The organism is Methylovulum psychrotolerans, assembly GCF_002923755.1.
Classification (GTDB): domain Bacteria; phylum Pseudomonadota; class Gammaproteobacteria; order Methylococcales; family Methylomonadaceae; genus Methylovulum; species Methylovulum psychrotolerans.
The window spans coordinates 1-56,291 of the sequence record NZ_PGFZ01000004.1 but is presented as its reverse complement, the minus strand read 5'-3'; the positions used below and the strand labels follow the sequence as shown (position 1 = coordinate 56,291).

The 56,291-nt window shown below is 51.2% G+C and carries 55 protein-coding genes and 1 tRNA gene (1 of these 56 running past the window's edge); 21 read left to right on the top strand and 35 right to left on the bottom strand.

The window, feature by feature from the left end; all coding sequences use genetic code 11:
* Both acpA and AADEFJLK_RS10395 read left to right on the top strand, forming a co-directional pair.
* Nucleotides 1-526, top strand: the end of a protein-coding gene (gene acpA / locus AADEFJLK_RS10400; protein WP_103974215.1) for an acid phosphatase. It extends 962 nt beyond the left edge of the window; the window shows 526 of its 1,488 coding nt (coding positions 963-1,488); its start codon lies beyond the left edge, outside the window; the stop codon is at nt 524-526.
* A gap of 4 nt (nt 527-530) precedes the next feature.
* A complete protein-coding gene (locus AADEFJLK_RS10395) occupies nt 531-1,229 on the top strand; it encodes a 4'-phosphopantetheinyl transferase family protein (protein WP_103974214.1) in 699 nt (232 codons plus the stop codon).
* Between the two features lie 81 nt (nt 1,230-1,310).
* On the opposite strand, the gene AADEFJLK_RS10390 is transcribed toward AADEFJLK_RS10395, so the two are convergent.
* The 4 genes from AADEFJLK_RS10390 to AADEFJLK_RS10375 form a co-directional block, all read right to left on the bottom strand.
* Nucleotides 1,311-1,967 (bottom strand): class I SAM-dependent methyltransferase, encoded by a 657-nt coding sequence (locus tag AADEFJLK_RS10390; RefSeq protein ID WP_103974213.1) that lies wholly within the window; start codon nt 1,965-1,967, stop codon nt 1,311-1,313.
* 91 nt (nt 1,968-2,058) lie between these two features.
* A complete protein-coding gene (locus AADEFJLK_RS10385) occupies nt 2,059-2,445 on the bottom strand; it encodes a Uma2 family endonuclease (RefSeq protein ID WP_103974212.1) in 387 nt (128 codons plus the stop codon).
* Between the two features lie 60 nt (nt 2,446-2,505).
* A complete protein-coding gene (gene purM / locus AADEFJLK_RS10380) occupies nt 2,506-3,549 on the bottom strand; it encodes a phosphoribosylformylglycinamidine cyclo-ligase (protein ID WP_088621550.1) in 1,044 nt (347 codons plus the stop codon).
* 111 nt (nt 3,550-3,660) lie between these two features.
* Nucleotides 3,661-4,905, bottom strand: coding sequence for a dicarboxylate/amino acid:cation symporter (locus tag AADEFJLK_RS10375; protein ID WP_103974211.1), 1,245 nt, complete (start codon nt 4,903-4,905; stop codon nt 3,661-3,663).
* A 197-nt stretch (nt 4,906-5,102) separates the two neighbouring features.
* Between AADEFJLK_RS10375 and AADEFJLK_RS10370 the strand changes: the two genes are divergently transcribed.
* Nucleotides 5,103-5,972, top strand: a complete 870-nt coding sequence (locus AADEFJLK_RS10370; protein ID WP_103974210.1) for a CAP domain-containing protein — start codon at nt 5,103-5,105, stop codon at nt 5,970-5,972.
* A gap of 219 nt (nt 5,973-6,191) precedes the next feature.
* Here the strand turns inward: AADEFJLK_RS10370 and AADEFJLK_RS10365 are convergent, their stop codons facing one another.
* Both AADEFJLK_RS10365 and AADEFJLK_RS10360 read right to left on the bottom strand, forming a co-directional pair.
* Entirely contained in the window at nt 6,192-6,854 is a 663-nt protein-coding gene (locus tag AADEFJLK_RS10365) for an RloB family protein (protein ID WP_103974209.1), read from the bottom strand.
* 2 nt (nt 6,855-6,856) lie between these two features.
* Complete coding sequence (locus AADEFJLK_RS10360; protein WP_103974208.1) at nt 6,857-8,104, bottom strand: AAA family ATPase; 1,248 nt, start codon at nt 8,102-8,104, stop codon at nt 6,857-6,859.
* 247 nt (nt 8,105-8,351) lie between these two features.
* On the opposite strand from AADEFJLK_RS10360, the gene AADEFJLK_RS10355 reads away from it, so the two are divergent.
* Complete coding sequence (locus AADEFJLK_RS10355; RefSeq protein ID WP_088618986.1) at nt 8,352-8,885, top strand: copper resistance protein NlpE; 534 nt, start codon at nt 8,352-8,354, stop codon at nt 8,883-8,885.
* A gap of 55 nt (nt 8,886-8,940) precedes the next feature.
* Here AADEFJLK_RS10355 and AADEFJLK_RS10350 read toward each other — a convergent pair whose 3' ends face one another.
* Entirely contained in the window at nt 8,941-12,054 is a 3,114-nt protein-coding gene (locus tag AADEFJLK_RS10350; protein WP_103974207.1) for an efflux RND transporter permease subunit, read from the bottom strand.
* Between the two features lie 156 nt (nt 12,055-12,210).
* Here AADEFJLK_RS10350 and AADEFJLK_RS10345 point away from each other — a divergent pair, with 156 nt between their 5' ends.
* Complete coding sequence (locus AADEFJLK_RS10345) at nt 12,211-12,744, top strand: gamma carbonic anhydrase family protein (protein ID WP_103974206.1); 534 nt, start codon at nt 12,211-12,213, stop codon at nt 12,742-12,744.
* An 83-nt stretch (nt 12,745-12,827) separates the two neighbouring features.
* On the opposite strand, the gene polA is transcribed toward AADEFJLK_RS10345, so the two are convergent.
* The gene (polA, locus tag AADEFJLK_RS10340) at nt 12,828-15,542 is read right to left on the bottom strand and encodes a DNA polymerase I (RefSeq protein WP_103974205.1); all 2,715 of its coding nucleotides are present in this window, start codon (nt 15,540-15,542) and stop codon (nt 12,828-12,830) included.
* Nucleotides 15,543-15,590: 48 nt separating this feature from the next.
* Complete coding sequence (locus AADEFJLK_RS10335; RefSeq protein ID WP_103974204.1) at nt 15,591-16,298, bottom strand: glycosyltransferase family 32 protein; 708 nt, start codon at nt 16,296-16,298, stop codon at nt 15,591-15,593.
* Between the two features lie 553 nt (nt 16,299-16,851).
* Between AADEFJLK_RS10335 and AADEFJLK_RS10330 the strand changes: the two genes are divergently transcribed.
* Nucleotides 16,852-17,589, top strand: coding sequence for a hypothetical protein (locus tag AADEFJLK_RS10330; protein ID WP_103974203.1), 738 nt, complete (start codon nt 16,852-16,854; stop codon nt 17,587-17,589).
* Nucleotides 17,590-17,669: 80 nt separating this feature from the next.
* Here the strand turns inward: AADEFJLK_RS10330 and AADEFJLK_RS10325 are convergent, their stop codons facing one another.
* From AADEFJLK_RS10325 to AADEFJLK_RS10315, 3 genes are read right to left on the bottom strand one after another with little or no spacing between them, the layout of a single operon-like run.
* Nucleotides 17,670-18,515, bottom strand: a complete 846-nt coding sequence (locus AADEFJLK_RS10325; RefSeq protein WP_103974202.1) for a hypothetical protein — start codon at nt 18,513-18,515, stop codon at nt 17,670-17,672.
* Between the two features lie 6 nt (nt 18,516-18,521).
* Nucleotides 18,522-19,466, bottom strand: a complete 945-nt coding sequence (locus AADEFJLK_RS25100; RefSeq protein ID WP_103974201.1) for a glycosyltransferase — start codon at nt 19,464-19,466, stop codon at nt 18,522-18,524.
* The gene (locus AADEFJLK_RS10315) at nt 19,459-20,208 is read right to left on the bottom strand and encodes a sulfotransferase domain-containing protein (RefSeq protein ID WP_103974200.1); all 750 of its coding nucleotides are present in this window, start codon (nt 20,206-20,208) and stop codon (nt 19,459-19,461) included. Before AADEFJLK_RS10315 ends, AADEFJLK_RS25100 begins: the two co-directional genes overlap by 8 nt.
* 207 nt (nt 20,209-20,415) lie before the next feature.
* Between AADEFJLK_RS10315 and plsY the strand changes: the two genes are divergently transcribed.
* Nucleotides 20,416-20,988, top strand: coding sequence for a glycerol-3-phosphate 1-O-acyltransferase PlsY (gene plsY, locus AADEFJLK_RS10310; RefSeq protein WP_088618977.1), 573 nt, complete (start codon nt 20,416-20,418; stop codon nt 20,986-20,988).
* A 41-nt stretch (nt 20,989-21,029) separates the two neighbouring features.
* Here the strand turns inward: plsY and AADEFJLK_RS10305 are convergent, their stop codons facing one another.
* The 4 genes from AADEFJLK_RS10305 to AADEFJLK_RS10290 form a co-directional block, all read right to left on the bottom strand.
* Nucleotides 21,030-21,503, bottom strand: a complete 474-nt coding sequence (locus AADEFJLK_RS10305; RefSeq protein WP_232463787.1) for a C40 family peptidase — start codon at nt 21,501-21,503, stop codon at nt 21,030-21,032.
* A 59-nt stretch (nt 21,504-21,562) separates the two neighbouring features.
* Nucleotides 21,563-22,171, bottom strand: coding sequence for an NUDIX domain-containing protein (locus AADEFJLK_RS10300; protein WP_088618973.1), 609 nt, complete (start codon nt 22,169-22,171; stop codon nt 21,563-21,565).
* A 421-nt stretch (nt 22,172-22,592) separates the two neighbouring features.
* Nucleotides 22,593-22,668: transfer RNA gene (locus AADEFJLK_RS10295), tRNA-Thr, on the bottom strand.
* Between the two features lie 83 nt (nt 22,669-22,751).
* Nucleotides 22,752-23,852, bottom strand: a complete 1,101-nt coding sequence (locus tag AADEFJLK_RS10290) for an AI-2E family transporter (RefSeq protein WP_088618972.1) — start codon at nt 23,850-23,852, stop codon at nt 22,752-22,754.
* 155 nt (nt 23,853-24,007) lie between these two features.
* Here AADEFJLK_RS10290 and AADEFJLK_RS10285 point away from each other — a divergent pair, with 155 nt between their 5' ends.
* Nucleotides 24,008-24,964 (top strand): DHH family phosphoesterase, encoded by a 957-nt coding sequence (locus AADEFJLK_RS10285; RefSeq protein WP_088618971.1) that lies wholly within the window; start codon nt 24,008-24,010, stop codon nt 24,962-24,964.
* Between the two features lie 37 nt (nt 24,965-25,001).
* On the top strand, nt 25,002-25,637 hold the full coding sequence (cysC, locus tag AADEFJLK_RS10280; protein ID WP_088618970.1) for an adenylyl-sulfate kinase: 636 nt from the start codon (nt 25,002-25,004) through the stop codon (nt 25,635-25,637).
* A gap of 295 nt (nt 25,638-25,932) precedes the next feature.
* Here cysC and AADEFJLK_RS10275 read toward each other — a convergent pair whose 3' ends face one another.
* From AADEFJLK_RS10275 to AADEFJLK_RS10240, 7 genes are all read right to left on the bottom strand, one after another.
* A complete protein-coding gene (locus AADEFJLK_RS10275; protein ID WP_198328508.1) occupies nt 25,933-26,106 on the bottom strand; it encodes a type II toxin -antitoxin system TacA 1-like antitoxin in 174 nt (57 codons plus the stop codon).
* 130 nt (nt 26,107-26,236) lie between these two features.
* Entirely contained in the window at nt 26,237-26,743 is a 507-nt protein-coding gene (locus tag AADEFJLK_RS10270) for a GNAT family N-acetyltransferase (RefSeq protein ID WP_103974199.1), read from the bottom strand.
* Nucleotides 26,740-27,024: a type II toxin-antitoxin system TacA family antitoxin gene (locus AADEFJLK_RS10265; protein WP_103974198.1), complete on the bottom strand. Its 285-nt coding sequence runs from the start codon at nt 27,022-27,024 to the stop codon at nt 26,740-26,742. Before AADEFJLK_RS10265 ends, AADEFJLK_RS10270 begins: the two co-directional genes overlap by 4 nt.
* Nucleotides 27,025-27,414: 390 nt before the next feature.
* On the bottom strand, nt 27,415-28,863 hold the full coding sequence (gene mgtE, locus AADEFJLK_RS10260) for a magnesium transporter (protein WP_088618967.1): 1,449 nt from the start codon (nt 28,861-28,863) through the stop codon (nt 27,415-27,417).
* Nucleotides 28,864-28,943: 80 nt separating this feature from the next.
* Nucleotides 28,944-29,702: a ParA family protein gene (locus AADEFJLK_RS10255; protein ID WP_088618966.1), complete on the bottom strand. Its 759-nt coding sequence runs from the start codon at nt 29,700-29,702 to the stop codon at nt 28,944-28,946.
* 43 nt (nt 29,703-29,745) lie between these two features.
* Entirely contained in the window at nt 29,746-30,345 is a 600-nt protein-coding gene (locus AADEFJLK_RS10250; RefSeq protein WP_103974197.1) for a CPBP family intramembrane glutamic endopeptidase, read from the bottom strand.
* Between the two features lie 313 nt (nt 30,346-30,658).
* Nucleotides 30,659-30,868, bottom strand: a complete 210-nt coding sequence (locus tag AADEFJLK_RS10240) for a hypothetical protein (protein WP_088618964.1) — start codon at nt 30,866-30,868, stop codon at nt 30,659-30,661.
* A 341-nt stretch (nt 30,869-31,209) separates the two neighbouring features.
* Between AADEFJLK_RS10240 and AADEFJLK_RS10235 the strand changes: the two genes are divergently transcribed.
* The 4 genes from AADEFJLK_RS10235 to AADEFJLK_RS10220 are packed head-to-tail and all read left to right on the top strand — an operon-like array spanning nt 31,210 to nt 35,566.
* A complete protein-coding gene (locus AADEFJLK_RS10235; protein ID WP_103974195.1) occupies nt 31,210-32,019 on the top strand; it encodes a spermine/spermidine synthase domain-containing protein in 810 nt (269 codons plus the stop codon).
* Complete coding sequence (locus AADEFJLK_RS10230; RefSeq protein ID WP_103974194.1) at nt 32,016-34,187, top strand: YgiQ family radical SAM protein; 2,172 nt, start codon at nt 32,016-32,018, stop codon at nt 34,185-34,187. The genes AADEFJLK_RS10235 and AADEFJLK_RS10230 overlap by 4 nt, the downstream gene beginning before the upstream one ends.
* Nucleotides 34,188-34,220: 33 nt before the next feature.
* Nucleotides 34,221-35,117, top strand: coding sequence for an endonuclease/exonuclease/phosphatase family protein (locus AADEFJLK_RS10225; protein ID WP_103974193.1), 897 nt, complete (start codon nt 34,221-34,223; stop codon nt 35,115-35,117).
* On the top strand, nt 35,117-35,566 hold the full coding sequence (locus tag AADEFJLK_RS10220; protein WP_088618960.1) for a hypothetical protein: 450 nt from the start codon (nt 35,117-35,119) through the stop codon (nt 35,564-35,566). Before AADEFJLK_RS10225 ends, AADEFJLK_RS10220 begins: the two co-directional genes overlap by 1 nt.
* Before the next feature lie 108 nt (nt 35,567-35,674).
* On the opposite strand, the gene AADEFJLK_RS10215 is transcribed toward AADEFJLK_RS10220, so the two are convergent.
* Nucleotides 35,675-36,535 (bottom strand): hypothetical protein, encoded by an 861-nt coding sequence (locus AADEFJLK_RS10215; protein WP_103974192.1) that lies wholly within the window; start codon nt 36,533-36,535, stop codon nt 35,675-35,677.
* Between the two features lie 127 nt (nt 36,536-36,662).
* On the opposite strand from AADEFJLK_RS10215, the gene AADEFJLK_RS23920 reads away from it, so the two are divergent.
* Nucleotides 36,663-36,851 (top strand): hypothetical protein, encoded by a 189-nt coding sequence (locus tag AADEFJLK_RS23920; RefSeq protein ID WP_146054554.1) that lies wholly within the window; start codon nt 36,663-36,665, stop codon nt 36,849-36,851.
* A gap of 95 nt (nt 36,852-36,946) precedes the next feature.
* Here the strand turns inward: AADEFJLK_RS23920 and AADEFJLK_RS10210 are convergent, their stop codons facing one another.
* Nucleotides 36,947-37,234, bottom strand: coding sequence for a hypothetical protein (locus AADEFJLK_RS10210; RefSeq protein WP_103974191.1), 288 nt, complete (start codon nt 37,232-37,234; stop codon nt 36,947-36,949).
* A 25-nt stretch (nt 37,235-37,259) separates the two neighbouring features.
* Nucleotides 37,260-37,577 (bottom strand): DUF3301 domain-containing protein, encoded by a 318-nt coding sequence (locus AADEFJLK_RS10205; protein ID WP_088618957.1) that lies wholly within the window; start codon nt 37,575-37,577, stop codon nt 37,260-37,262.
* 159 nt (nt 37,578-37,736) lie between these two features.
* On the opposite strand from AADEFJLK_RS10205, the gene AADEFJLK_RS10200 reads away from it, so the two are divergent.
* A complete protein-coding gene (locus AADEFJLK_RS10200; protein WP_103974190.1) occupies nt 37,737-38,405 on the top strand; it encodes an alpha/beta hydrolase in 669 nt (222 codons plus the stop codon).
* 94 nt (nt 38,406-38,499) lie between these two features.
* Here AADEFJLK_RS10200 and AADEFJLK_RS10195 read toward each other — a convergent pair whose 3' ends face one another.
* On the bottom strand, nt 38,500-38,826 hold the full coding sequence (locus tag AADEFJLK_RS10195) for a hypothetical protein (protein ID WP_088618955.1): 327 nt from the start codon (nt 38,824-38,826) through the stop codon (nt 38,500-38,502).
* A 140-nt stretch (nt 38,827-38,966) separates the two neighbouring features.
* Nucleotides 38,967-39,890, bottom strand: a complete 924-nt coding sequence (locus tag AADEFJLK_RS10190; protein WP_103974189.1) for a CysB family HTH-type transcriptional regulator — start codon at nt 39,888-39,890, stop codon at nt 38,967-38,969.
* A gap of 118 nt (nt 39,891-40,008) precedes the next feature.
* Between AADEFJLK_RS10190 and AADEFJLK_RS10185 the strand changes: the two genes are divergently transcribed.
* The 5 genes from AADEFJLK_RS10185 to AADEFJLK_RS10165 all read left to right on the top strand — a co-directional run bounded on the left by AADEFJLK_RS10185 (nt 40,009) and on the right by AADEFJLK_RS10165 (nt 44,107).
* Nucleotides 40,009-40,851 (top strand): sulfite exporter TauE/SafE family protein, encoded by an 843-nt coding sequence (locus AADEFJLK_RS10185; RefSeq protein ID WP_103974188.1) that lies wholly within the window; start codon nt 40,009-40,011, stop codon nt 40,849-40,851.
* A gap of 100 nt (nt 40,852-40,951) precedes the next feature.
* Nucleotides 40,952-41,845 (top strand): fructosamine kinase family protein, encoded by an 894-nt coding sequence (locus tag AADEFJLK_RS10180; protein WP_103974187.1) that lies wholly within the window; start codon nt 40,952-40,954, stop codon nt 41,843-41,845.
* Between the two features lie 432 nt (nt 41,846-42,277).
* Nucleotides 42,278-42,640 carry a SirB2 family protein gene (locus tag AADEFJLK_RS10175; protein ID WP_088618950.1) on the top strand — a complete coding sequence of 121 codons (363 nt, stop codon included), beginning with the start codon at nt 42,278-42,280 and terminating at the stop codon, nt 42,638-42,640.
* A 364-nt stretch (nt 42,641-43,004) separates the two neighbouring features.
* Nucleotides 43,005-43,517, top strand: coding sequence for a hypothetical protein (locus AADEFJLK_RS10170; RefSeq protein ID WP_103974186.1), 513 nt, complete (start codon nt 43,005-43,007; stop codon nt 43,515-43,517).
* A 248-nt stretch (nt 43,518-43,765) separates the two neighbouring features.
* Nucleotides 43,766-44,107: a DUF2782 domain-containing protein gene (locus AADEFJLK_RS10165; protein ID WP_088618948.1), complete on the top strand. Its 342-nt coding sequence runs from the start codon at nt 43,766-43,768 to the stop codon at nt 44,105-44,107.
* A gap of 327 nt (nt 44,108-44,434) precedes the next feature.
* Here AADEFJLK_RS10165 and AADEFJLK_RS10160 read toward each other — a convergent pair whose 3' ends face one another.
* From AADEFJLK_RS10160 to AADEFJLK_RS10145, 4 genes are all read right to left on the bottom strand, one after another.
* Nucleotides 44,435-44,680 (bottom strand): YlcI/YnfO family protein, encoded by a 246-nt coding sequence (locus tag AADEFJLK_RS10160; protein ID WP_103974185.1) that lies wholly within the window; start codon nt 44,678-44,680, stop codon nt 44,435-44,437.
* 21 nt (nt 44,681-44,701) lie between these two features.
* The gene (locus tag AADEFJLK_RS10155) at nt 44,702-45,949 is read right to left on the bottom strand and encodes a TerD family protein (RefSeq protein ID WP_103974184.1); all 1,248 of its coding nucleotides are present in this window, start codon (nt 45,947-45,949) and stop codon (nt 44,702-44,704) included.
* A 179-nt stretch (nt 45,950-46,128) separates the two neighbouring features.
* Nucleotides 46,129-47,322 carry a DUF1501 domain-containing protein gene (locus AADEFJLK_RS10150; protein ID WP_088618947.1) on the bottom strand — a complete coding sequence of 398 codons (1,194 nt, stop codon included), beginning with the start codon at nt 47,320-47,322 and terminating at the stop codon, nt 46,129-46,131.
* A 36-nt stretch (nt 47,323-47,358) separates the two neighbouring features.
* Complete coding sequence (locus tag AADEFJLK_RS10145; RefSeq protein ID WP_103974183.1) at nt 47,359-48,864, bottom strand: DUF1800 domain-containing protein; 1,506 nt, start codon at nt 48,862-48,864, stop codon at nt 47,359-47,361.
* Between the two features lie 548 nt (nt 48,865-49,412).
* On the opposite strand from AADEFJLK_RS10145, the gene AADEFJLK_RS10140 reads away from it, so the two are divergent.
* Nucleotides 49,413-50,747, top strand: coding sequence for an Ig domain-containing protein (locus AADEFJLK_RS10140; protein WP_103974182.1), 1,335 nt, complete (start codon nt 49,413-49,415; stop codon nt 50,745-50,747).
* A gap of 489 nt (nt 50,748-51,236) precedes the next feature.
* Here the strand turns inward: AADEFJLK_RS10140 and AADEFJLK_RS10135 are convergent, their stop codons facing one another.
* From AADEFJLK_RS10135 to AADEFJLK_RS10125, 3 genes are all read right to left on the bottom strand, one after another.
* On the bottom strand, nt 51,237-52,451 hold the full coding sequence (locus AADEFJLK_RS10135) for a calcium-binding protein (protein WP_103974181.1): 1,215 nt from the start codon (nt 52,449-52,451) through the stop codon (nt 51,237-51,239).
* A gap of 251 nt (nt 52,452-52,702) precedes the next feature.
* A complete protein-coding gene (locus AADEFJLK_RS10130) occupies nt 52,703-54,070 on the bottom strand; it encodes a sigma-54-dependent transcriptional regulator (RefSeq protein WP_088618230.1) in 1,368 nt (455 codons plus the stop codon).
* 4 nt (nt 54,071-54,074) lie between these two features.
* Nucleotides 54,075-55,850, bottom strand: coding sequence for a sensor histidine kinase (locus tag AADEFJLK_RS10125; RefSeq protein WP_103974180.1), 1,776 nt, complete (start codon nt 55,848-55,850; stop codon nt 54,075-54,077).
* Between the last annotated feature and the right edge of the window lie 441 nt (nt 55,851-56,291).

The window sequence follows — 56,291 nt, the reverse complement described above, 5'->3', positions numbered from 1 at the left end:
CCCAGGATCAGTCAATTTCCAAGCCCACCACCAGCCTTTTAACTATTACGCCCGCTTTGCACCGGATAGCCCAGACCGTGCCGAACATTTAAAAGACGGCAGCGACTTCCTGCAAGCCATCGCCGATGGCACTTTACCGCAAGTGGCGTTTTACAAACCACCCGGCCAATTTAACGAACATCCCGGCTATACCGACGTGCTGAGCGGCGATGCCCACATCGCCGATTTACTGACCCGCCTACGCGCCAGCAAACAATGGCCTAACATGGCGATTATCGTCACTTACGATGAAAACGGCGGTTTCTGGGATCATGTCGCCCCACCTAAGGGCGACCGCTGGGGACCCGGTTCACGGATTCCGGCCCTGATTATTTCACCGTTCGCCAAACGCGGCACAGTTGACCATAGCCTGTATGACACCACCTCCATTATCAAATTCCTAACCCGCCGCCATGGCCTGACGGCATTGCCCGGTGTCCGCGCCGATGTCGGCGATTTAAGCAACGCGTTTAGCTTCCCGCCTTAACGCCGTGCCTGACCCTAATATCCACTTATGGCATGTCGAACTGGCGGAAGATGCAGATGCTGACCGTTACCTGCCGTTGCTGGATGACACCGAACTGGCACACGCCCATACCCTCAGCCACCCGCTAATACGGCAACGTTACTTAGCGGTACGCGGCAATCTACGCCTGTTGCTGGCGGATTATCTCCAACAAGCCCCCGCCGCCATCGGCATCGCGCGTACCGAAACGGGCAAGCCTTACTTGCCGGCACATCCGCAAACTGTTTTCAATATCTCGCATACCGCCCGGCATTTAATCGTCGCCATTGCCGGACACTGCCAGTTAGGTATCGATATTGAACTGCCCTCCCCCCGCCCCAATCTTGCCGTCTTAGTGAAAAAATGCTTTGCCGACGAAGAGGCCGCCTACTGGCATGGCTTACCACCAACACGACAGACCCTTGAGTTTTATCGCTTCTGGACTAAGAAGGAAGCGTTTGTCAAAGCCACCGGACGCGGCATTGCCTTAGGCTTAAAGCATTGCGTCATCAATCCCGAACAACCGGAGACTTTTTTAAGGCTGCCCGACGGTTATGGCGAGGCAACAACATGGCGGATTATTGATTTGACGGCTACGGAACAGTTGGAGGGACACGGGCTGTGCGGGGCGGTGGTGGTGGATAGCTTGGCGCAAGTGTCTTGGGAACGGCTGGTTAAAGACTAAATCGCTTTATCCAGCCATTTAAACAGTCCAACCCCACACTAGCAGGTTTGTGTTAGCCCCAATAGGCCTATAAGCAATAAGCTACAACGTGGCAACCACGACATAGTTCAGGTATTTCATGTCCGCAACATACTTGCCGAACAGTAAACGCAGGAGAAATATTTTCTTACCCGTCCAATAGTGCGGCCTGATACCCGTGATGGATTCGACTTTATAACCCGCTTCGATAAACAAGCGTTCCATGCTTTTTTTAGTAAAAAACCGTAAGTGGGTATAGTCCAAAATACCCGCATCACAGTATTGCCAGTCCATATCGACCAATAAATGGAGAATATTATCAATATAGCGGACATTGGGCAAAGAACAGATGATACGCCCGCCTGGAGCCAATTTGCTTTTGCATAATTCCAAAGCCGGTTTCGGGTCGGCGAAATGCTCAAGGCTGTCATTAAAGGTAATGGCATCAAAATAGCCGTCAGGTAAGGGTGTGGCGGGCGAAAATTCCCCTAAGATGGCGTGATCCAGCTTGCCTTTGGCGCTGTCTATGCCCCGGATACTGAGATCGACACCCCAGACTTCGGTGCCTTTTTCCGCTTTCACTAAAGCGCCAAAATGACCGCCGCCACAACCGACATCCAATAAACGGGCGCATTGTTGCGGCAAAAATGCCAACATCTCCTTTCTGGGGTCAGAAAAATAAGTTGCGCAGGTTTTGCTTTCGTATAAATCGGTGTCCATAAACGCCTTCTTGTTACGTTATAACGCTGATGTTATAAGCCGATTGCATCAGCTTACCCGTGTTGCCGTAATAATCCACCGCGCCATTTTCCTAGACGATCCAGACTTCTTTGGCACCTGCTTGTAAATAGAGTTGCACTTTTTCGGCCATTTCTAATGTCGAATTGGCTGGCGAAACAATGTCGACACAAATATCAGGGGCGCGTGGGTAGGGTGTGGCATAACCATAGAGCTTGAGAAAAGCTTTAGAACACCACGCGACATCAGCGACCTTTACGCCTTCGCCGGTTTGGATGGAACACTCGCTGAGCGCTTCCCCTTGTTTCAGTTTCCGTTCTAATAAAGCCCCAATTTTTATTTGTAAACGCCCGTGTTTATTAGAAGCCGGGGGCATTTCAATTTTTCCGTAACGGTTCAGCTCAATTTTAAAGGGTAAGTTTTGTAAATACGGGTTATCGACTACATCTGACCATTGCATAATTGCTGCTCCGCTAAAGGGCTAGCCGCCCTACTAGGGCGGCTAGCCGGACTGCACTATCTAACGGTAAATGACCATCGGCTTGCCTTCGCCTGCAACCAACTCGCCGATGCTGAACACCGTTTCCCCTAAAGCGGTCAACGCCGCCAAAGTTGCCGCTTCATCTTCGGGGGCTACGCAGACAATCATGCCGACACCGCAATTGAAGGTGGTCAGCATATCCGCCAAAGGCACATTGCCTTGGGTTTGCAACCATTGGAACACCGCCGGGAACGTCCAGCTTTGCAGGTCTATTTCGGCATTAAGGCCCGGTTGCAGGACACGCGGCAGGTTTTCGGTAATACCGCCACCCGTAATGTGCGCTAAGGCGTGGACAGGCACTTGTGCCAACAAGGCCAATAGCGGCTTAACATAAATGCGCGTCGGGGTCAGTAAGGCTTCGCCTAAGGTCGTGTCGGCAAACGGGTCGGCCAGATCCGCACCGCTATGGCTGATGATTTTACGGATTAAAGAATAGCCGTTGGAATGCGGCCCGGACGACGCAATGGCAATCAGCTTGTCGCCCAACTTGACTTGGCTGCCGTCTAAGACTTTGCTTTTTTCGGCAATGCCGACACAAAACCCCGCCAAATCATATTCACCGTCGGCATACATGCCGGGCATTTCGGCGGTTTCGCCGCCCACCAACGCCGCGCCGGCTTGGGTGCAGCCTGTGCCGATGCCTTCAATGACTTGCGCCGCCGTGTCCACATCCAGCTTGCCCGTGGCAAAATAATCTAAAAAGAACAGCGGCTCGGCACCTTGGACGATAATATCGTTAACGCACATTGCCACCAGGTCGATGCCGACGGTATTGTGGATATTCAGGTCGATGGCGAGTTTCAGCTTGGTGCCGACCCCATCCGTACCCGATACCAGCACAGGCTGTTGATAGCGGTCCAGCGGCAACTCAAACAAGGAGCCGAACCCGCCCAACCCCGCCATAACCCCCGCCGTGCGGGTCTTGGCGGCAATCGGCTTAATGCGTTCGACTAATTCATTGCCGGCGGCAATATCAACGCCTGCACTTTTATAATTCAGGCTCTCTGGGTTTTTCGCGCTCACTATCGTGTTCTCTCTTGGGAAAAATAAAATAGCCCTATTGTACAAGACAACGTTGCTTTTGTGTGTAGCCGGGCGTAAGGTTTTGGCGATTTTACCGTTTTGCCAAGATGCTCAGCGCAAGGCCTTTTCCCAACGGCTCACCAACGCCGAAGCGATACTGTTGCCAAACACATTAGTCGCACTCCGCCCCATATCCAGAATTTGGTCAATGCCCAATAATAACAATAAACCCGCCTCAGGGATTTTGAACAGCGATAAGGTCGCGGCAATCACAATTAACGACGCTCTAGGCACGCCCGCCACGCCTTTGCTGGTGAACAGCAACACCAGCAACATCAGCAATTGGTCGGGTAATGGCATGTCGATACCGTAAGCTTGGGCAATGAACAGCACGGCAAAGGTCATATACATCATACTGCCGTCCAAGTTGAACGAATAGCCCAACGGCAAGACCAAGCCGCAGACTTTTTCATCGCAACCGAAACGTTCCAATTGCTGCAATAATTTCGGGTAGGCACTTTCGCTACTGGCCGTGCCGAAAGCCAATAACATCGGCTCGCGGATATGGCGCAACAGCGACAGCACCCGCCGCCCCAAAAACAGGCAAGCAAAGCCGCCCAGCAAGCCGCAGAGCACGAACAGGCCAAAGTAAAACTCACCGATAAACTTGCCGTAAGACAGCAACACGCCGATGCCTTGTTGGGAAATGACCGCCGCCATCGCCGCAAATACCGCAACCGGAGCATAGTGCATGACATAGCTGGTGACTTTCAGCATGATATGCGCCAGCGAATCGAGCAATTTAACGACCGGATGCGCCAATTCGCCTAAGGACGCACAAGCGATACCAAAAAACATCGAAAATACCACAATTTGCAGGATTTCGTTAGCGGCCATGGCTTCGGCAATGCTTTTGGGGAAAATATGCGCGACAAAGTTACTGAGTGTCGGCTTAACGTTCGGCAAGCCGCTGCTGGCTTCAACAGGCGGCAAAGCGATATGCAGCGCGTGGCCCGGCTCGAACAGGTTAACCAGCAGCATCCCTAAGAGCAGGCTGAGCAAGGAGGCCGAAAAAAACCACAGCATGGCTTTCAGGCCAATGCGCCCGACCGTCTGGATGTCGCCCATTTTCGCCATGCCGACCACCAAGGTCGCAAACACCAGCGGGGCGATAATCATTTTTACCAGACGCAGAAAAATATCCGTCAGGACAGACAGCACCGCGACAATTTGGCTGAGCAACGGATCGCCCGCGCCCAGACTCAAATTCAAGGCTTCGCCGAAAGCAATGCCCAGCAACAGGGCAATGCCGACATAAAGGGTTTGGCGGTTAGGTGCTTGCGTATGTGGGGTCATAAGTCATCCTGATCGGCATTAACGGCGCAATGGCTAATGGTTGTGGTAATGGGGGCATGTATGGCGTATCTATAGGCCATTGTACGCCTAGTATTTGAGAGTTGGCTTATATCGAAGAAAAAACGCCATTGTTTGTATTTGGCCGCTTTTCGGTTTACTGTTAGTTTTACCTAGCGCTTATAACAGGATAAAACCTTATGTTCAGAACCCACGCAAGATATTCGCCAACCTTTTGGATTTTGGCGTTAACCTTTTTATCATTGCTGGCATGGCTTTGGGGGACGGATCTGGCCATCGCCGAACCGTTAAACGCCAACCCGCCGCCGCAGTTGCCCGCTGCCTTAGCCGTAGCGGGGACAATGCGCGATGCCAACCTGTCTGGGCTTGAGCAAAACATTTTAGCCGCCAGTAACCGTGAGCGCCGCCAAACCGGGCAAACACCGTTACTGGGCAATGAAACCTTGGCCGAAGTGGCGGCCGCCCATAGCCGCGATATGGTGGCGCGTCGGTTCTTCGCCCATGATAATCCCGATGGCCTCGGTTCCGCCGAGCGCACAGGCCTTTATGTACGCACCCTGTTTGGCCTAGTTTCAGAAAATCTGGCGATGATGAGCGACCGCCCGAATTTGGCCGAGGAATTTATTCAAGGCTGGATGCACAGCCCCGGCCATAAAGCCAATCTGCTACGCCCCGACAGCACCGACTTGGGGGTAGGCTGCGCCCAAACCATCGAAGGTGGGATGCCGACGTTTTACTGCACCCAATTATTCATGAACGTCTACGCCAGCCTGGCACAGCCACTCCCCGCCACCGTCAACGCCGGACAAACCGTAGAAGTGTGGCTAACTCCGCGCAACCACCAACCCCTGCCCACCCGCTTGCTGCAAGTCGACGCACAGGGCTGGGAAACGGCATCCGTGGTGCTGCAACCCCAAAATGGCGCGGCAGTAGGCCGCTTAATCCTCCAAGGCCCACCCGCCCAGTACCGTATGCAGGTGGAAGTGCCGGACACAGCGAACGCACAACGGTTTTGGATTATTCCGGGACCTTTTGTAACAGTGCGCTAATCGTTATGGAGCGAGCATAAAATAAAATCTGTTGAACAGGCGAAAGTACGGCAACCCCCTCCCAGCCTCCCCCTTGGCAGGGGGAGGAGCGTTTTTCCCCCTGATTTTCGCCTGTACGACGGGAAAGTCATTTGCTCCCTCCCCTGCTAAGGGGAGGGCTGGGGTGGGGTTTAATACGCAGAGATGCAATGGAACGCCTACTTAATTTTATGCACCTTCCTAATGTTGATTGCTACGGGCAATTTTTTGCGGTTTAGCCAGTTCTGCAAAATCATTCAGCAACTCATGTAACTGGGTACTGGGATTTAACTCACCGCTGGCTTGGGCTTCGGCGAGGATTTTCGGGGCGATGTGTTGTGCTGTGGCAAGTTGCGGCAAAAGTGACTTAAAGAGGCTTTTGGTATCGCTTTTTATGCTTTGGGTATCACCTTTCTCGTAATTCTCAAACCCTGGCTTGCCGCGTAAGTCTTTAATCAGCAATGCCGCCGCCGACTGTTTTTCCGTGGCGTTATAAGGCTTGCGGTGATAGCCAAAGTGTAACAAAAGCCAGAATTCAAAACAGGGATAGGAGACAATCAGGTCGATTTTCTTGTGGTCACGCGCCAAACCGAGCGCGGCGGTAAACGTTTCGTGGCTGTCGCGGTCTATCGCACAAAAAACCCGGTCGAATTTGCTTTGGCGGCGAATGGCTTCTTTAACGATATTCAGCGGGTCGGTTTTGCCGCAATGACAAATTTCGACTTGCACTTTAACCTTAAAATGGACGCTGGCATCTTCCAGATAACGCTTGCCGGACTTGCTGTCTTCGCAAATCACCAATACCGTGGCTTGCGGCAGAAGGCTGGGTTTGGCGCGGCTGAATGATTTGGCGGTACGCGCCATGCTTAGCCTCGGCGGATAAAAGGCAGGCTGCGGTAACGGCCTTCGTAATAACGTTTCTCTAAATCTTCCCCTTCCCGTCCGGCAAAATCGTGGATAGAACGTAATTGCGTCGCACCGTTGGCATCGCGTTCGGTTAGCCAGAATTGGTCGCGGCGTAAGAGTTTAGCGTCCATTAAATGGGTGTTGTGGGTGGTGAAGATCAACTGTGCAGGTGAAGCGGAGTTGATGTGTTTTTCTACCAGAGACACAACAATTTCAGGGTGTAGGCTAGTGTCCAGTTCGTCTACGATGAGAGCCAGTAAGCTAGGGGATACTTTTTTCATTTGGGCATGAGAATCCCATGCAGACCAGAAGCCGATCAGGTTTTTAGTGCCTTCTGATTCATCTTCAAAATCAAATTCTACTTCTCCTAATTCTGTTCGATGGGTTAATAAGGTTTTGCGCTCAATCTTTTTAGGGTCTCTTAACCCTAAGCTGGCTGAAGAAATACTTATCTTATCGGTACGGATATTGGCAATAGGCACATCCACTTCTTGCAGAAAAGCCGCAAGCCCTTCCGAGAAAGCAGGGAATTTTTCCACTTGATGTTGGCTAAAGTCCTTTAGGTTTTCTAATTCTTTGTCGTCAATAACCCAAAAACCGGATTGCAACCATGTCAATGGAAGGGGCAGTTGTTTGAGTTCTTCGCTGCTGTTAGCTACCGCTTGCGCAAGAAATAGCGCTTGTGGGCTGGTGGCTTTTTGCCATAGCTTATGCAAATCATCGCCGCCTTCCAATTGCTCGCCAAAAGTATAGTGGTCACCAGTAGATAAATGCTGGCGTTCGTATAAAAGCGTTTCTTTGCCTTGCGGAAACGTCAGTAAGCGTTCATGGATTATCCGTTGTTCGGTTAAACCTAGCTCAAACTGATAACGCAGTCCTTCAAAAATAAAATGTAGTTCGATACAACTGGGTTGGTTTGCCAATTCTGGATCAAAACGGAAAGGAGCTACTGGAAACGGTGTGAATTGTGTGCTGGGTTCTCTTCTGGCAATATTATCAATTATGTTAAGGGCTTTGATTAAATTACTCTTACCCGAAGCATTAGGCCCATAAATAGCGGCAACTTTTAACAAATCCGGCAATTTTTCGCCTTTTACATCAGGCTTAAAAACATTCCCACGCTTTTTCAGGCGCGGGGCGGCAACCATAGAAAAGGTTTGTTTGTCACGGAAAGACCGGAAGTTGCTGACGGAAAACTCTATTAACATGCAGAAAACTCGTACTAAAACGACATTTTAATAGTTTACTATAACCTTTTTTAGATTGAGTTGCAGTTTTTCTGCATTAGCTTAACGATAAGGTCGTCCGGTCATAATAAGGTGGATATTAATAACGCCTAACATCCGCCTTTATAATGACTTATGGTTGACGTAACAGATAATGCTGTTAATCTTTTATGATGCCGTCTACCAGACAGACGAAACAACTTGTCCGACCTATTAAGAGATACTCGATATGCACGCATTAACACAACAATTAAAACAAAAAATGGCTTTGCTTTGCTTCGGCAGTTTGCTTTTAACCCAGCAAGTGCTGGCGGAAACCGATTTTGCTTCCCAACAACGCTTGCTAGAAGCGCGGGTGCTAAATAATGAGAAAAAAGGCGACCACTCCGCCCATCTTAAACCCGTCGAAAAAGCCCTGGAGTTTCATGGGGTGTTTTATGGCTACCTGCCTTGCAAGGATTGTGACGGGATTAAAGCCACCTTGGCATTGAAGCAAAACAACAATTATCTGTTAGTAACCCAGCCTGCGAAAGAATCTTCGCGCGAGTATTATGAAAAAGGCAAATACACCTGGAACGAAGACACCCGCATCGTGGTGCTGACCGCGCGTAAAGATGCCAGCACCCGCCAGTACCGCATTGAAGATGAAGGCACGCTGATCCAGCTCAATAGCGACGGCTCGCAGATAGCGGACGGGCGGGCAGACCGCTACATGTTGCGCAGAAGTGACACGGTCAAATCCCGCGAAGTCCATATCCACTAGGCTTAAAATCCCTTAAGCCGTCCGTGGCGGCTAATAAACGGCTTAAGGGACTTGGCTACTTACCAAACCGCCCATAGCGCAACAATATCCCCGGCAACAACAGCAAATTCAACACCGTAGACGATGCCAAACCGCCGACAATAATCGCCGCCATCGGCCCCATAATCTCGCGGCCTGGGTTGTCGCTGTTAAAGGCGATGGGGAACATGGCCAGGGCGGTGACTAAGGCGGTCATTAAAATGGACGGCAAGCGCTCTTGGGCACCTAACAGCGCGGTATCCAAATCCCACGCCCGGCCTTCCGTTTCGACCAAATAACGGTAATGCGACAGCAGCATGATGCTGTTGCGGACGGTGATGCCGAACAGGGTCACGAAGCCGACCACCGAACCCACCGATAAGCTGGCATGGGTGAGCAATACCGCCACTACGCCGCCAATTAAGGCAAAAGGCAAGTTGCATAAGGTCAACAGCATCAGGCGCACGCTGCCGATAGCCACATAAATGAACATCAGCACTCCCGTACCCGCCAGTAAGGCATGGATAATTAAGGCTTGCCGCGCCGTGGCCTGTTCGACCGCCGCCCCGGTAAATTCCGGGTAGCCGTCTTGCGTGACCGGAACGGCTTGGTGGACGCGGGTTTTCAACTCCTGCATAAAAGCATCCAAATCCCGGTCTAAGACATTGCAGGTGACGCTTTGCCGCCGTCTGGCGTTTTGGTGCAGGATGGAATAGCGGCTGGTGGTGTGGCGAATATCGGCGACTTGGTGCAGTTTGATGTAGCTGCCGTCTTTGGCGCGTAACGGCAAATCGCCGATGGCTTCAGGCTGTTGGCGCAATTCTGGCGTAACGGTGACGGCGACATTGAGGACTTTATTGCCTTGCACGTTTTTGCCGACAATGCGCGTCTCATAAGCGGCTTGCAAGGTCTCGGCGACGGTCGCGGGCAATAGCCCGTAAAAAGCCAGTTGGTCGAGGTTGAGCTGGACTTGTAACAGCGGTGTGGCGGGGGGCGAGCGCAATTGCACATCCGCCGCCCCGGCCATGCCGCGCATGATGTCGGCGATAGTCTGGGCTTTGCTGTCTAGCATGTCCAAATCGTTGCCGTATAAATTGACCACAACGGCGGCGGTATAGCCCGACAGAGTTTCATCAATACGTTCGGTCAAAAAGGTATTGGCCTCGAAGGAAATGCCCGGAAATTCCGCCAAAATGGCGCGGAGCTGATCCATAATATGCTGTTGCCCGGCACCGGACAGCGGCTCTAAACGCACTTCGTATTCGCTGTAATGGCTGCCATAGGTGTCAGCACCGCGTTGCGCCCGTCCGGCCCATTGCGATACCGATTCCACACCGGGAATCTGTAAAAACTGCTCGGTGAGGCGGCTGCCGATGCGCAGCGATTCTTGCAGCGACGTACCTGGCAGGCTGGTGGTGTGGACCATATAATGGCCTTCGCGCAATTCCGGCAAAAATTGGCTGTGCAATTGCGAGAAGGCGCTAAAGCTGTATGCACACAGCACAATACTGACCGCCAAAACCGCTTTAAAATGTCGGTGTACCCACCTTAACAGGCCTTGATATAACGGAGTCAGATACTTAAGCAGCGGCGGTTCGGCGGCGCGTCCGGTGTTACTGCCGAGCAAGGCATAACATAGCGCAGGCGTTAGGGTCAACGCGACCAGTAATGAGGCCAAAATCGCCAAAATATAAGCATAACCCAGCGGAGCGAACAAACGCCCGGCCACGCCGTCTAGGGTGAGCAGAGGGACAAACACCAAGGCGACGATAAAGCTGGCATAGACCACCGAACTGCGCACTTCTAGCGAAGCCTTATAGATAATATTGGCAATGGTTGACGGCAGGCCGGATGCTGGAGCGGGTGGTTCGGCCTGCGCCGGGTCCGCGCGGTATTCACGGAGGCGGCGGAAAATGTTTTCGGTATCAATAATGGCATCGTCCACCACCTCACCCAAGGCAATCGCCAAACCGCCCAGCACCATAATATTCAGATGCACATCCAAGGCCAACAACACCAGTACCGCACCCGCCAGCGACACCGGAATCGCCACGGCGGCAATCAGGGCGGTGCGGACATTGAACAGGAACAGATACAGCACTATCAAAACGAACAAGCCGCCGATTAATAAATGCCCGGACAAGTTCGACAGCGACCGCTCGATGTAATCGGCGGGGCGGAACAGGTGCTGGTAAAAAGTCACTTCCTCATGCGCAAACATCGGCTGCAATTCTTGCAAAGCTTGCTCGACTTGCCGCGACACCGTTAAGGTGTTCGCGCCATATTGGCCGATGACCATCAGCACCACCCCGGTTTTGCCTTTGATTTGTGCCGCCCCGATAGGCGGCTCTGGCGCGTAACGGATAGCGGCGATTTCGCCCAAGGTGACGCTACGCCCTGCCCCCACCCGTGGCAATGGGATAGCGGCAAATTGTTCGGGGCTTAACGGCAAGCCTGCCACTTGCAGGGTTAAACGCTGGTTGCTGTTTTCGATAAAGCCGCTGCCCAGATGTTGCGTGGCCAGCGTGGTGGCTTGGATCACCTCGTCCAAGGTCAGGTTAAAGCGCTGCAACTGTACCGGATCGACTTGGATTTGTAACTGGGCGATTTCGCCGCCAAAGACATTGACATCCGCCACCCCCGGCACCGCCAGCAAACGCGGCACGACCGTCCAATCCACCAGACTGCGCACTGCCATCAAGTCTTTATGGTCGGAATGTAGCCCCAAAGTCAGCACCGTTGCTGAGGAAGACGATAATGGTATGGCGATAGGGGTTATTCCGGCGGGCAATTGGGTAATTAGGGTGCTGAGGCGTTCGCTGACCAATTGGCGGTTGCGGTAAATGTCGCTGTCTTCGTGGAAAGTCGCGGTCACGACCGAAAGGCCCTGGATGGATTCCGAGCGTACCGACTCCATGCCCGCCAAGCCGCTAATGGCGGTTTCAATGGTGCGTGTCACCAGCACCTCCACCTGTTCCGCCGCCAAGCCAGAGGCTTCGGTTTGGATAATCACCCGCTTGGGCGAGAATTCAGGGAAAATATCCAAACCCGCATTGGCAAAACGGTAGCCGCCGTAGACTAAAATCAGCAAGGCTAAGGCGATGACAATGCCGTGAAAGCGGAGGGAAAAGCGGACTAGGGTTGCGAGCATAGCGGCAAAAAGGGTTAAAAGTCAGAGTGTTAATTTTCAGACACCAGCATTTTTAGGTATGGCTATTGTCCTGTACAGGGCTATGCCAGTATGCTGGGCGTTTATAAAAGGTGCGTACTAGCATAAGCGAAGGAGAGAATTGTGCCAAAGAGAGTTGTGCCAATAAGGGCGTTTGAAGACCACTATCCGCAGTTAGGAGCGGCAGTTTACATTGATGACAGCGCCGTGGTGATTGGGGATGTCAGTTTGGGGGATGACGTGTCAGTATGGCCGATGACGGTCATCCGTGGCGATGTCGAGCGTATCCGCATCGGTGCGGGAACCAATGTGCAAGACGGCGCGGTGCTGCACGTTTCCCATGCGGGTAAGTTTTCCCCGCTGGGGCATCCTTTGACCATCGGTAAAGGCGTGACCATCGGCCATCGGGCGGTCGTCCATGCCTGTACTATCGGTGATTATTGCCTGATCGGAATCGGTGCCATCATTATGGATGACGCAGTGCTGGAAGATTATGTCATGCTGGGGGCCGGGTCGTTAGTACCGCCCGGCAAGCGTTTGGTTTCTGGTTTTTTGTATGTCGGCTCCCCCGCCAAACAAGCACGCCCGTTAAGCGCGACGGAAAAAGAGTTTTTAGAATATTCCGCCGCGCATTATGTGCTGCTGAAAAACCGCCATTTGCCGAAGGCATAGCCTCGTTAAGGTATGGGGATTGGAGCGCGGGCATCTTGCCGACAAGTGGCGGGCAAGATGCCCGCGCTCCAATACGGCCCGCCCTAATGCGCCTCATCCCAATTGTCGCCAATACCAATATCCACCACCAACGGCACTTTAAGGGTGGCGGCGGCATTCATCAGTTCCCTAATTTTCGCCGTGCAGGCTTCCAGCTCGGTTTCGGCGATTTCAAACACCAGTTCATCATGTACCTGCATAATCATTTTTGCCGCAGGCTGGTCTTGGCATAGCCAAGCGTCAGTGGCGAGCATGGCGCGTTTGATAATATCGGCGGCAGTGCCTTGCATGGGGGCGTTAATCGCCGTACGCTCGGCGTATTGGCGGATATTGGCGTTGCGGGCGTTGATGTCCGGCAAATACAAGCGGCGGCCAAATAACGTTTCGACATAGCCCTGCTCCCGCGCTTGGGCGCGGATGTTATCCATATACTGTTTCACCCCTGGGTAACGGGCAAAATACAGGTCGATATAGTCTTGCGCTTGGTTACGCCCCAAGCCCAGTTGTTTGGCTAAACCAAATGACGACATGCCATAAATCAGGCCAAAATTAATGGCTTTGGCGGAACGGCGCAACTCTTGGGTGACTTGCCCTAGTTCAACTCCAAACACTTCGGCGGCGGTGGCTTTGTGGATGTCCTCGCCTTGGCTGAACGCGCGTAACAAACCTTCGTCAGCCGACAAATGCGCCATAATGCGCAACTCAATTTGCGAGTAATCGGCGGCGACGATTTTATGGGCGGGTGAGGCGATAAAAGCTTGGCGGATTTTTCGGCCTTCGGCGCTGCGAATCGGGATATTTTGCAGGTTCGGGTCGGATGAGGACAGCCGTCCGGTCGCGGCGACCGCCTGATGGTAAGAGGTATGGACACGCCCGGTCTTTGCATCCACCTGTTGCGGCAGTTTGTCGATATACGTCGATTTCAGCTTGCTGAGGCTGCGGTATTCTAAAATCACTTTCGGTAGGGGATAGTCTTCCGCCAACTCCTGCAAAACCGACTCATCCGTGGACGGCTGGCCTTTGGGGGTTTTCTTAAGCACGGGCAGCTTTAGCTGGGTATAAATAATATCCTGAATTTGCTTGGGTGAGCCCAGGTTAAAAGCGCGTCCGGCCAAATCGTGGGCATGTTGTTCCAGCGAAATAATCTGGCTGGACAGCTCCAAGCTTTGCTGGGCAAGCATGGCGGTGTCGATTAACACGCCGTTGGCTTCAATACGTTCTAAGACGCTCAGCAACGGCACTTCCAAGTCCTTATATAACTGCCATAAACTCGGCAACGCTTGCAGCTTGGCTACCAGCACTTGATATAGGCGCAGGGTAATATCGGCATCTTCGGCGGCGTAAGGCGTGGCTTGGTCAATCGCCACCTGTTCAAAACCGATTTGTTTCGCACCTTTGCCCGCGACAGCTTCGTAATGGATGGTATCCACCCCCAGATACACTTTCGCCAAATCGTCCATATTATGGCGGGTTGCCGTACTGTTCAGCACATAAGAAGCCAGCATGGTGTCATGGGCAATGCCGCGTAAGCAAATGCCGTGGTTAGCCAAAACATGGCTATCGTATTTCAGGTTTTGCCCCAGCTTGGCTACGTTAGGGTTTTCTAAGAGCGGTCGGAGTTTTGCCAGCGTTGCGGTGCGCTCTAGCTGGGCAGGGGCTTCCGGGTAGTTGTGCGCTAAAGGCAGATAAGCGGCATGGCCGTCGGTGACGGCAAAAGACACGCCGACAATTTGCGCTTGGCGGTAGTCCAGGCTGGTGGTTTCGGTGTCAAACGCGAACAGGTCGGCGGCTTCCAAGCGTTTAAGCCAATCGTCAAGCTGGGTTTCGGTGAAAATGGTTTCGTAAAGGGCTGGAGCCGTTTCGGGTTCGGGTTCGGGGTCAAGTGTGGCGGGAGTATCGGTAACCGTGTTATCTAAGGTTTTTAGCCACGATAGAAACCCCAATTCTGTCAGTAACGCCCGTAACGCCGCCTTATCCATGGGCTGTGGTTTTAAATCATCGACACCAAAAGGCAGTTCCAGATCACAACGGATGGTCGTCAGTTGCTTGGCCAGCGGTAATTGCGCTAAGGCATTGCGCAGGTTCTCGCCAATTTTGCCTTTAATCTCGGCGGCATGGCTAATCAGATTTTCCAGTGTGCCGTATTGCTCCAGCCATTTGGCGGCGGTTTTTGGGCCGACTTTCGGCACACCAGGGATGTTATCGACGCTATCGCCCATTAAAGCCAGATAATCGATAATTTGCTCTGGCCTTACGCCAAATTTATCGACAACCCCTTGAATATCCATGCGGGTATTGGACATGGTGTTTTCTAGGATAATGTCGGCGTTGACCAGTTGCGCCATATCTTTGTCGCCCGTGACAATAATGACCTGATGGCCGCAGGCTTGGGCGCGGCAAGCCAAGGTGCCCATCACATCATCGGCCTCTACGCCCGACTCCATCAATAAAGGCAAACCCATCGCCTTGACCAATTGGTGCAACGGTTCAATCTGCACCCGCAAATCATCCGGCATCGGCGGACGGTGGGCCTTGTACTCACTGTACAGGTCATTGCGGAACGTTTTACCCGGCGCGTCGAAAATGACCGACACTACATCACCCGCATAGTCGGCCATAAGCTTACGCAACATGTTACTGACCCCGTAAATGGCGTTGGTCGGTTTGCCGTCAGGGCTGTTTAGCGGCGGTACGGCATGGTAGGCGCGGAACAGAAAGGATGAGCCGTCTACGAGAATGTGGCGTTGGGGGGTGGACATGAGTGGCGTTAAGATAAGGAAAAGTGAAATTATTCTGTATTTTTTATGTTACCTAAAATCAGGATACATTGTTTTTAATACTGTTAATTGCCCGCCGTCAATAATCCCTTTTTCTTGCAACGGAATCCAAGAATTAGCTAAGCCTGCTATCCTAATATGACTAAGAAAGCCATTCTTGAGTGTTTTAAAGCTAAGTTTTTTAAGCGGAAAATCGGGACTTGCGTCTATCATTCTATTGATGACAACAGGGCCTGTAGCGGCGCGGACATCATAGTTATAATCGCCACCCAGCAAGTTGCGGATTTGTGTTTCTATGCACCGTTTAATAAATTCGGATTGGGGTTTGGCACCGATCATGCCATTCCAGACATGGGCTTTATCGGGACAGTCTTGGTATCTTGGCATATCATCGCGTTGTAACAAAAGGATTTCTGCTTGCAAGCCGATAAAGGCGTTCAGCGAGGCGTTTAATTGCAGCGCCGCATCTAAATAAAAGCCGCCGTATTCATATAATAGGATAAGCCTTGCCATATCCGATCTTGATGCGGCAATTTTATTGGCTTTATATAAATCTAATAAACAGGGGGTAAACTTATCTTTTATTAGATTAAGCATAAATTCGTCATTTACATACAGTGTTTCAAAATCAGGATTATTCGCTTTATTAGCAGCCATTGCCTGCTGGTAAACGTCAGGAAGCACAGGGAAGCTATGCCAAAACTGAATGATTTTTTTGGGGATAATGGGCGTATTCACTGGCGTTGTAGTGTATTTTGGTCATAGCCATAAAGAAAATATGTAAATAATTATAATGCGTTGTGCTTGCTTATGGCTATTTGATAATAGCCTATATTGTCTATGCTTTCCCGTCTCAGTAGGCAAACCGCCTTATAGTTTGGTATCATAACCATAGTACGGCGGTGTATTTATGGGGTACGGTCTTAACAAATCATCACTACGCGGTTTAGGCCTTATTTTATATGTCTGTGCTATAGGCATTTTGCCCCTTCCTCTAAAAGAGGCAAAAAAAGGGCAAAAACCAAAGCCACGGATCCCAATCTGACTGGGGAGGCATGTAATTCCAAAATGAATGGACGCGGAGAAATGACGGTTATAGCGTCAAATAAATTTACATAGCTAATGAATGTCTTTTTTCACACACCCCTAATATATTAAAAAATAAAGCAATTAATATTTATTTTTGAGTGGTATGAAATATGCTTGGTTCGCTTGTGTGTTGTTGTTATAAATCGTGATTTCTTAGCAGCCACTGAATTTTATTTTTCTGATGAATACGAGGAAATAAGTAATGAAAAAAATAAATAAAAGCATATTTGGCTGTTCGGCCTTAGCGGTTGTCGCTTTTTCCCTTTGGGCGGATGGTGCACAAGCGGCCAGCATCTCAACATTGTTCAATACGGGTGTAGTGTCCGGCACGACATTGGTTGCTAATGGCGTTGCCGACAGCCATTGGACAGTCAATAGCGGAGGCACTGCTTATGGTGCGTCTGCGGGCGGTTCGGGTGTCCTGTCCAACCCTCCTAGCGGCACAACTTACTGGGTAGGCAGTACCAATCCTAGCGGTCAGACTTCTTCTTGGATCTCATCGGCAGCCGATCACATGGGCGTAGCAGTTGCTAACTATACCTACCGTGTCACATTTGATTTAAGTGGCTATCACGCGAATAGTGCGAGCATTAGCGGGATGTGGGCAAGTGACAACCAATTACAAAGCATAAGCTTAAATGGACACACTATAGCAGGCGACGCTTTAACGGCAACTTATGCCACAGCGGCGACCCAAAGAAGTGTCTTACATGCGTTTACGCTCGCTTCATTAAGCGCCTATTTTACTAGCGGCTCTAATTATATTGATTTTGTTGTCAATAATGCCTTGCTGGCAGGCCAAACTGATCCTTCATCTAATCCTACGGGTCTTCGTGTTGAATTTACTTCAGACGCTTCACCCATAGATGCGCCAGAGACTATCGCACTTTTAGGCCTTGGCATGTTAGCTTTGACTGCGACACGTCGCCGTAAAAACTAACCCCCCGTCAGTATTCTTTACAGAATAAAAGCATTTCAGCGGAATGGATCATTTCCAGTTCCGCTGAAATGCTGTCGATTCTACCCGATAATTTTAGACAGCAGGCTTTTTACATCTTCAGGGGTATAAAATTGCCAATACTCTCCTTCCGTATTTAGCAACCTCTCCCCCAATGAAAGCATCAGTGCTTTGTCGTATAAATCATTTACATTTCTATTAACCAAGGGCTCGGCAAGCTTGCTTGCACCAGAAGTTACCATTTTTAGCGACGACCCCCCTGACTCAATCACCTCTTCATAACGGATTATTTTTTCTTTAGGAAGGGCGTTTTTATATTGGCCAAAAAACCAAGATAAGATGTGAAACTGCCGGTCTAACCTGTCCGGTATCGCGCTTAATGCCTGGAAAAGCTCTCGGTCTGCATTTTCGGCAACGGGGATATGCCCATAATTTACAGGGATATCAACACTATTCCATGAGGCTAACACGGCCAACGGATTTCGGATAATGGCATAACAGGGAAAAAATGAAGTTAACTCACCTAAAAGCAATGCAAATAAGCCATTGTGTTTGACGCACAGTGTAAAATTATCAGAGACCTCATTTTCTATGTCAATAAAAGACCTTTCCATCTGATGGTTTGTTCTTAAGCCGCTGCTGTTTTTTTCAGGCCCAAATGAATTATCTGGAACCTTGCCTTTGATATGTTTGGTTAATACTTGTTTTTTTTCTAAAATTGATTGGCGGCTACTGGCAAAAAATTCTGCTATTTCACCGCAAATTTCCTGCTGTGTTGCGCCTTCCGGAAAATTGCCCGCCATGGGTTCATTAAGGGCAATCGTGTTATTGACCTTATTTAATAAATGGCAAACTAATGTGGAACCTGATCGGGGCAGGCCTGTTAAGATAATGTTTGAATGGTTCATTTTGTCTCACCAAATGTTAGGTAGATTGTCTAAAATTTCAAAAAATGCTTGTTGTTCAGTATGAAGGTTATGCTTAAGCGCTGTCTGTTTCGCATTAGATAATAATTGTTGTCTTTTATGCATTGAAAGCGAGACAGCTTGATGAACTGAATCTAAAATGGCGACAAAATCATGTTGGGGACGGAAGCAATTGTCATCCGGCAGACAAAAAGAACGGTTACCGATACAGTCGGGGCAAATAACTAGTGTTTCCATAGCCATCGCTTCTAACGGGGGCAAATAAAAACCTTCCTCATGCAGCGGTAAAAAAACGGCTATTTTGGCTTGGCTAATTTGTTTTAGATAGTCTGCGCGCGACTGATAGCCCGTTAAGACCGTGACGTTTTTATTTAAAGGCCTTAAGCTTTCAGCCAGCTGCTGCGCCAATAGGCCGTGCTTTAAGCCGGAAATTAAGATGTCTATGGGGCGGTCTGCAAAAGGTATGGCTTGGGGTAACGGCGGCAAATCAATGCCGTTAGGTATCGTATAAACCGGCCCGTTAACTTGTTGGGTTTGGCGAATGGCCTCCGCCACCTGTTCGCTGACACAAATGCGGATGGCTTTATTTTTTAAAAATGAATATAGCGGCGTGCCGGGTTCCCTATGCCGGATGCCTTGCACTAAATTAATGATAGGAGTTGTGGCCGGACAGTTTTTAATCTCAGGCTTTCTTAGCCAATCCATACCCGCAAGAAACACAATATCAGGTGTGATCGCACCGATGTCAGATAAAACCTTGTCTTTTGCCGCAAACCACGGATTGTTGCTATCCCATAAGCTCTGTTCTGAAAAAGAGATAGAGGGGGCATAATCCCTTGCAATAAAATGGTTGAAATAATTCCAGACTTTTAGATGTCCGCCGCTAAAGCCTTCATAATCCCTAAAAAATAAAACCTTTTTTTGTTCAGCCATTGTTCTTCCAGTCAGTGCAGTCCCAATTTAATTGCTGTTCGAGCGTGTTGATTTCCTCGGCGAAACGCTCCAGAAGAAAGGCTTTTTCTTTCGGGCTTATTGTTTGCCCATAAGGTATGGCAAATATTTCATGGGGCTTGATGTCAATCAGCCTATCAACCCCTAAAAAATCAAACACTTGATTGACAATTTTTTGAGGACTCGCCTTTAGCTCTTCATGTTTGAGCAGTAGGGTATTTTGGCGGGGGAAATAACGCCAGATGTCGGCCAACTGCTTACTATAAAATCCCCGGTCAATATACGAATAGACCCGGTGCTGTAAAGGCCAAGCTGCTTGGCAACGTTGCTGTTCGTTAGTGATCGCTTCCCAAAAACTCAGTTGCTCGGCACCTCTGCTGCACTCCATATTCCAATGTGAAAATGCCCGCTCGATGGGGTTTCTTAAAATAAGGATGAATTTCATGTCGGGGTTATAGCGCCAAATCCTTTCGGAGGCTGTGCGCCAATACATATAGATGGGGGTGGATTCGCCAAATAACCGATGTTCTGGCTTTGGGGCAAAGGCTTGGTGATATGGAGAATAGTCTATCGGGTCATTGGTAAAGTAGGTTTCGTTATCGAAAAAATGCACCTCTTTTTCACTGGCCATACCGAGATTAGGGTGTAATCGAAGATAGGCATCTAATGCGGTTGTGCCTGATTTTTGGGTGCCGGCGATTAAAAAATTAACTTTTATTTCCATGCAATCATTTAGACATTTTTATGGGGCTTCATGGGGATTGGGCGGTATCTGGCCTATTCGGCCATGATAACAATAAGCCTATCCTCCCGCCAACACCAAAGCCAAAAAATAATACGCCCAGCCAATTTCCGGTATGATTACCTTTTTTTAAACAGTAAGCGGCGGAGGTGCTTCCGGCTTACGGGTCTTTAAGGGTAAAGGTAAAGAATGATGGAATGGTTGTTGGTGCCGCTCGCCTATAGCGTGGGTTCTGTTTGTAGTGCGATTGTTGTCTGTCGCTTAATGGGTCTGCCTGACCCGCGTGAGCAGGGTTCGGGTAATCCGGGGGCGACTAATGTCATGCGCTTTGGCGGTAAGAAGGCGGCGGGGATTACCCTGCTGGGCGATTCGCTCAAAGGCCTGCTGCCGGTCTATGCCGGAAAAATGTTGGGCGTACCGACGGAGTTGCTGGCCATTATTGGCTTGGCGGCATTTATGGGACATTTGTACCCGGTGTTTTTTGGCTTTAAAGGTGGTAAAGGTGTCGCTACCTCGGTTGGGGTGTTACTGGGCTTTTCTTGGCTGTTGGGGGGCGCGGTTATGGCGACTTGGCTGCTGATGTATAAAATCGGTAAAATTTCCTCGCTGTCGGCCTTGGTCGCCTCGGTCTTGTCGTCGCTGTATGCGTGGTTCCTGATTGGCGATCCCGCTATTGTCAGCGCCACAGCGGTGATGACGGTCTTTTTGCTCTGGCGGCACAAAACCAATATCGAACGCTTGTTAACAGGGGAAGAGACCTAAACCCCCTGTCTGTTAAGGGCGGGAAATTCTGATGGCCAGCATCAATTGGCGGCGCGGTGTAAAGATGGCCTTCGGACACCGGTAAAATGTTTTTTCCAATAATGGTTTTTCAGGTTAGACACTATAACTGAACCCGTGCGTTCGCTAGGCGCGTGGATAAATTGGCTATCATCGATATAGATACCGACATGCGAGAAGGCATTGCCGTCAGTATTAAAAAACACCAAGTCGCCCGATTGTACGGCATGTTTGGAAATGGGCGGTAAGGCCGCCGCCATTTGCCGGGTGGTGCGGGGCAGAACGATACCGTGCCGCCGATAGACGTGGCGGACAAAGCCACTGCAATCAAAGCCCTCTTCGGGTGATTCCTTACCGTAACGGTAAGGTGCGCCTTGCAGGCTTAAGGCATAATTGACGGCAGGCGGGCGACGGCCAGAAGGGGCGACCGCCTGGGGCGGCTGAGCTTGGTTTTCTGGCGTACCGGCGCAGCCAACCAGCAGAATGGGTAAACTCACGCTGAGTAGCCGCAAACAGGATAATACTCTCGGATAGCTCGTCATAAGGGGGCGTGCTGTTAAAAGGGTGTGGCCGCCCAGCGTTGCCTGAGCATTGTCCGGTTAAGCGCCAACCATTGGATAGCAATAATGGGTATCGCCGATTCTATCTCGCGGGTTTCCAGCATCCGGTAAGCGTCGGCAAAGTCTACGGCGCGTACCAGAATATCTTCGTGTTCTTCCGCCAAGCCATAAACGCCCCCCACCGCCGTGCTGTCCACTTTGCCGCAAAACAGGGTCAGGCGTTCCGCCGTGCCGCCTGGGCTGGTGTAAAAGCGGCTGATTTCCAGCAGTTCTTCAATGGCGCAACCCGCCTCTTCCAAGGCCTCACGATAGGCGACTTCGGCGGCGGTTTCGCCCTCTTCAATCGCCCCGGCGACAATCTCCACCAGCCAAGCACGGTCCGGCTGCACTAATGCCCCGACCCGAAACTGCTCGATCAGCACCACTTGGTCCGTGTTGGGGTCATATAACAGCACCCCCACACATTCGCCGCGTATAAACAGCTCCCGGTCTAGCTCAGCGCTCCATCCCCCTGCATATAAGGTATGTTTAAGGCGATACTTTTCCAAACGAAAAAAACCGTTATAAAGGATCTCATGATTTAAGATACTGAAGGCTTGGCTCATAATAGGACGGATAAGGAATGGAAAAGTTTATAGTTAAAGGTTAGCGCCGACATTTACGGACCAAACCTTTTGGCTTGTTAAAACCTGACAGGCCTGACGGCATTGCTTTCATGGCAGCCCCTCACTATCGCACATTGTAGCGCGTTATAAAAAATCACGCCGTGTTTCCGCGATAAGCAACCTTTCATAGAATACGGCCTGTTCAAGCAGAGCGCAAAGACCTTAGGAAAGTGCATGAAATAAAAGCTGTTGTAGAGGCGAAAGTACGGCAACCCCCACCATTTAGAGATTGGTGCGTGTACCGAAATACCGGGCGGCGTACAGCGGTTGAGAAACCAGCCCCCCCCCCTATTTCGGATGGGGAAAATTTACCATGAAGGGCAAAACAACAAAGCGTAAGGCTTTGCAACTGATTGATTAATGGTGCCGATGATAGGAATCGAACCTACGACCTTCGCGTTACGAGTGCGCTGCTCTACCTGCTGAGCTACACCGGCTGGAACTGTGGGAGAGGGAAATAACGGTAAAGCCACCGATTATAAAGGAGTCCGCATACGCTTGTAAATCACCTTAACCCGCCCTAAGGACAAATGGTGGTTTCCGCATCGCCAAGGCGCGGCCACGCACTCAAAACCGCCTTGACCACCGTGGCCAAGGGAATCGCCAAAAACACCCCCCAAAAACCCCATAAGCCACCAAAAAACAAGATGGCGATGATAATGGCGACAGGATGCAGGTTAACCGCCTCGGAAAATAACAGCGGCACCAACACCACGCCGTCCAGGGCTTGAATAATCGAATAGGCGATGACAATATACATAAACTCGTCGCCTTCCAAACCCCATTGGAAATAAGCGACAATCAGCACCGGAAACGTCACCAACGTCGCACCGATATAAGGTATGATAACCGATAAGCCCATCAGCACCGCCAACAGCATGGCGTAATTTAAGTTCAGCGCGGCAAACGTGATGTAACTGATGGCCCAGAGCACAAACACCTCGGAAAACTTACCGCGCACATAATTGCCGATTTGGGTGTCCACTTCTGTCCAAACCCGCACGGTCAAGTAACGGTCTGTGGGCATAAACTGCAAAAACCAATTGATAAAAACGCTTTTGTCTTTCAAAAAGAAAAACACCATCATCGGCACCAAAAACAGATAGACCATGACACTGACCAAACCTATCACTGATGCGGCGGACAACGACAGCACGTTCTGCCCATAAGTGAGCAACTCTTTTTGCACGGCGTTCATAATCTGAAGAATACGGTTTTCGGAAATGAACTTCGGATACATGTCCGGCAGGCGCATGATACCGTGCTGGGCGCGGCTGATGATTTCGGGGATATGCTGCACCAATTCGACCGACTGTTGCGAGACAATAGGCATCAGATAAAACAGCAAAAAAATCAGGCACGCCATAAACCCCGAAAACACCAGATATACCGCCAACAACCTCGGCAAGCGGAATTTTTCGGCATTGCTTGCCAAACCTTCCAACAAGTAAGCAATGACGATGGAGGCGAATACCGGCATCAGCAGGTCGGACAAAAAATAAACCAGCAAAAAAATCGCCACCAGCAAAACGGCCAGCGAAACCGCTTGATTATTGGGCAAAACATGCCGTAGTGCGTTGCTCAAAAAGCGGAGATTGGCGGATTTATCTTGGTTTATCATGCAGAATCGGCTATTTTTATTATGTGGTGTTAGCGATATTCTACATCCAATAGCCTTTTTCGCCCCATCTGATTTACAAATGCCAATAACAGGCTTTTGAATTATTGGCGGCCTTCCCCTACAATACAAGTCCACAACCACAGCAGGATAAACAGATGCAAATTGATGTATTTAATGGTGATGCCGATGGTATATGTGCGTTGGTGCAACTGCGCCTTGCCCAGCCCGCCGACGCAAAATTAGTCACGGGTATCAAACGGGACATTCAGTTGCTTAACCAAGTCACCGCCGCAGAAGGCGACCAAGTGACCGTTTTGGACATTTCCTTAGAAAAAAACTGCACCGCTTTGGAACGCATTTTAAGCCTAGGGGCGCGGGTGTTTTATGTTGACCACCACCAACCCGGCATTATCCCAGAACACCCCAACCTGACCACGCTGATCAATACCGATGCCAATATCTGCACCAGCCTGCTAGTAGACCAACACCTGCAAGGCAAATACCGTGCATGGGCAGTCACCGCCGCCTTTGGCGACAATCTCATCGCCAGTGCCGAAGCCGCCGCCAAACCCTTAGGTTTGTCACAAGCCCAACTCGACAAGCTCAACGATTTAGGCGTGTGTATCAACTATAACGGCTACGGCGGCAGCTTGGAAGATTTGCATTTTGCCCCTGATGTACTGTTCCGGGAACTGGCCCCTTATGCCTCGCCGTTCGATTTCATGAGCGACAACAGCGCCAGCTACCAACAACTGCTGGGCGGTTACGCGGAAGATATGGCACAAGCTTTGCAGATTAAACCAGAGCATGAGACCGCCGCCATCGGCGTGTACATTTTACCGGATGTCGCTTGGGCACGGCGCATCAGCGGCGTGTTCGGCAATGAGCTGGCTAACCGTAACCCCGGCCGCGCCCATGCCGTGTTTAGCTTCACCGAAAAAGGCGATTACCAAATCAGCGTCCGTGCACCCTTAACCAACAAAACGGGTGCGGATGAATTATGCTCATCATTCCCGACGGGCGGTGGCCGCAAAAGCGCGGCGGGTATCAACCATTTGCCCTTAGACCAGCTAGGTGCATTTATCACAGCATTTGCCGAAAAATACCGTTAAGATTATTCCCTATCCTCCATTAGACCTGATAAAGAGTATGACTACCACAAAAAGCACCAATACTGTCTGGCATCATGCCACTATCACCCGCGCTGACAGGGAAAAACTCCATCAACACAAAAGTGTGATTATCTGGTTTACCGGTTTGTCAGGTTCCGGCAAATCCACCCTGGCCCATGCGGTGGAAGACTATTTGCATAAGATGGGCATCTCCACGTTTGTTTTGGATGGCGATAACGTCCGTCATGGCTTATGCAGCGACCTGACCTTCAGCGACGATGACCGCGTGGAAAATATCAGGCGGATAGGCGAAGTCGCCAAGCTGATTATCGAATCGGGCGTAATCACCTTGACCGCATTCATCTCACCGTTCAAATCCGACCGTAATGCGGCACGGAGCTTAGTCCCACACGGTGATTTTATAGAAATTTATTGCCAATGCCCGATTGAAACCTGTGAAAAACGCGATGTGAAAGGCTTGTACAAAAAAGCCCGCGCCGGGGAAATCCCATTTTTTACCGGTATCGACTCGCCTTACGAAGCCCCCGAAAAGCCGGAGCTAGCAGTCAACACCCACGACCAATCCTTAGCCGAAAGCGTACGTTGCGTGATTAACCTGTTGATAGACCGGGGTATCATTAAGGATACCCCGTTGCCTGATGACGCGGATTGAGGGTAAACGGCTAAGCCACCGCTTAGGTTATGCCTAAGCGGTGGTGTTGAGTAGGCTGGGCGATGTGATGAAAAGCCGCTGTATCTTTGACCGGATGGCGGCTTTTTTCTGCCTTGAATAACGGGGAATGGGCTGTTTTTTAGCCTTTGTCCGGTGCCGTGTAATTCCATTATTGATAGAGGGGCTAAGTCCATGTTCATCTTAATCAATATAGCTAATCCAATATAAGCCGATAAGGACTGCCCGTCCTTCAAGGACGTACAGTCCTTCCTGTCGCCTTTTTGGCATCATCAATTTATATCGTATTGGCTATACAGACCTCGGCGGCGCGGGTCAAGGCACTGTCAAGCAGGCATTCGGAAACCGTCTTGCTGGTGACGGTCGCCGCGTCTTGCAGGGCGCGTTTTACGCGCGGAGTGGTGCGGATGTCGATCCGCTCGGATTTCGGTTCTTGTTCAAGGTGCATCATTGGCTCTTCCGGCCAGTTAAATCTGAAAGCAATATATGACACACATTGTCAGGACGGCAAAGGACTGTTTGCAATTGTCCAATTTTGTCTGGTGCGGTACGCAAAAAGGACTAACGTGGGCAAGTAGACGTTAAGCAAGCAACAGTTTTTCAGCCGTGGCTAAAGGCAAAAACAGAACTCTGGGCATACCGACAAGCTGGCGGAATCCGTGGTGCTTATAGAAATTCACGGCCTGATCGTCTTTGGCATCCACGAGCAGGGCAAACGAAGCGGGGGCGGCGGCAATCGCCTTTACGGCGGCATCGGCCAGCAAGGATTTCCCCAAACCACGCCCCTGATACCGCCTGTCTACGGCTAAACGCCCAATGCGGACGGCTGGCATAGTGGGATAACGGGGCAGGCGTTTGGCATCGTCCGGGGGCAAATCCGCTGTGGATACGCTGGCGGATGCTATTGTATAGTAGGCAACCACCTGATGGGTCGCTGTTTCGACAGCCACAAAGCAATTGGCTATGCGGCGGCGACTATCCTGAGTGGCCTGTGTTTGGAAATAGAGGTCAAGCCTACCGTCCCCGCTGGTAAAAGCGGATCGGTCATGCTGGCTGGCTAAGGCTTCGAGGCGGAAAAGGGCGGTCACTCAACACCGAACAGTTCACGGCGTTTCTCAAAAGCCCGGCGTAAAGCGGCTGTTGGTTCAGGGGGGTTAAGGATACTTTCGGCAAAAAGACGCTGATCATCCACGGAAAGGCGGATAATGTCGGTGGCCTCTATTGTCCGCCGTGCCGCCTCACTGGAGGCCGCGATAACGAAATCTGTCAACGTCCGCCCTTCTATCTCGGCGGCGCGTTTCAGCATCGCGTGAATATGGGGGGGCAAGCGGGCTTCAAGACGGGCTGTTGGTGGTTTTGATTCTTTCATGTAATGAATATACGGCAATATGCCGTATGGTGTCAACAGGTAAATCACGGATTGCCTAACAAACGAAGGGGTTTTAGACAAATAGCGACACAAGCAAAAACAATAGGTTATAAGTTTAAGAATTTTATTAAACTTATAATGGCTTATTAGACGATAGCCGTAATGCGCCGAATGATTGCAACTTAACATACGGTGCCATACGGCTTCTCCTATTGCACCTTACCGCGTTAAAAGTATTGATTTTTAGCGCAAGTTTTCCTCATTGGTCTTTAATTCCTGTATAATTTTGGATTATATTTCTATTTTCCAAGCGATGGTGGGACCTAGAGGCTTCAAGACGTTACCGTGCAAATTTTAGCCTCTTGACTGATAATTGCCACTTAAGCCCACTCACTTCCCCAACAAAAACAAACTAGCCAAGCCCAAGACAATAAAAAACCCCATCGAATCGGTGATGGAAGTCAAAATCACACTGGTGCCGACTGCCGGATCTTTGCCAAACTTATAGCGCAGCAACGGAATACTCAAACCGACGATGACCGCCACCAGCAAATTGATGAACATCGCCGTCGCCATCACCCCCGCCAAAGCAAGGTCGTGATACAGCAAAAACCCCAGCAAGCCCATAATCAGGCCGATGAACGTCCCGTTCAGTGCCGCCAGGGTCAATTCTTTCCTAATAAGCCGCTGCACATTGGCGGCAGTAATCTGCCCTAACGCCAAAGAGCGGATAATCAGCATACTGGTCTGATTACCCGTATTGCCGCCCATCGCCGCGACAATCGGCATCAACGAGGCCAACGCCACCAACTGCAAAATCACATCCTCATACAGGCCGATGATACGCGTCGAGGCGAAGGCGGTGGCGACATTAATCAACAGCCAACCCCAACGGTTCTTGGCGCTTTTCCAGACGCTGGCGAACAAGTCCTCCTCTTCCGTCACCCCCGCTTGGCTAAGCAAATCCTCATCGGATTTTTCGCGGATAAAATCCATAATGCTATCGACGCATAACCGCCCCTGCAACTCGCCGTTTTGGTCGACTACGGGCGCGGAAATCAAATCGTAACGCTCAAACGCGCGGGACGCTTCGCCGGTATCTTGGTCAGTCTGGAACACCACAAAATCCGTGACCATCACCTCGGCGACATGCAAAGACGGGGCATGGGTCAGCAAGCGCTGCAACGGCAACACCCCCTTAACCCGGTTATGGCCGTCCACCACAAACAACTTATCGGTATGGCTGGGCAATTTGCCCAGCTTGCGGATATACGAAGAAATGGCTTTCAGGCTCATATCATCGCGGATGGTGATCATGCCAAAATCCATCAACGCCCCCACCTCATCGTCCTCGTAAGACAAAATGGCGTTCAGATGGGTGCGTTCGGTACTGTTCAGCGAACGTAAAATGCGCAGCATCGCCCGTTTCGGCAAATCGGCGGCCAAATCGGCCAGTTCGTCCGCGTCCAGATTACCCGCCACCGAGGCCAATTCGTCCGCCGCCATGCCGGAAATCAGGCTATGCCTGACCGCATCCGACACTTCCAACAAAACTTGCCCGTCTTGGTCGGCCTTAATGGCATCCCAGGCGGCCTTACGTTGGTCTAACGGCAACGATTCGAGGATAAAGGCGATGTCCGCCGGATGCAACAGCGCGAATTTTTCCCGCAAGCGCGTATGATGCTGTTTATGCAGCACCGTCTCCACCAACTCATGGTTAGTGGCGGGGCCGCGCTGCACCAGCGACATTTCCAATTGCTGTTTGGCCAGTAAGGTAACGATTTCGTGCAATTGGTGCTGCAAAAACTGCGCAGTATGTAGTTTTTCAGTGGCTTCCATCGTAGTTTGTCCGGGGTCTAGGGATGCGGTGCATCTACATCCTATCGTTAATCGCCTGAATAGTGCCTTAACAGCAGGCTTTAGGGTCTAGGCACTACGCCGATTCGAGCCAATAGTTCTTGCCAGAGTTCATTATAGGCCCTTACTGACGGGCCGGACTTACAAAAAGCCCCCAAGGGCCGCCGCTCCAAGCCCATGCGCTCAATATCGCTGGCGTAAGGGATAACCGTCTGCAACAGTTCGGGTACAGTCGCCGACAATTGCCGCATCATATCCTTGTGCAGGGATTTGCGCCGGTCAACCATAGTACAAAAAGGCAGCAAAGGCAGTTTAGCCAACTCATGTCCGGCCATAAAGTCTTGTAACTGCGTTAAGGTGCGCAGCGACAAGGTGGTGGGGATCAGCGGCAATAAGATCACGTCGGCGGCGACAAACACCGCCTCCGACAACAAAGACAAGTTCGGCGGGCAATCCAGAAACACAAAATCGTAGGCTTCCGCCAAGGGTTTGAGGCGTTTTTTCAGTTGGCGGGTGGGTTTTTTCTTGGCATCCAATAAAAAATCATGGTTGCGGAAGGCAAAATCGGCGGGCAATAAGTCCAGACCCGGAAAATCAGTGGCCTTAATCAAGTCTTCCAATTCGCTGTCACCAGCGAACAATTGCTTGCCACCGCCTTTCAGCTTCGGCTTAATGCGGAAATAAAAACTGCTGGCGGCTTGCGGGTCAAGATCCCACACTAAAGTACGGTAGCCGCCCTGTGCGGCGAGAAAAGCCAAATTCACCGCGCTGGCAGTTTTACCCACCCCACCTTTGATGCTATACAGCGCGACTATTTTCATCCCTTCCTCCCTGCGCTAGGCGCATCCTGACCCTAAGCCATAATTAAGCTTGTGTCGCCAACCCTGACCGATACGCCCGCATCAGGGCGAGAAAGGCCAAAAAATCATACAAGGCATGAATAATGATGGGTGTGAGCAAGTTACGGTCGCCCTGAATATCCATCATCACCCCCAAATAAATGCCGACCAACCCCGCCAGTACCGAATACAGCGGCGTAACCGAATGTACCAAACCAAATAACACGTTACTGAGCAACAACCCCGCCGTCAGCCCCCACGATACTTCCAGCCAAGGCTGAATAACGCCACGGAAGAGAATTTCTTCGGAAATCCCCGCCACCGCCGCCAAAACCAACAGCCCAACCCAATCATAACGGTGCAGGCTGGGGCCTAAGGTTCTGAGCAAAAACTGGCGGATTTGCGCCACCGAATGCCCCTGCACTTTCTCCATCGCCAAAAACATCATAAACAGCGGCAACGTCCCCACCCCACCATACAGCAAGCTGCCGAAAGTAAAGTGAATGTTGGCGAACGGGTTGAGATGGGCGATCCAGCCTAACAGCATCGCCACCAGAATTAGCGAGGCCTCAAAGTAACAGGCTTTTTTAAAAAAATTATCGGATCTTAAGGGCACTTTAGTCATCGGCACAGCTAGAATCTATTTAAAACAGACATTCTAAACCACCCTGTAAAAAAAATGCTTAAAAATAGTATAAGACAGGAAAATACCTTTACGGCAGGCTTTTTTAGCCTTGAAAATCCTAAACGTAGGACATTTCCGCCAAACGGGATGGGCGGTGGGAGAAAAATGGCTAATGCGGGCAAAAACAGGCAAAAGCCGCGCAAGCAGCGGCAGGGGAAATCAAGGGATGCGCGGATAAGGCGGTAAAACCTTATCCGGCCTTCGGTAGGCCAACGCTACGGCCTACGGCATGAAGGCAAAATCGGGCGGCGGCTTATCGGGCTTTAGCCAAGCGTTTTTCCAACGCATCAGCCAGCAAAGGCTCTTGGTGGCGCACATGGGTAAGGAAATGCCGTCTTAACATTGAATCTTCCGGGATGTGCAATTTAGCCGCCAACTTAGCGGCGGCAGATTTTTGGGAAGGTGCAAAAATAATGGCGACAACCGCTAAAGCCAATAAACCTAACGCAGTGATTTCAATCATATTTATCTCTATTGTAGAAAAAGGCCAACAGCCCCGTTACCGTCTTAATAAGGGCATACTGGGTAAACGGCCAATTATACAGCAAACGTTAAACGATGCACCATGCCATGCACCAAAACATAACATTGCCCATCAATTTTATTTTGCCACAAAAAACAAGGAAATAGCGCACTAAAGCCAAGCCTTGCCGACATAGCCCAAGATTTTTGAAGCCATTAATGGGCAAGTGCTGGCAGCAACTGCCCAAATTTAGGCAAACCGTTAAAAAGTCAAGCGATTAACGCCTGCAAAAACACTTTTTGCCTGTATAATAACGGGTTAGTTTTTTGACACGGCCCCCTATGCAAAAATATGATGGTTTGCTGATCCACGAAAGCCACGATGACGACGGCATCATCGAAGTGGTGGAAGCGGCAGGCGTAAGATCGTTGCACTTTGGCTCATCCTCCATCCAAAGCGCGATACTGTTAACTGACCCAGAACACTTGGCCTTAGCTTATGTGCGCAGCATGACCAGTTGGCAGCTCTTTAAGGAGACGCTGGCCGACCCCGTGCTGCTCATCGGCCTAGGCGGCGGCTCCATCACCCGGCATCTGCTCCACCACCACCCCGATTGCCGCCTGACCGTCATAGAAAGCCGCAAAAGCGTGGTGCGGGTCGCCCGCAGCCATTTCGGCCTGCCGCAAGACCCGCGCCTAAAAATCATTATCGGCGACGGCGGCGATTATGTCCGCCAGCGTACCGACAGCCACCACGGACGCTATGGCCTCCTGGTGGTGGACGCGTTCGACCACGAAGGCATGGCGACTTCGATCAGCAACCAAGCGTTTTTTGATGCCTGCCAAGCCCTGTTAAAAGACGACGGCATCTTGGTCATTAACCTCTGGGGTGGCACCAGCAACCCCTTGTTCCAAGCCGCCGCACTGTGGCTGGGCAAAGCCTTCGACTGGAAGTTATTATTCCTGCCCGTGGTCGGGCGCGGCAACATCATCGGCTTGGCCTTTAAGCAGGCCGTGCCGGGCATCTCCTTAAAAAGCCTGCGTGCCCGCGCCGTCGCGCTGGAGCAGCAATTACACATCGATTTTCCGGCGTTTTTGCGGGATTTAAACAAGCATAACGCCAGCACCCTTAAACAAGTGATAAAACCATGACCGACACCACCCAAGCCGCCCCCTACCTGTTCGGCTACCGCAAATACTGGGCGCAACGCTTTGGCACCGCCCCCTTACTGCCGATGACCCGCGCCGAAATGGACGAGCTGGGCTGGGACAGTTGCGACATCATCCTCGTCACCGGGGATGCCTACATCGACCACCCCAGCTTCGGCATGGCGCTGATAGGCCGCTTATTAGAGTCGCACGGCTTCCGCGTCGGCATCCTCTCGCAACCCGATTGGACATCCGCCGCCGACTTTAAAGCCCTAGGCCGCCCTAACCTGTTTTTTGGCGTAACCGGGGGCAACATGGACTCGATGGTCAACCGCTACACCTCCGACAAAAAAATCCGCTCCAACGATGCCTACACCCCCGACGGAGCGGCGGGCAAACGCCCCGACCGCGCCGTTAACGTCTACTCGCACCGCTGCCGCGAAGCCTTTAAAGACGTGCCGATCATCATCGGCGGCATTGAAGCCAGCCTGCGCCGCATCGCCCATTACGACTACTGGTCCGACACCGTGCGCAAATCGGTGCTGCTCGATGCCAAAGCCGACCTGCTGGTTTACGGCAACGCCGAGCGGCAAGTCGTCGAAATCGCCCACCGCCTCGCCAACGGCGAAGCCATCGGCGACCTGGTCGGCATCCGTGGCACCGCGCACTTCGTCAAAACCATCCCCAAAGGCTACGCCGTCAAAGACTCCACCGACATCGACAAGCCCGGGGCATTAATGCCGCCCGTCAACCCCTACCAAGAAGAGCCTGCCTGCGACCTAAAACCCGACGCGCCTAGCAGCCTCCTCGACGCGGGCGAACACGCCATCCGCTTCGACAAACTGCTGATGCGTAGCCAACGCGCCAAAACCGTGTTGCGCCTGCCCGCCTACGAAGCCGTCAAAGACGACCCGATTTTATACGCCCATGCTTCACGGGTGATGCACGCCGAAACCAACCCCGGCAACGCCCGCCCGCTGATCCAACAGCACGGCAACCGTCAAGTCTGGCTGAACCCGCCGCCCATCCCGCTGACCACCAAAGAAATGGACGGCGTGTTCGACCTGCCCTACTCCCGCCTGCCGCACAAAGCCTACGGCGGCGCGAACGTGCCCGCGTTTGAAATGATCCAACACTCGGTCAACATCATGCGCGGCTGTTTTGGCGGCTGCACCTTCTGCTCCATCACCGAACACGAAGGCCGCATCATCCAAAGCCGCTCGGAAGACTCCATCATCCGCGAGATTGAAGCCATCCGCGACACCTCGCCCAACTTCACCGGCCACATCTCCGACTTGGGCGGCCCCACCGCCAATATGTACCGCTTGGCCTGTAAAGATGAAAAAATCGAAGCCGCCTGCCGCAAACCCTCCTGCGTGTATCCTGGCATCTGCCCGAATCTTAACACCGACCATACCCCGCTCATCAAGCTCTACCGCCGCGCCCGCGCCTTGCCCGGCATCAAACGGATATTCATCGCCTCCGGCCTGCGCTACGATTTGGCGGTCGAGTCGCCCGAATACGTCAAAGAACTGGTCACTCACCATGTCGGCGGCTACCTAAAAATCGCCCCCGAACACACCGAACAAGGCCCGCTGTCAAAAATGATGAAGCCCGGCATGGGCACTTACGACCGCTTTAAGGAAATGTTCGACCAATACTCCAAAGAAGCGGGCAAAGAACAATACCTGATCCCCTACTTTATCGCCGCCCACCCCGGCACCACCGACACCGACATGCTCAACCTGGCCCTCTGGCTAAAACGCAACGGTTTCCGTGCCGACCAAGTGCAAGCCTTCCTGCCCTCGCCGATGGCCACCGCCACCGCCATGTACCATTCCGGCAAAGACACCCTGCACAAAGTCAACCACAAAGCCCCCGACATCTACATCCCCAAAAGCGTCAAACAACGCCGCTTGCACAAAGCCTTTTTACGCTACCACGACCCCAAAAACTGGCCGCTGCTGCGCGAAGCCTTAAAAGACATGGGCCGTGCGGATTTGATCGGCAACGGCAAACACCACCTCATCCCCTCGTTCCAACCCAAAGGCACCGTGCCAGAGACTGGCAAAACCCAAGCGTTTAAGACTAAATATACGGGCTTGGATAAGCAGAAACCGGGGGTTAGTAAGAGTAAGGTTTATGGGGGGAGTAAGGGGAAGGGGCGGTAGGTTTTTGGTGGGCGGTGTTGAGGGATTTGTCCGTTGAACAGAGTTGTTGAGCCGTTAGCGTTTGCTTGGTGGAACACCAGTTTGTCGCCGTTGGCAAAAAGCCGCGCCAGTGATGAAGATAAGCAAATTGTCATTGAAATGATTTATTGCCTGTTATTCGATTGTGCCGTTGATTTTCTGGCCTTAGGGGAAATATCAAAAGATGATGTTACCCTATTAAGATCGCTAGATGGATTAGAGGGCTACCGCATTGAAAGTGGTGTGTCGCAATCAGGTAAGGTCATCTCTGATACTTGTTTTATTTATCGGCCTGATAGATTACAAATTAGCACCCCTATAGACATCGACTATGCAAGAGGTGGTAAGAGGATGAAAATCGCCCAAAAAATCGGCGTGCAACTAATCGATGGCACTTGGTTTTATCTATTGGTGTCACATTGGCAAAGTCGGCGTTATTGTCCCGAAAGTGATGCAGACCGCCATTTGCTGGGAATACGTTTGCGTGATGCCGTGGATGATATTATCGATAACTCTGAATCCGCCCCGTATATTATTTTGCTGGGTGATTATAATGACGAACCTTTTGATGTTCCGTTAAGCCGCCAACTGATGGCGGCCCGCGATAAAGCATGGGTCATCAAGCAAAGAAAAAAGCAACTGCTTTATAATCCCTTTTGGCGGCATTTAAGTTATCCAAACCTGCAAGCCTTAGATTATGCCGGAACCTATTATTACAAAAAGGGATCTACGACAAAATGGCACACTTTCGACCAAATCATGGTGTCATCGGCGTTTTTGGGTGAGATAGGATGGGCTTTGAATGAAGCATCAACGGGGATTATAGATATTCCTGGTTATTTACAGATGGTAAAAAATAAGTCAATTTTTGACCATCTTCCCGTCATAGCCACATTTGCGAGGAAACCATAATGGTAGATTTTATTGCCGCCTTTAATAAAGGCTTGGATGCGGCCCAAATAGCCGAAAAAAATAAACGTGAAATAAACTCGGTTTTCGATGAGTTGAACAAACAGCTTGCTAACGCGACCAAGGGGAATGTAAACATTCAAATAAGAGAATGTGAAAAAGCACCTGATTTTAATCCACTCGGTGGTAGCCGCATAGATTTTCGAAACATAAAATATCAGGCTATCTGCGCCATAAATCCACTATTCCCATTCCCCGTGTCACCAACAAAAGAAATTGCTACCTGGAGCCAAGACCGGACGGGCTATCCCTGTAAAATCAGCTTTGGCACTAAAGAGCATTATTGTGAAGACAAAGTCGCTTTGGAAAACGCCTTAGCCCTGATGTTACAAGATCCCATTGTTGGCGAAAACTTGGCCGAGCTGATGGCCATGTCGAAAGCATCGGCTTAGGTTAGGATGGTGCATGAAATATAACCCGTTGTAGAGACGTTGCACTGCAACGTCTCTACAATTTTTTGCCGTTTGCCAAGCGACGCGGTTATTTTATGCAACAGGCCATCAGCAAATACCTACACCTTTGCAGGTAGAGACGGGATCTACACTCCAAATAAGGAAACCGCTGTTGTAATACGTGCCGTTAAGGATATAGGTTTCGCCATTCAGGCCATTGGTGGTAGCGGCAGTGGCCGTAATGGTCATATGATTGTTATCGGGTTGGACAACGGTGACGGACGCTGTGGTCGCGTCAGCGGGTGGGGTTGCGGCAATTTTTTGGGCTATTTGATCTAGGGCGATATGCATGTAGTAGTCGCCTGTTGGTGTGCCGTCACACGCGCCCGCCGAACCGGGTGTGCCAAAGCCGTTATTGGCCTGGCCGCACACTTCAGCGGCCGCTTTAACACCGTATGTGTCAAAAACCACTTCGGAGAATTTGGCTTTGGCCGTGTCTTGGTACGGCACGAACGATAAGTCACCGCAGACGCTGTCCATAAATTTAGTCAATGGCGTTACCGCCAGCGAGTCGTTGATTAAGCCGCCGCCCACTTTATCCAATAGGAAAATTTTCTGGGTGTGGCTATTTTGGGTTTGGTAGGCGAAATACTGATGGGTATAGCCGCCAGTGGTGGCCTTGCCGGTTATCGTGCCTTGTGCGGCGGTGGCAATGACGGCTTTTATCTCAGCCACGCTTAACTTGGCGGCCCTTACTTCTCTGGATGTCAGGCTAGGGCCTGAGGTGGAGATGTTGACCGTGTGTTGGACAATTACTTTGCCGTTGCCATCTATGGTGCAGCTATTGCTGTTGCTGTTCGTGGGCATGGCGGGTGAGGCGACCACGACTCTTAACAAAGGATCGGGGGTGGCAAGGGCAATGCCTGATAGCGGTAACAAGAACAACGGCCAAACGTGGGACAGTTTCATAATCAGACTCTTTAAGTGGGTTGAAAAATCGTTAACGGATGGTTTTATGCCGCCACCCTTAAAGAGTATAGCCGATAAAAAACTTTTGTAATCCGGTTAGCATAAAGGTTTCTGAGCATCACTTGGCTTGCTGCAACTTTTTAAGCCAGATGGCCATGATTTTGATAAACCACAAAAAGGTGATCATTTTGCTTACGCTGACTTGATAAAATTCAATGAAGCGAACGGCCAAGTCATTCCTAATGCTAACCGCCAACATTATATGCTGGCCTTAATGGCAAAATTAGCCCCTGAGCTTAAGAAGCTTAGGTCATAAGGCTAGTAACATAGAATGGATAGGGCTGGAGCGCGGGCATCTTGCCCGCAACACCCGCCATAGTAAGACAACCTAAGCTAACCGATTATCCCCACTCACAACACCGTCACCACCAGCGCAAACACAAACGCGACAATCACCCACAAGGTAAATTTAGCCGTTAAGGTCAAGCCCGCCTTAAATTGCCGATACTCCTCAGCAAGCGCATGGCGTTTGTCCGCCGCGCCGATCACCCGCCGCCACCGCCCTTTTAAGCTGGCCTGTTCTTCAGCGGCGGCTTCCTGCTCGATCAGCTCGATGACTTTGGAATAAAAGCTGCCGCATTCCGGGCAGCGCATGGCAGTCAAATCCCGTTCGTGACCGCATGAAGGGCAATGTTGCATGATAGTCTCCTGTTTAGCCATAACCTTACCCCCAATCGACCCGATACGGCTCCATGACGATGGACTCGACCTGCTCGCCCAGCATGATGATCTTGCCGTTATAACGCTGCTCACCCGTCGAGGCAAACTCAAAGGTAAACGTGCGCCGCAGCTGCATTTTGCCGTACTTATCGCGCTTAAACCATAAACTATGCCCGGCGACATACTCGTCGAGCATCTGCACCTGCACCGCTTGGCAATGCTCGCGGGTCGCCTTATAGGCCAGTTCTTTGACTTTTTGCCCGTGATACCAATAAAAGAAACCCGACAACAGCAACATAATGAAAATAAAATGGTCTATCATGGCAGAATGACAAAAAATAAACGGAGGTTAAGCGGCTATTGTACCCAGATTTTTTCACAAAAGCCGCAGCCGCCTTAACACAAGCACCGCTGGCGTATTGCTTTGCCTAACAGGCATGGTAAATTAAGCCCATCTTTCACCCACTTACCTGACTTTGCTATGGCTTCTGAACTCACCTGTATTGAAATACTGCCGACAGCGGCGCATACCTATTCTGTGATCTGGCTGCATGGCTTAGGGGCAGACGGCCACGATTTTGAAGGGATAGTCCCAGAACTGCACCTGCACGCCGCCGCCCATATCCATTTTATCTTCCCTAACGCCCCTATCCAGGCCGTGACCATCAACGGCGGCGCGAAAATGCGCTCGTGGTACGACATCCTCGAAGCGACCTTAGACAGAAAAGTCGACACCGACGGCATTTACCAATCCGCCGCCGCCATCAACCTGCTGATCCAGAAAGAAATCGACAAAGGCATCCCCGCCGACCATATCCTGCTGGCGGGCTTCTCGCAAGGTGGGGTGATCGCCCTGCATACCGGCCTGCGCTATCCGCACAAACTGGCGGGGATAGTCGCCCTGTCCACCTACCTGCCCACCGTCGGGCAATTAAAAACCGAAGGCAGCGCCGCCAATTACAACACCCCCATTTTTATGGCGCACGGCATCCTCGATAACGTCGTCGCCATTGAAACCGCCAAAGCCGCTTATGACGCGCTCAATGCCCTAGCCTACCACGTCAAATGGCACGATTACCTGATGGAACATTCGGTGTGTATCGAAGAAATCCAGCACATTGCCGCATTTATTAACGCGCGTTTCCAGTAAACGCCCAAACGCCAAGCAATAAAAAAGGGCGTACCCCAAGGCACGCCCTTTTTTATTGCCCACCCGCTTTACAGCGGGCTACCCGCGTCCGCCCTTAGGCTTTAACGGCTTCAACAATACCGTTAAACGCTTCGACACGAGTTTTGCCGGTTTGCACCAGATCAATACCCGTATCAACAATCATTTGGCTTAAACCGGGGGTTTTGTACACCATCATGCACAAATAACCGACGGCTGGCACCGCGATAAAGGCGGCGATAAAGCCATTCAGGCCGAAAACACCCATCAGTTTGGTCAACAGGACAATAATGTCCAGCGGCAACAACACCATTGCCCCAAAATAGGCGATTACCATAAAGGTGAACGACACAAACACCACGAACTGTAGCACTCTGACTAACGCAACGTTAACTTTTTTCATAACTCTCAATTTCCGAATAACTTTAAGATGCCCGGGGGGTGGTTATTCTTGCTTAAATGCCCCCTTTTTTAAGTGGGCGATTATACCTTAATGAAGCGATAATTCTTTATTTTTCTTACGCGGACTATGGATAATCCCCCCTACCCCGCCAACAAGGCCGCATCTATCGCCTTGCGGTCAAATTGCGGGGCGAGCAGGTGGATAAGCCCGTACATATAGCCGCGCAAGTAAGTGTCGCGGCGGATGCCTAAGTAAGTCGTGCTGGCCGGAAACAAATGGCTGGCATCGACCATCCCCAAACCGCTGTCGCGTTCAGGGTCATAAGCGATATTCGCCAGCAGGCCGATACCCAACCCCAGATTGACATAAGTCTTAATCACATCGGCATCAATCGCGGTCAGCACCACATTTGGGGTCAGCCCCGCTTCGGAAAAAACCCGGTTAACCAACGACCCGCCCGTAAAGGTAAAATCATACGTCACCAACGGATAAAGGGCTATTTTTGCTAAGGTTAACGGCTCACCGTCAAATAAGGGATGGGAGTGTGGGGCAATGATGCAGCGGTTCCATTCATAACAGGGGAAGCACAGCAGCTTCTCAAAACCATTAATCACTTCCGTGGCGATGCCGATGTCCGCCTCGCCTCTGGCGACTTGCTCGGCGACTTGGGTGGGCGTGCCTTGGTGGATATGCAGCTTAACATCAGGATAGCGCCGGATGAACGCCTGCACCGCCGACGGCAAGCGATACCGGGCTTGGGTATGGGTGGTCGCTAAAGTCAAAATCCCGGTTTCTTTCTGGCTAAATTCTTCGCTGACGCGCTTAATATTTTCAATTTCCCGCAACGCCCGCTCCGCCAGTGCTACAATAAGCCCGCCGGATTCGGTCACCCCGGTCAGGCGCTTGCCGTGACGCTCAAAAATATGCAGGTTCAGCTCTTCTTCCAACAACTGGACTTGTTTGCTGACCCCCGATTGCGAGGTATGCAAAGTCTCGGCAGCATGGGAAACATTCAAATTCTGGCGGACAATCTCCCGCACATACCGCAACTGATGCAACTTCATAAACCCATTCTATATAATCAAATAAGATAAACATAGAATAACATATCATTAATTGTTATAGCCAAGCCCTGTTAATATGCAGCCATATCATTTTTAATCATGGCATGGACTATTTTTTATGAATCTGGCATATTCTCTTTCTGGCTTGCTGGTCGGCCTGCTGGTCGGTATCACGGGTGTGGGCGGCGGTTCCTTAATGACCCCTTTATTGGTGTTCTTGTTCGGCTTTAAGCCCTCGGTAGCGGTCGGCACCGACTTGATGTTCGCCGCCATTACCAAAACCGGCGGCGTGTGGGTACACCATACCAAACACAGCTCAGTCGATTGGAAAGTGGTCAGATGGTTAGCCGCAGGCAGCTTACCGTTTGCCATCGCCACCTTGCTGGTGCTTAAGCATCTGATGGAAATCGGCAAAGAAATCACTGGCGCGATTACCTTTACCTTAGGCATTGCCTTGTTACTGACCGCCACGTCCTTGCTGGTGCGCAGCATCATGATGCGCCGCGCCAAACAGCTTAAAGAGGCGGCGGGCATTGAAGACAAAATCGCCGACGACGAACCGCAAGACGAAGACCTGCAAGCTATAGGCCGTTTTAAACGGATGCAAATCCCCGCCACTATTTTAACAGGAGCGGTCTTAGGGATTTTAGTCACCTTGTCGTCAGTCGGTGCAGGGGCTTTGGGTACGGTCGCCTTATTGTTCTTATACCCAAAAATGAAAACCGTCAAAATTGTCGGTACTGACTTGGCACACGCCATCCCGTTAACCGCCGTGGCGGGTGCAGGCCATTGGGCTTTAGGCAACGTTGACGTGGTGCTGTTAGGCAGCTTGCTGGTCGGCTCCATCCCCGGCATCTGGGTCGGTAGCCACCTGAGCGCGAAAATCCCCGAACGCTTCCTGCGGCCCGTTTTGGCGACCGTGTTATTGCTGATCGGCGTGAAATTCGTCTTCGCTTCCTAAACCTCCCCCTAGGCGCGGATAACAACGCCCACAAGGCTGTTATCCGCCGCCAACCGCTTTATACTATCCGCACCCCTTTACTGCCAGCGGACTCCCCACTGTGAACCACACCGACACCTTCCGGCACATCGCCGGACAAATCAGTGCCTGCACAGGCGAAACCTTCACCCTTCTCTCTGCCCAACCGCTGTCTGGCGGCGACATCAACGCCGCATACTGCTTACACGGCAAATCCCAGCGCTATTTTGTCAAACTCAACCGCCCTGCCCTATTGCCCATGTTCAACGCCGAACAAACGGGCTTACAGGCGCTCACGGCAACCCGCACCCTGCGCGTCCCCCGCCCCATTGTCTGTGGCGCTACCGCCGAACAGGCGTTTTTAGTCCTAGAGCATATCGATTGGGGCAGTTCCAGCCCCGCCGCCAGCCGTTTGCTGGGGCAAGGCCTAGCCGCACTGCATCGGCAACGCCAAAACCATTTTGGTTGGATCTGCGACAACACCATCGGCAGCACCCCGCAACCCAACCCCGTTTACACCGACTGGGTCAACTTCTGGCGCGACCAACGCCTAGGCCACCAATTACGGCTAGCCCAAACCAACGGCTACGGCGGCCGCCTGCAACAACTGGGCGAGCAACTGTGTCTGGGGCTGGACGCGTTCTTTAGCACCTACCAACCCCAAGCATCCCTACTGCACGGCGACTTATGGGGCGGCAACAGCGCGGTGGACAGTCACGGCCAGCCCGTCATCTTCGACCCCGCTTGTTATTACGGCGACCGCGAAACCGATTTAGCCATGACCGAACTGTTCGGCGGCTTCGACCGCGATTTTTACGCCGCCTACCAAGCCGCTTGGCCCCTAGACCCCGGTTTTAGCACCCGCAAAACCCTCTACAATCTCTACCACATCCTCAACCATCTGAACCTGTTCGGCGGCGGCTACGCCCGGCAAGCCGAACAAATGACGGCAACGTTATTAGCGGAAATCAAGTGACAAACCGCAAGCGAAAGGGATAAACTTACCGATAGCGATTGATTTAGAGAAAATAAAAACACCTTGGGGATAAATAGCCGCTACTGGCAAACAGAAAGCCAGCATCCGTAACGCCTAACAGCCCTGGTGCCGGGCGACCTTTGCCGAAGGCTTAAGATAAGTGCAGACCTATAAGACAGGCAGTAAGCTGTATAATGGCAATACACCGCTCCTGTGCCAAGCCCAAACGGATAATAAACCTAACATCCCGCTCATCTGTCGCTAAACCACCTTTGTGATGGCATTGCCAAAGGGGGGAAGGAACAAAAACCAGGCGCACCTATAGGTGAACGCCGTTACTGATAACTAACATTAAGCCGCACTATACCGCCGCCGAGGCGGCCCTAGCGCACCCTTTAACCGAAGCGCTTATGCTTCCAAACCGAGAACCCCATGATTAAAACTATCCACCTTACCTTTATCTTGCTGTCGATTGTCAGCTTTGTCGGACGGGTCATCTTATCGGAAACCCACCCGGCTTTCCTCAAACAACCGTTCTTAAAAATCGCCCCGCACGTCATCAATACCCTACTGCTGCTCAGCGGCATTATCTTAGTGTTCCAAGGGCCTTGGTTAGCGGGCGAAACAGGCTGGTTAATCGCGAAAGTCATCGCCCTGCTGGGTTACATCGGCTTAGGTATCATCACCCTGAAAACCCGTGGCCGCGACCGCTGGCTGGCCTTTGCCGGAGCAATGGCCTGTTTTGTCTATATCGGCATTGTCGCCGTCACCAAAAACCCGTTCTTTTTCCTGTAACGCCCAAAACAGCGGCATTGACAAACCTTAACTACGAAGGACACTAAGCTTAGAAGAAGCGGACGGCGTGTCCTTCGTGGTAAGCAAAAAAATCGGTGGCTTTGCCAAACTGCCATAAAAATAGTTACTAAAAAATCAATCTCTTAATAACAATAGAAGCCAACCTGCTTGGTAGGTCGGGCACGCTTTTCTGCCCGACATTTCCCACTATCGCCCGCTTCAACAGACCCGCTTTAAGATTTACCGCTTAAAAGCGGCGGCAAACCGAACAGCTCCGGCCAAGACCGACACCAAACAAGCCATCCACTTGACAATAAATCAAACACCCTTAGTAGACCCACTAATCCAAGGAGGACGGCAAACGATGTTTATCACCACATTACCGATTATTTTTACCTACATCCATCTCTTTAGTGCCATAGAAGCTGTCGTGTTCTTGGCGGCAATCGGCGGCTTGGTGTATGTCTACACGCCCGAACCGCAACGCACCTGGCAAGAAAAGCCCGGCAAAAACTGGTACCAATTCCTCAAAGCCGCCTGGCTGGGCGAATTGCGCCTCTGGCGGGCGTTCTGGCCATTTTTCCTGTTCGTTAACGGTGTACTCTATTACGCCGACTACCGCATCGCCGCCGTCACCTACACCATCGCCAGTTGGAAAACCGTGCATGGTATGCTGTTCCTGCCAATTATTTGGTGGACTGTATCGGTCTGGCAGTGCACCCGCCACAGCCGCTATAAAGTGTATGGCGCACTGGCACGGACAATGACCATCGCCCTGTACCTGGACTTAGCCTTACGGATTTACCTCAGCAGCCAACACCCAAACACCCTATTCGATTGCCGCCTGCTCATCATGCAATACGGCGATTGCTTATAACAAAACCGGAGCGCGGGCATCTTGCCCGCACTCCAGCGAAACCACCCGCGCCGAGGCCATTTTATCCACACACTTAAATATCGCCAGCAACCCAACCTAACACGCTGATTTTCTGCCCATCCTGACTAGCGGGCGACCAAAAAACCGTCGCTTAACCCAGTGCATTGCGGTTAATTAGGGTTTAGTTCAGCAAATAACTAAAAACTGTACTAAGATAAGCCTGATTAACCCTGCTGGAGGCTTACCTTATGCGCCGTCTTATTCTACTGTTCCTGACCGTTTACCCGCTCTATACGCTGGCGGAAGATACCCCACCGCCCACACCCGAAAACGTGCCGGACGTACCCGAACCGCCCGCACAGGTAGAAAGCGGCGAAAACATGGAACCGGAAATCACCATCCTGCGCAGCGGCAAAAAGATCATCCAAGAATACCGTCGCGGTGGCCGCTTATACATGATCAAAATTGTCCCCGATATAGGTCCTGCCTACTATTTTCTCGACAACAATGGCGACGGCCTGTTCGACAGCCGCAACAGCGACTTAGACCGGGGCAGCCATGTTAATATGTGGAAATTGTTTGAGTGGTGACAGAAGGTGGGCTAAACGTTGATACACACGGTTATATCGTGCAATAGCCAAAGACTATGGCACTCCATTCGGTGCGGCTTTTCCAGCGGAGTGCAAAGCTATTGGCTATGTCACCGTTAATTGTGGAAGACTTAAATGACGTGGCTTTGTGTAAAAGCCACAATCCGCCTTAAATAAGGCTTTGCGCCGAAAATAAAAATTTTTCAACAATTAACGGTGACATAGTCAAGCTCTTTAGCCTTTGCCGAGGGCTTTAACCTCGCGCCTAACCCAATAGGTCAGGAGATACCCTTGCCATAACCCACGGTCATCAGCAAGGGCTGTCATTTACAGCTCATCACCTTGACAAGGCGGTTTCCCACCTTGGCGGGTCAGAATCTGCATAAAAGCCCCCATATCCGCCCGCTCGCGGCGTTCGGCGAAAAACTCGGCAGTATTCATCGCACTAATTTTTTCGGCAACAGCGGTTGCTATAAACTGGTTAACGCTGGTTCCGTCTTGTTTGGCAATCTCGTCCACCGCCTTTTTCATAGAATGGGGCAAACGCAAAAGGTATGTTGCGGCATTACTCATTATTCCACCCCATTAAGTCCCCTATATATTCAGAAAAAATTCTATAGTTTCTTGGATTTGCTCTTGGGAAACATCAATGTTCTGCTCGCGTTTAATGATACTTTTTAGCTTGTCTAAAATTTCGCCAGTCAATAACAGCCTGCCGATATTGCTGGGGCTTGTTGCTATAACTTGATCGCAATAGCTTTCCAATAACCCAATCCTGGTCATCCCATATCTTGAAACCAAAGCCAGTTCCTTAATATTTTTGCTATCAAAGCCATCTAATACATCAATGCTAAAAATAAGCTCTTGCTCAACAATGTCATGCGTTTCAACCTTAAACAAGATGAACTGAACCAAATTAGTCAGTAAAACGTATTTTATCCCCGAATAAGCGCCGTAAGATGAGGCTTGAAAAATCTGCTCTTCTTTTAATGCCATACCCGCTTTTTTGGCCTCAACAACAATAACATCCTTGCCATCAACCGATAAAACATAATCCGCCCTTCTGCCTTGTATTTTTACCTCAGCTCTCACTTCTTCCATCTTATAGCCTAAAACCTCCATAAAAATACGGTCTAATACCATTCTGGTATTGCTTTCATTGAGATTTTGTTCAACGGCATTCTTAATTTTGGGCAAAAACATCCCTATTTGCTTATTGATACGAATTTCGTTTTCTACCATCGCCTGATCAACGAAACGGTCGCCGACAGGCTGGGTATCACAAGACAGATCAACTCCGTAGGTTTGCGCCAACGCATCAAGCCCAGATTCAAACCCTTGCCCTAAAGCCCTAAATTTCCAAGTAGACTGATGCAAATACAACTCCCCCAAGGAAACTGAGGTTTCTCTATTAAGCTGATTAGGCTTATACACGATTGTCTTCTCGTTAAATGCGTCAGGTTCAAAAATGCGGATACAAAGCTCCCCCACACCACCAAAACATTTAGGTTCCCCTACGGCATTGTCTATGGTTGCCACAAATACAATTTTAGAGATATATGCGGGCAACTTGCTTAAGTTAATAGAAAACAACTGCACATCGTTATAATTATTAGGCTCCGTATCAAGCAGGATACTTTTGGAAGCGTCTTCTTTTTGATTATAAAAAATAAAGTCGCCATCGCCGCTGACCTTGCCTTCGGCATTAAGCAAAAAAGCACTCACATCTATATCGACTTGCTGCCCTGATTGGGTAATCCAACTGATGCCAGAAAATAGGTTTGACCCGGTTATTCCAGCTTGGGATAAGGAAATATTTTCTCCCTGTTGTAAATTTTTCATAGCATCTCAATAACTCAGCAATTAAAGGCAAACAGCCATTATAGGCCGCTCAGTGCTGACAATTCTATGAACTACTTCACAAAGTAAGAAAAAATAGCGAAATAATCCGTTTGGTGATTTAAGCGAAGAGTTCGCTCCTAGACCCTTGGCAAAGGCTAAAGACCTTTGCACTCCACCCCCTACAACAACCCCAACTGCACAGGCTTGGCATTAGGAAACACCGTCTGCACTTGCCCGGCAGACAAACCAAACTGGGTCTGAAACAACCCGCCCATAATATTGCGGTAATCATTCAGCACCGGATAATCGCGGTTTTCCAAGAGCATTTTCTGCTCGACCCGCAGTTGTTCGCCGACGATTTGCTTGCCTTTGATGCCGCCGCCTAACAGCCAGTACACCGTACCATGCCCATGGTCGGTGCCTTTGTCGCCATTTTCCCGAAAGGTGCGGCCGAATTCAGAAATCACCAACACCACGGTCTTTTGCCACAACGCCCCGCCCAGGGTGGTGGCAAATACGTTCAAGCCTTCGCCCAGCTTCGCCATTTTATTCGCCAACTGGCCTTCCGCGCCACCTTCGTTAAAGTGCGTATCCCAGCCGCCGACATCGACAAAGCCCAAATTAAACTTATCGCGCATCAGCAAGCCCATGCGCTGCGCCTCGCTGGCGAAGCCTTGCGAAGCAATCGCCCCCCGGCTGGCCATTTCCATTTCTTGCGCCAAGTTTTGCACCACATCCTGACGGGTTTCCATGCCTTCCTGGACATATTTTTGCAACGGGTGGTTCTGGTACATTTCCGCCAAAATCGCCGCCTGACGGTCGGCGAAGTTTTTCTTCGCCACCCCTTTTAAAGATACGTTAGGGATAATCACATCGCCTTTGCAACTGATCGGCAAGGCATTAGTGAAGGCCACCGGATGCGCCCCCGTCAACACCCCCGCCAAGCGGTTTAAAAAGCCGGAGCTATAATTGCTATGCCCCCCTAACGGCGGTGCAAATTCGATACTGTCTTGGGTTTCAAAATGGCTACGGGTCAGGTCATCCGTCCCGGCAAACGGGATAAACGCGGCTTGGCCTTGGTTATACAGCGGCAACAGGCTGTCTTTTAAGGCCGGATGTAGACCCCAGTCGGCGGTGAGCGGCAACACCGCTTTGCTGTCGGCGGGGTCGGGTTTGGCAATCGCCAAGGTGGGGCGGGATTCGTAATAAAAGCTGCTGCTGTACGGCACTAAAATATTGGCGGCATCGTAGCCGCCGCGCAAAAACACCAGCAAAAACCGCGTATCGGTAGCGGGTGCGGCATATAGCCCGGAACGCCAAGACAAAGCCCCCGCTGCCGCCGCGACAGATTTAAGAAATAACCGACGGTGCATAATAATCTCCAATCTCAGGGGGTAGTGACCCGCCCATCAATGATACATAAACTCAGGCGCAGACAGGAAAAACCCGTTCCATTCCGGTTGTGAGGTCGCTTTTGCCAAGGCGGCTTTGGTTTGTGCCGACCAATACGGCTCAAAGGCCTGATAATACAAGCGGTTGGTCAGTACGGGTGCGGTTAAGGTTTTCGGGTCAACACCCTGCCCGGTCAATGGGGCTTTGCCGCCGCCGATACGCTGGGCAATCTCAAACCGCCGCGTCAATTGCCCTGGGCTAAGCCAGTCTTTTTCGGTCATGCCGTAACCGTCCGGCGTGTCATGGCCGAACAAGGGTTCGCCCAAATCGTTCAGCCAATTGGCGGCAGGCTGCATATAGCTCATGGGGCGGTCTTCGTAAGCAAAACGTAAGGCCGAGACCACATAGTGCATCGGATCTTTCACCTTAGTGCCTAAAGAAGCGGTAAATGCCGGCGACTCGAACAACACCCGCAAGGTCGCGGCAATGTCGCCGTCGGTGGCGCTAAAGACCTTCACCATCCGCGCTTCCAAATCGGGCGGCGGCGCATCGGCAACCCAATAGACCGCCAACTTGTGGCAGATAAACCGCGCCGTGGCGGGGTGGCGCACCAACATATCCACGGCCTGCTCCACCTCGGCGAAACCGTTGCCTTTAATGGTCTTGCCCAGAAACACCTTGTCCGAAAAATCATGGCGGTTCGGGTTAAACTCAAAACCGCCGTCATGGCGGTAATAAGGCTGCATCTGTTCGCTCAAATGCGGGAAATGGTCGCTCCAGTTCATACCCACACCCGTTAAGATATGCGCCAAGGCCTGCACGTCCTGTTGCACATAACCGCCGTCCACCCCTAGGGTGTGCAGTTCCATCAACTCCCGCGCATAATTTTCGTTAATCTTATTGGCGGCATTTTGGGTATTGTCCAAATACACCAGCATGGCCGGATGCTGTAAGGTCGCCATGACCAAATCACGGAAACGGCCTAGGGCATTCGGGCGCAAGGCGCGGTCTTCATAATCGGCAAGCAGGATTTTCACCATCGGCGCTTTATCCCGCGCGACATTAAAATGGTTAAACCAAAACCACACCATCTGCTCTTTCAATTGCGCGGGCGAATACACCGCGCGTAACAAATGCCGCTGCATGGCCTCCAGCATTTTGCCGCCGACTTGCTGGTTAAGCAGTAATTTGGCGGGCTGGCGTTGCTCAAGCGGCAGTTTATTCACACGGCGGTTCTCGTCCTGCATCGCCAGCGCCGCCATTTTTGGCGGCTCTTGGGAAATGCGCATCGCCGCGATAAGATCAGCCACTGGGGCGGGTACATGATCATCAACATATTTTTGCAATTGCCGGTTCAAATACTGCGCCCTGCCCTGCGCCAAATACGCGGTGACCGTCGCATTGTCTATACCGTAAGTCACCCGGTTAAGCCATTTGACATCCTCCCCCGACAACGGCGCAGCCCGCCCTGTCGAACTGAACAAAACCCACAGTAACCCGATTAGTGTTAACGGCTTTATCATAACGTCCCCAAAATAGTGTCCTGGCCTTTATGACCTTTGCCGTCCAAGATAGTTGCAGGCCGACCGCCCCTAAAAGCCTTAGGAGCGCGGGCATCTTATCCGCACTCCCAGAAAATCACCTCATCATAGGTGCACACGCGCCTAACAAATGACAAGCAAGTTGCAAGCCTTGTCTGGACAAGCATTAACTGCCGCCTCCGCAACACGGGTAAAGTGCCGCCAAACCTGTTGGGACAGGGCTTAAAGCCAATCATACCCCCAACAGGCCAGCCAAATTACCCATAGGCTATTGCTGATTTACAGACACTTTCTGCTGATAGCCTGACCGAAGACAGGCCAGCCGCGTCTTTTTAACCTTTAGCAGTGCACCATCCCCTATCCCTCAAAACCATGCCTGCAAAATAAGTATGCCACCACCATAAACCCTACCAATTTTGCGGGAAAGACAGGCGGGCTTTATCTTAACGCCGCGTATTCCCTAGCGTCACAGGCCTTGGCATAGTTGCTGCTCTACCGCTAACAACGGTTCCATAACACGAGGATTTGCCATGAAAAAAACCACGACCCTCTGCCTTGCCCCTGTACTGTTGTGCATGTCAGCATTGGCCTATAGCAATACCATTTATACTTATAATGGCCCGAATCTGACGGGCACAGGCGACCATTTGTCCATCAGCTTTACCACGACCACCCCCTTAGCTCCCTCGAAAAGCTACATCACCCTACCTTCGGCCAATTTCGTCAGCGGCTATGTCACGGTCATGAACACTAACGGCATCGTCCCCGGCCTGAACACGCCTATCGAATCGCTACAAGTGCATACCGACAGCGCCGGCAATATCGACGCGTGGAACATCTTCGGCGGCATCAGCACCTTAACCGGGTTAGCGCCGACCATGCAAGGCACTGACACCCAAGCGTACTCCATGAACACGCTGGTCTTCATCCCCGGCTCGGACATTCCCGGCGCGGTCGGCTTGGTCACGGGCGCGTACAATTACGAACAAGCCACCATTGTTAACTTTTATAGCAGCTGTGCCAACGCACCCGCAGGCACTAACTGTACGCTAGCGGGTAACGGACAACCTTATGGCTATTCCTACAGCGGCATCATCAACCCCGCCCACACCAACGGTTCATGGTGGCAAATCAGCCAAGACAACACCAACCCGCCGCCCGCCACCATCAACTTTAACGGCACATTCCCTGCCGGAACCGTCGGAACGGCGTACAGCACCAGTCTGACCGTCACCAACGGTACACCGCCTTATGTATGGACAGCAACCGGCTTGCCCAACGGCCTGACTTTCAGTAATGGCAGCATCTTGGGCACACCCACCACCCCCGGCACTTACAGCGTCAATATTGGCCTAAGCGACAGCACCCAAGCAAGCGCCAGCCATACTTACTCGGTAGTGATTAACCCTGCCGTCGCCACTTGTTCTAACAAAGATGCCGTCATCACCTCGGTAGGACGCAACTTTATTGTCGTGAATGGTGGCCTGAACCTGGCCGACCATGTCTGGTACACACCATCAGCGGCAGGCACCACCTTTACGGGCGGCACCACCGGATTCTTGACCGGCGAACTGGTTGACTTTACTGGCACGTTAGATCCAGTAGCAGGCTGTTATGCCACCAGCATGACCGTCAAACCAGCCCCCACAGTGGGTAACTATACCGTTAAGGATGAAGGCCGCAAAAAAATCACCGCGTTTGGCGACCATTATGTGTTTGTCGGCACTAAAAAAATCATCTGGAACAGCACCTCCAGCTACACCTTAAATGCCGCACAAATCAAAGTCGGCATGATAGCCGAGTGGAAAGGGCTACGCGACAAGGCCACCGGCATTGTCTTAGCCAAGAGCTTAGTGATTAACTAAGATGATGAAAAAAAGGCTTCTGGTACTCGATCATCAAGTTTTTAACATTCGGATAAATAGTTCAGCTACTGGGTATTGAAAGTTTTAACAAATTAATTTAAAACAACAAGTTGCAATGGAATCCGGCTCCCTCCCCTGATGGGGAGGGCTGGGGTGGGGAGAATCTAAACAAGGCTTTTTTCATTAAACGGACTGAAATCAGTCTGATTAAAATCTCTGAGCTATATGTATAAGTCATTGATTTTATTCTCCCCACCCCAACCCATCAGGGGAGGGAGCCGTCTACCTTGACAAGCCTTGGCTCTTCGCTAATCTTTTCCACTATTTAGAGGTGACTTTATGAAAAACTTGATGATCGAGTGGTAGCATACCAGAAGCCTTTAAAAAGCCACCGCCAGTATCGGCGGTGGCTTAAGGGCGTAAGGCAAACCACTGGCCTTACCCCTCCAAGGCAGAATGCCGCCTATAATCTAGGCGGCAAACAGAAGCTTACACCAACCACACCCCGCCAGCGACGGACGTAGTGGCCAATTGGGCAGCGGTTACACCCGTTAATTGCACCAGCGTGTCCAGTGTACCCTCATCTTGGAACACATAAGTATTGCCAATATCCGTAAAGGCGACCGTTTCGCCCTGCGTCAAATTGGTTTGCAAATAAGTAAAAATATCGCCTAAATTTTTGCCTTGCAACGCTAAAGCAGAGCTATAGGTATCCGCATCATCAAAACTGATAATGCCATGGCTAATGGCGTGGCTATGGATAATCCCGGCATTAATGCCGTCCACACCCGTGGTATTGGCGGCGATAGCCGTACTGTCCAAATCCAATTGGTCAGAGCCACTGCTTTTGCCTAAGGTAAAGCCATTCACCACATCATAACTGCCGACCAAACTATCGCCTGCACTGATCTGCACGACATCTAACAGGCTTCTTTCTTCGCTTAAGACATTCGTATCTTTGCCTAAACCGCCGACGAAAGTATCGCTGCCATTGCCCCCGAACAAGAAATCATCGCCACTACCGCCCATCAATACATCACTGCCATTGCCGCCGCCCAGCCTATCGTTGCCGTCGCCGCCATCCAACGTATCATTACCCAAAGAACCGAGCAGCATATCGTTACCGTCACCACCGCTCAAGGTATCCGCCAGACTGCCGCCCATTAAGGTATCATCGCCAGCCAGACCGTTAATCGTGTTATTTAAGGTATCAATCCCCTGTAAACGGTCGTTAGCCGCCGTACCATTGTGATGGCTGGCAATATAAGCCAGCGTCCAAGTGGTATCGGTAAATTGGAATTGGCCGATAGCATCTGCGCCGCCGCCAAAAAAATCATTGACGGTAATTTGGTCGCCATTAGCGTACTCTAACACCAAACTGTGGTTGCTGCTGTCGTCATACAGCGCGGTCACGTCCGTAGACGCAATATTGCTAAACTTGACGATGTTTTGGGAATCGCCATTATCATAAATGGTATCGACACCGTCACCGCTGGCAAACAGATAAGTATCGGCGCCTTGACCACCCGCCAAGGTATCGTCGCCCAAGCCCCCTGTTAACACATCATCACCATTACCACCAAACAAGACATCGTTACCGTCCAAACCTGACAGCACATCATTGCCTTGATAGCCATAAATGATATCCGCTTGACCCGTTCCGCTCAGCGTATTGCTTTTTTGATTGCCACTAATAATAGCCATTGTTAATATCTCTCATTATAGATTACTGAAAAACCGCCTGCCCCAGCCATGGCCGCCTTAAACGCAGTAATAGAGGCTAAAACAGGCGGCTGTTATTGTTCTGTAAACGGATAGTTATACAGATAGTGCGGACTTTACCAAAAATTGATGACAAATACAGTGAAGTAACGAATTTTTTGACAAAAACTTACTTAAAGAACGGGGGATGCCCTAATTTCTGACTCACTAAAGCGTAGTCTCCGCAACCCATATCAGCCCGGAAAATACTTCTTTAGCTTATACCATAAAGACCGCTCGCTAATATCCAGCAACTGCGCGGCCTTAGCCTTATTGTCACCCGTTTGGCTTAACGCCTGTCCAATCAGTTGCTTTTCCAATTGCTCAACCTGCTGGTTAAGGCTGCCCAGCGTCGCCGTAGGACTCTGGGCTTGCGCCTGCGCGGGTGCCATATCCTCCAGCACATCACTGGGCAGATGGCCGATACCGATGGTTTTGCCGCCACTTAACACCACCGCCCGCTCCATCATATTCGCCAACTCACGGACATTGCCCGGCCAGCTATAAGCCTGCAAGCAGGCTTGGGCATCGGCCTCAATACCGTGACTGGCAAACCCGAAATCACGCGCATGTTTTTCGACGAAAAACGTCGCCAACGGCAAAATGTCTTCACGCCGCTCCCGCAACGGCGGCAAGGCGATGTTGAACACATTCAGACGATAAAACAAATCCTCACGCAACTTCTGGTCGACAATCGCTTGCCGGGGATTACGGTTCGACGCGGCAATCACCCGCACATCGACCGTAATGGTACGGTTACTACCCAAACGCTCCAAACTGCGCTCCTGCAATACCCGCAACAACTTCGCTTGCAGACCGATGTCCATTTCGGTAATCTCGTCCAAAAACAACGTGCCGCCGTCCGCCAATTCAAACTTACCGACCCGCTCCTTATTCGCCCCCGTAAACGCGCCTTTACTGTAGCCAAACAGTTCGCTCTCCAAAATATCCGCCGGAATCGCCGCGCAATTGATCGACACGAACAGCTCTTTGGCACGGGGGGAGGCATTATGGATGGCCCGCGCCACCAATTCCTTACCCGTCCCGGTTTCGCCTTGGATCAGCACACTGGTTTTGGTCGCGGCAACTTGCTGAATTTGCGTGTAAATTTGCTGCATGGCAGGGCTGTTGCCGATAAAGCCCTGCCAACCCTGCGCGACCGCTTGCCGCAAATAACGGTTTTCCCGCTGCATCTTGCCTAAGCGCAACGCCCGTTGCACCGAAGCAGTCACCGCATCCAACTCAAAGGGGCGGACAATATAATCGCTAGCCCCGTATTTCATCGCCTCCACGGCACTCTCCACCGTACCATAAGCCGTGACCACAATCACCGGCACCTCATTATTTTGTTCACGCAACTGCCGCAACAGGCCGATGCCGTCCAGTTCCGGCATCCGTAAATCCGTAATCACCAAATCGAACGTTTGCTCGGCCAGCATCGCCAACGCTTGCAGGCCATTACCCGCCTGCGCCACGCAATACTCCATCTGCGTGAGCATAATCTCCAATAAGCGGCGCATTTTTGGCTCGTCATCGACGACCAGAATCGTTTGTTTGGGCATTCTGTTAAATTTCCTGATGGATCATAGGTAAAACGACATGGAAACACGCGCCCCCTAACGGGCTATCAGTCACAAAAATCCGTCCCTGATGTGCCAAAACAATTTGCTGGACAACCGTCAACCCCAGCCCCACCCCTTCTTGCCGCAGGGTGAAAAACGGCTCGAACACCTTAGCCTTATTGGCATCAGTAATACCAGGGCCATCGTCACTGACGGTCGCCTCAAAACTGTCGGCATGGTTGCGGGTTGCCACCACAATATGGCCGCCCAGCTTAACGTGTTGGGTGGCGTTTAATAATAAATTTAAAAACACCTGAATGATGTGATCTTTATCACAATCCAAGTGTGAATTTGTCGCAGCCAAATCGGCGCTAATCTGCACCTGCCGCGCTTCGGCATGACTTTGCACCAATTCCAAGGTACGCCGGATAATCGCGTGGGCATCATTATAGGCAAACTGCGGCGCACGCGGCTTGGCACATTCTAACAGCATCGTCACCAAACCGTTCAGGCGCTGGGTTTCGCTCAGGATATAGCCCGCCATTTCCTGACCGATCTCGCTCAGCTCCGGTTCGCGCTGCAAAATTTGTGCAGACGAGCGCAAAATCCCCAACGGTGTCCGCACCTCATGCGCCATACTCGCCGCCATTTCACCAATCACTGCCAATTTGGCAACCCTGACCACATCCTGCCGCGACTGCTCCAAATGCTCAATCATTAACGCAAACTGACTACTTAAATCGGTAATTTCTTGGCTGGAATTGACCAGCGGCGGCACCACCGGCTTACCGAGCATAAAATCATGGGTAAACTTGGCCAACTGGACAATCGGGCGGGCAATTTTTGCCGACATCCAAAACGACACCACAATACCCAGCACCAAGGTCAAGCTTAAAAATGCCAGAATCGCCGCCCATAAATCCCAAACCGGCAACAGCGCGTTTTTACTGGGCTGGAGAATCAGCACCCGCCAGCCAAAGCCGCTAAACGAACGGTAGCCCTGCGAATTGGCATAACCCACCAAAACGGCTTCATGATGCAAAAAATCCACCGTCGTCGTCAGCGACCCCGTCATTTTCTGCCCCATCAACGGCAACAGCTCCGGCAAACTGGCAAACGGCAAAGGCCGACCTTGCAACACCGTTGACGTAGCGATCACCTTACCCGCCCCGTCAATCAGCAACGCATAGGTCGCCGAGTCTTTCAGGCTGAACGGCAACGGCGTATCCAACAGCCGGAACATCTCCCGCCAATCAAAACTGGCATACAACTGCCCCAGCGTACCGTTTTTAAAGGCATCGCGGATAGGGATGGAAAAATATAACTGCTCCAGCTCGGCATCCAGAAAATGCAGCGCGTGGGTATGGTCTTTATGGGTGACGCTAAGCCATGGCTCGGTATGCGGATACCATTCGCCGATCAGCTTCTTATCACTGGCGGAAATGATCTTGTCCTGATTGTCGACGACAAAAATCTGCCCATAAATGCCGCCATAACCGCTGTGCAGCTCGTTCAGGACATGCGCCAACCGCTTATCGACATCCCCCACCCGAATCTCCTGCATCACCTCCAACTGGCTCCACATCGTCATATTCTCAAACCGCTCAAACAACGCCGTGTCGATTTGCTGCATAATCGTCGACGCTTGCGACTGGAGCTTATTATCAATCTCCTCACGCAAAATCTCCCGCAAATGCACAAAAATCATCAACGTGATCAGCAACGCCGACGCCAAACTAATCAGCAGATAAGACATCAGCAAAGTATAACGGATGGTCATGCGGGTATCTCGGTCAGAAGCGCAGGAAAAAGAGGGGGATTAACCGTAGAGAGTATAAGGGCGATAGCCGCCGCGCGGCAAAAAAATTGCGGGGAAAGGGGGAATGCCTGCTTTTATGCGGGTCTGGCCGTTCGGTGCCGCGCGGTTGGCTTGGCGTGTCGACAGAATCCCCGGCTGATTATCGGGAGGGTAACGAAGAAGCCATGCGTATCCTTGGCTACTTGCTAATGCGCGCTATGGATTACGCCTTACCACGTTGCGGTAGCAACCGCCCTACTGCAACCCTATCAACTGTAGCAATTACATCAGCAATGGGTTAAGTGGCCCCCATTGTCCAGACAATATTTAGCCTAGTTTAAGATAGTGTCATTGCCATTGCAGCGGATTGGCGCTGCCCCGTTTCTCCGTTTGAAGCATTTCGTTTATCGCTAAAATGATCTG

What these genes read in the sequence shown, in the direction of transcription:
- AADEFJLK_RS10390 (WP_103974213.1), bottom strand. Translation starts at nt 1,967, where the DNA reads ATGGACACCGATTTATACGAAAGCAAAACCTGCGCAACTTATTTTTCT.
- AADEFJLK_RS10385 (WP_103974212.1), bottom strand. Translation starts at nt 2,445, where the DNA reads ATGCAATGGTCAGATGTAGTCGATAACCCGTATTTACAAAACTTACCC.
- AADEFJLK_RS10375 (WP_103974211.1), bottom strand. Translation starts at nt 4,905, where the DNA reads ATGACCCCACATACGCAAGCACCTAACCGCCAAACCCTTTATGTCGGC.
- AADEFJLK_RS10370 (WP_103974210.1), top strand. Translation starts at nt 5,103, where the DNA reads ATGTTCAGAACCCACGCAAGATATTCGCCAACCTTTTGGATTTTGGCG.
- AADEFJLK_RS10365 (WP_103974209.1), bottom strand. Translation starts at nt 6,854, where the DNA reads ATGGCGCGTACCGCCAAATCATTCAGCCGCGCCAAACCCAGCCTTCTG.
- AADEFJLK_RS10360 (WP_103974208.1), bottom strand. Translation starts at nt 8,104, where the DNA reads ATGTTAATAGAGTTTTCCGTCAGCAACTTCCGGTCTTTCCGTGACAAA.
- AADEFJLK_RS10355 (WP_088618986.1), top strand. Translation starts at nt 8,352, where the DNA reads ATGCACGCATTAACACAACAATTAAAACAAAAAATGGCTTTGCTTTGC.
- AADEFJLK_RS10350 (WP_103974207.1), bottom strand. Translation starts at nt 12,054, where the DNA reads ATGCTCGCAACCCTAGTCCGCTTTTCCCTCCGCTTTCACGGCATTGTC.
- polA (WP_103974205.1), bottom strand. Translation starts at nt 15,542, where the DNA reads ATGTCCACCCCCCAACGCCACATTCTCGTAGACGGCTCATCCTTTCTG.
- AADEFJLK_RS10330 (WP_103974203.1), top strand. Translation starts at nt 16,852, where the DNA reads ATGAAAAAAATAAATAAAAGCATATTTGGCTGTTCGGCCTTAGCGGTT.
- AADEFJLK_RS10325 (WP_103974202.1), bottom strand. Translation starts at nt 18,515, where the DNA reads ATGAACCATTCAAACATTATCTTAACAGGCCTGCCCCGATCAGGTTCC.
- AADEFJLK_RS25100 (WP_103974201.1), bottom strand. Translation starts at nt 19,466, where the DNA reads ATGGCTGAACAAAAAAAGGTTTTATTTTTTAGGGATTATGAAGGCTTT.
- AADEFJLK_RS10315 (WP_103974200.1), bottom strand. Translation starts at nt 20,208, where the DNA reads ATGGAAATAAAAGTTAATTTTTTAATCGCCGGCACCCAAAAATCAGGC.
- plsY (WP_088618977.1), top strand. Translation starts at nt 20,416, where the DNA reads ATGATGGAATGGTTGTTGGTGCCGCTCGCCTATAGCGTGGGTTCTGTT.
- AADEFJLK_RS10300 (WP_088618973.1), bottom strand. Translation starts at nt 22,171, where the DNA reads ATGAGCCAAGCCTTCAGTATCTTAAATCATGAGATCCTTTATAACGGT.
- AADEFJLK_RS10290 (WP_088618972.1), bottom strand. Translation starts at nt 23,852, where the DNA reads ATGATAAACCAAGATAAATCCGCCAATCTCCGCTTTTTGAGCAACGCA.
- AADEFJLK_RS10285 (WP_088618971.1), top strand. Translation starts at nt 24,008, where the DNA reads ATGCAAATTGATGTATTTAATGGTGATGCCGATGGTATATGTGCGTTG.
- cysC (WP_088618970.1), top strand. Translation starts at nt 25,002, where the DNA reads ATGACTACCACAAAAAGCACCAATACTGTCTGGCATCATGCCACTATC.
- AADEFJLK_RS10275 (WP_198328508.1), bottom strand. Translation starts at nt 26,106, where the DNA reads ATGATGCACCTTGAACAAGAACCGAAATCCGAGCGGATCGACATCCGC.
- AADEFJLK_RS10265 (WP_103974198.1), bottom strand. Translation starts at nt 27,024, where the DNA reads ATGAAAGAATCAAAACCACCAACAGCCCGTCTTGAAGCCCGCTTGCCC.
- mgtE (WP_088618967.1), bottom strand. Translation starts at nt 28,863, where the DNA reads ATGGAAGCCACTGAAAAACTACATACTGCGCAGTTTTTGCAGCACCAA.
- AADEFJLK_RS10255 (WP_088618966.1), bottom strand. Translation starts at nt 29,702, where the DNA reads ATGAAAATAGTCGCGCTGTATAGCATCAAAGGTGGGGTGGGTAAAACT.
- AADEFJLK_RS10250 (WP_103974197.1), bottom strand. Translation starts at nt 30,345, where the DNA reads ATGACTAAAGTGCCCTTAAGATCCGATAATTTTTTTAAAAAAGCCTGT.
- AADEFJLK_RS10240 (WP_088618964.1), bottom strand. Translation starts at nt 30,868, where the DNA reads ATGATTGAAATCACTGCGTTAGGTTTATTGGCTTTAGCGGTTGTCGCC.
- AADEFJLK_RS10235 (WP_103974195.1), top strand. Translation starts at nt 31,210, where the DNA reads ATGCAAAAATATGATGGTTTGCTGATCCACGAAAGCCACGATGACGAC.
- AADEFJLK_RS10230 (WP_103974194.1), top strand. Translation starts at nt 32,016, where the DNA reads ATGACCGACACCACCCAAGCCGCCCCCTACCTGTTCGGCTACCGCAAA.
- AADEFJLK_RS10220 (WP_088618960.1), top strand. Translation starts at nt 35,117, where the DNA reads ATGGTAGATTTTATTGCCGCCTTTAATAAAGGCTTGGATGCGGCCCAA.
- AADEFJLK_RS10215 (WP_103974192.1), bottom strand. Translation starts at nt 36,535, where the DNA reads ATGAAACTGTCCCACGTTTGGCCGTTGTTCTTGTTACCGCTATCAGGC.
- AADEFJLK_RS10210 (WP_103974191.1), bottom strand. Translation starts at nt 37,234, where the DNA reads ATGCAACATTGCCCTTCATGCGGTCACGAACGGGATTTGACTGCCATG.
- AADEFJLK_RS10205 (WP_088618957.1), bottom strand. Translation starts at nt 37,577, where the DNA reads ATGATAGACCATTTTATTTTCATTATGTTGCTGTTGTCGGGTTTCTTT.
- AADEFJLK_RS10200 (WP_103974190.1), top strand. Translation starts at nt 37,737, where the DNA reads ATGGCTTCTGAACTCACCTGTATTGAAATACTGCCGACAGCGGCGCAT.
- AADEFJLK_RS10195 (WP_088618955.1), bottom strand. Translation starts at nt 38,826, where the DNA reads ATGAAAAAAGTTAACGTTGCGTTAGTCAGAGTGCTACAGTTCGTGGTG.
- AADEFJLK_RS10190 (WP_103974189.1), bottom strand. Translation starts at nt 39,890, where the DNA reads ATGAAGTTGCATCAGTTGCGGTATGTGCGGGAGATTGTCCGCCAGAAT.
- AADEFJLK_RS10185 (WP_103974188.1), top strand. Translation starts at nt 40,009, where the DNA reads ATGAATCTGGCATATTCTCTTTCTGGCTTGCTGGTCGGCCTGCTGGTC.
- AADEFJLK_RS10175 (WP_088618950.1), top strand. Translation starts at nt 42,278, where the DNA reads ATGATTAAAACTATCCACCTTACCTTTATCTTGCTGTCGATTGTCAGC.
- AADEFJLK_RS10170 (WP_103974186.1), top strand. Translation starts at nt 43,005, where the DNA reads ATGTTTATCACCACATTACCGATTATTTTTACCTACATCCATCTCTTT.
- AADEFJLK_RS10165 (WP_088618948.1), top strand. Translation starts at nt 43,766, where the DNA reads ATGCGCCGTCTTATTCTACTGTTCCTGACCGTTTACCCGCTCTATACG.
- AADEFJLK_RS10160 (WP_103974185.1), bottom strand. Translation starts at nt 44,680, where the DNA reads ATGAGTAATGCCGCAACATACCTTTTGCGTTTGCCCCATTCTATGAAA.
- AADEFJLK_RS10155 (WP_103974184.1), bottom strand. Translation starts at nt 45,949, where the DNA reads ATGAAAAATTTACAACAGGGAGAAAATATTTCCTTATCCCAAGCTGGA.
- AADEFJLK_RS10150 (WP_088618947.1), bottom strand. Translation starts at nt 47,322, where the DNA reads ATGCACCGTCGGTTATTTCTTAAATCTGTCGCGGCGGCAGCGGGGGCT.
- AADEFJLK_RS10145 (WP_103974183.1), bottom strand. Translation starts at nt 48,864, where the DNA reads ATGATAAAGCCGTTAACACTAATCGGGTTACTGTGGGTTTTGTTCAGT.
- AADEFJLK_RS10140 (WP_103974182.1), top strand. Translation starts at nt 49,413, where the DNA reads ATGAAAAAAACCACGACCCTCTGCCTTGCCCCTGTACTGTTGTGCATG.
- AADEFJLK_RS10135 (WP_103974181.1), bottom strand. Translation starts at nt 52,451, where the DNA reads ATGGCTATTATTAGTGGCAATCAAAAAAGCAATACGCTGAGCGGAACG.
- AADEFJLK_RS10130 (WP_088618230.1), bottom strand. Translation starts at nt 54,070, where the DNA reads ATGCCCAAACAAACGATTCTGGTCGTCGATGACGAGCCAAAAATGCGC.
- AADEFJLK_RS10125 (WP_103974180.1), bottom strand. Translation starts at nt 55,850, where the DNA reads ATGACCATCCGTTATACTTTGCTGATGTCTTATCTGCTGATTAGTTTG.